Genomic DNA, 57,671 nt, shown 5'->3' on the forward strand with positions numbered 1-57,671 from the left:
TGAGACCAACTAACATTCCATTATCGACTGTATCGATGATTTCTGTTTTTTTCGTAGCATGGCGGTAAACCATAATGGTTTCGTGTTGTCCAGCTGTTGTAAACACTCCATTTTTGTAGGAAAACAGGGAGAGTGTTAGGTTTCGGATGTCATTCATCCTCATGTGGATGTTCGAAAACAAAATGGAGTTGATGGAACGGAGTGATTCCCGTAAGGAAATGACTTTGGATCGTAATGTTGTGATAAATGCTGACTGTGTCATGAGCATCACAACACCAGAAGCAAGACCGTGGTCTGTTACGTCTCCGATACCAATGTAAACTGTTCCGTCTTCATGGTGGACCACATCATAATAGTCTCCCCCCACTTCGTTTGCAGAGTCCATCCGAGCTGAAATTTCTAACTCACCAATTTGTTTTAATTCCTCATTGCGGGGAAGTACCATGGCTTGGATTTGCCTTGCTACGTCTAATTCCATACCGAGGCGCATGTTCTCTTCGAGGATGGCTTGTTTTTCTGTATTAAAAATTAAGTCAGCTTGTTCTTGAGTGGTGCGTGAGGTATTGAGGATGGCATATAAAATCAAACCACCTGTTACGATCATATAAAGTAAGATGAGAAAAATTCCCATCGGCACAGCACTGACAAGAAAGAAGGAACTATTTTCTTCTAAGAAGTTTGGTTTGAGATACTGTGACAACTCAATGAGTTTTGCATTGAGGTCTGTCATCTCAGGATAAAAATAAATGGTGAGTGATGCATACTCAACGATGAGTACAACCACTGCAAAAATGATAGTCTTAGTATTATTACGTATGGATGCAAGAGCGATGAGGATGAAGAAGACATAAATCATCGGTGCTGCATACACAAGACTTGGGTTTTTTTGGGAGTAAGCCGTATACCCTGTAACAAATGTAAGGAGGGTGATCTCTAAAAAAGAAGAAGAGAATTTAAATATATTGAGATATTTACCCGACTTCTTTAATGAATATAAAACTACGAAGTTGTAACAGAGTAAAACTAAGATGGCAGAGATTTGGTAATAAAACTCTACAGGAGGACGACCCGATAGGAGTCCGAGAGTGGCAAAGATAACCAAAAACCCCAGGAAAAAAAATCGGAATTTTGTGGCGAAGGTTTCGGCCCTAAATTCCCCCTGGAAGGCAATCTCTTTAAGTTGTTTCTTGTAGTAGTCCGAGAGGACGAAGCGATTTTCGTTGGAAGAGGATTGCGGCATAGAGTAAAGGTTTCTTTCTTTATATTTCGTTCTAGAGAATGCGGAAAATTAACTGATAACGTCATACATTTTGCATAAATTGCAAATGATTTTTCAAATTTTTAAGGAGGACGGCGCGTATGAGTCATATCAAAGTCCATTTGGCAACAACGGAAGAAGATCGTAATAAAATTTACCACCTCCGCTACGATATATATGTTCAAGAAATGAACAGGGTCCAGGAATACGCCGACCATACCACGAAAATGATCAAAGAACCGTTTGATGAAACGGGCCACCTTTTCCTCGCAGAAACGGAAGAGGGAGAGATCATTGGAACCGTTCGTATCAACTTCCGCAGGGATGGAAGTTTGGAATGTGAAGACTTATACGAAATGGATCTTTTCCGCCCCTTTTACCCAGACCAAGTTTCTATGTCGACCAAACTCATGGTGAAACGCGAATATCGTCACACGGCAGCCGCGAGTATGTTATGTATGAAGATTTATGAACATGCTAGGGAAAATGGGATTGTCATCGATTTTATAGATACCAATCCACATTTGGTGCGATTGTACAACCAAGTTGGATATAGGATGTACAAAAAAAACATCCACCACCCTGAATATGGAATTGTGATTCCCATGGTATTCTTGTTAGACGACAATGAATATCTAAAACAAATCCATTCACCTTTTCTCCGTTTGGCGAAGAGATTTCCTGCTGGAACAGAACTTGCTCATTTGTTTGAGACTAAGTTCCCCGAATACAAAGACATTCGACCTCTCTTTTCTATGGAAGGAGATGAGGTTTGGCAAAATATCGTACATGATATGATGCTTCCACCGAGCCAGTTTCTTTCGTTTTTACGAGGGTTTACGGAGGAAGAATCGAAAAAACTACTCTCTATGCTCGATCTCATAGACTATGAAGATGGTGATGTTGTGTTCCACCAAAACCAAGAAAGCCAAGGTTTGTTTTGTGTATTGGATGGAAGTGTAGAAGTTGTGGTAAACCGAGAAGATGGAGTCAGGTCAACTATCTCGATCTTAAACCAAGGAGAGATCTTTGGGGAACTTGGTTTTGTCGCGAAGTCCAATCGGAATGCTGATATCATCGTCAGAGATCATGCAAAATTACTCATCCTCACTCCCAATGAATTTCAGAAATTGGAAATCCAAAGTCCTACGTTAGCAGTAAAATTACTCACGAATCTGTTTGTGATCTTAGCGCAGAGGTTCAATGAAATGTCCCGCCGCATGCTCGAATTTAGAAGGTTGTACGAGATGGGCGGAAGTTCGAGGTAAAAGGTGAAACGTTTGTGGTTTAGGAAATTTCCAAAACCACTTGGTCCCAAAGTTTTTTGAAGTTAGAAAGAGATTTTGACTGCCAAGAAACGTTGAGTGATCCTTGGATTTTGATTTGGTAAGTAGCACTTTTTCTAGAATCAATAATGAACATGGAAAGGGTTGTGATCCCCGAACTGTTCACAAATTGGAGTTCACGAAAGTCCATCGTGAGTAGTGCCCCTTGGCATTGTTTGGCAACATCTCTTAAAAATAATTTGATTGGTTCATAAGCGGGTAAGTTCTGCAAGCGGATGGATCCAGTGAATTTGACAGTCTTAGTGGCTTCGTCGTATTGAATATTGTAATCTAAGTCTTTGATTTCCATGAAGCTTCGCCTATTATATCTCTTCTACGTTGATAATTGCTCTTACCGTGATTTCATGAGTATCGGCATCGATCTCAGTGAAACTATAACCAAAACGAACAGGATAGTCTTTTAACATCATGAGAAGACCAAGTCCAGACTTGGTATCTCCATCTTCTTTGGTTTCGAGTGTAGAAAAATACATCTCCTCCACGTTTTCTGATATGAGTTTGTTCACAAAAAGCTCAAAACTATCTCTTAAGGTTTTTGACGCCACATTTAAAACATCAATTCTTAAAAGATTTCCATATTGTTTTAATTCTACATTGATTCTACCTTCTCTTGCTTTCGAGAATTTAGAAGCATTTTCTAAAAGTTCATTGATGATCGTGGAAAGTGAATTGGCTTTGGTTTCACTTTCTTCGTAACAATACGAATAAAATCCCGCAACGAAATTGGCTGTGAGACCACATCGGCGCCAATAGGTGGTCATATCGATCGGTTGGAATACCAATCTCAGTTGGCCATCCGCAGGCAAATTCTCTGGAATGATGTGGTATTCACCGATGATGATGGGTGCCTTTTGGTTCAATTTTGCCTCCGTTTATTTTTGGTACAAATGCGTTTCTAATTTGATTGTGAATTTCACACGATTGGACATATACTCTGATTGTAATTTCGAATATAAATCCTGCATCCCATCTGGATGACCCATAAAGGACATCATAGACCAACCAGTCATCATTCCCAAATGAATTTTTGGGTAATCCACTGTTGGTTTATCATCATTTCCATCATTGGAGGCAATGAAGTCGGTCCTGTGTTTCAATTGGAATCCCAAAGATTCCATCATTCCAGGTATTTTTTCCATCACAAACCTGTCAGCTGGATGGATGGTGGCATGTTTGGCTACCATATCCAAAAGAACTTGTGGGCCAGTAAAAGTTTTGTCATTCGGACAATGGATGAGAACCTTTCCGCCAGGTTTTAACACTCTGTAGAATTCTTTTAGAGCTTTTTCAGGCTCTTTGATGTGAATGAGCACCATCGAATTAAAAATAAAATCAAAATGATTGTCTGGGTAATCTAGCGAGCGAACATCAGAGACCTTCCAGTCTACTTTTGGATATACCAACTTACAGTATTGGACCATATCCTCGGAGATGTCACAAGCAGACCATTTGAGGTTTGGATTTTTCTTCATGAGAAAACTGGTTAATACCCCTGGACCCGCTCCCGCATCCAGAGCCGTACCAACTTCTTTTTCGTATTCGATGGAATCTAAATATGGCTCAAGCAGGAGCTTCAGGAGGTTGGCCTGTGCTGATAACCGGGGCATCTCATCCTGAATGGATATTTTTTGTGTATAAAGGTTTTCGCTCAAAGTGAATACGCCAGAGGAGTGGTTCTAAAAAAAGAACTCTTTTTCAAAATTGGTCAACTGAAATACGAACTATTTTGAAACGTTTTTTACAAATGGTTCAAAACGGTGAACCCATCTGACATAATGGATTGGAATTTATTGTAATTCGCGAGCGACAACCCCATCAATATCACTTCCATTGTAACTGCCTGGTGGCCAAGGGAAATTGGTACTGGTTGCTGGGTTGATGACATTACTTGCAGATGTGATTTTTACGAATTTAAATCCATTCGTTTTGATATCATTGGCAGCTGTTGTGTCACAATTCACATCATTCGGATCGTTTGGATCTAAATCATCCAAATCAAATCCATCCCCACCACCGAGAAGGAAAGGTATGCCTGTACTAATGAATAAATCCTCGTTTGACAAGGGATTGGTGGTCATATTGTAAAAAACGGGTCTTAGGCCACCAAACTTAGTCCAGCTGGTCAGTAAATTGATATTCCCAGCCGTATAACTCGGATTAAAACCACAATAGATGGATCCATCACGGGAGACTTGGATCACAGAGGGATCCATGGCATAAGTATTGGTATCCCCTGAGATGCGAAAACTATTATCATAGATAATTAAATCAATGGAGTCTGGGACATTTTTGACAGTTCTACCACCCCAACTGAGGACCATCGTAGCACCTGCCCCCGTAGTCTCCAAAGCATACACATCGAGAGATCCCGCAAGTTCACCAGCGCCACAAACACCATTGATGGCTTTTTTGGGATCAGAAAATCCAGAGACATTGGCAGAGGCACTGACAACAGTATTCGCAAGGAAAATATCAGAAGGGAGGGTAGAAGATTTGGGACAAACAGAAGCATTGGCACTTGCACCCAGTAAAGGAATGAGGGCAGCAAGGCTTTCCTCCGAGGAAGAAGGAGAGGGTTTGCAATCGAAAGTCCACAAACAGGATACAATGAGGAAGAAATGAAGTAATTTTGTTTTCATCTTGTTTGTGGTGTCCTTTCCAGTGTTAAAAAAAATCTATTTAAAGTCCAGTCCAAGTTGAGTTTTGGGTTCTAGAAAGTGATCGGCTGAATGTAAAACCACCACATCCATTGGATGCAAAATTCGTTGCATTACTTGTTACTGTACTTGCTTGCACTTCTGCAAGTGTCGTTTTACCAGAAACGGCCTCACAAAAATAAAAACATTTGGAGGCACCAAGTTCGCAACCAGTCGTTGTCACAGGAGTATAATCGATTCTACCAAATGTTGAATTGGCAAAGTTATTTCCTCCAGGTGTGTTTTGGTAATACATCCTGCGTGTAGATTTATCAAAGGATAAAATACGATAGGTTGTATCTCCACCGCCAAAGTAATCAGAGTTTTTTTCAAATCCTGAAATGATACTACCTGAACCATCAGGATTTGTCGCGATGATGAGCCTTCCAGTTAAGGAAGCTTGTGTTACTTGTTTGTTTGCATCATACGTATAACCTGCGTTCCATTGTCCATTGTATTCTAATAAAAACGAAGTTGATAAAGCACTTCCTGCAAGCAGTCCAACTAGGAGATTAGTTTGTGAGTCAGATTCTGGAACTTGTTTTTCCATTTGGCAAAAGGAAAAAGAGAAGAGTAGTCCAATTAAGACTGTTGTTTGTAATTGTGTTCGTTTCATTTACGTTTCCTAAATTTTAAAAAGTTTAGGGAACTCCAAGACAATGAAAGACAATGAATGATTCCTATGGAGTGATCCTCCAAAAGGAAAAAGTATCCTTGTAAATCTTGTTTCGGGTGCCCCGATGCCTTCGGGGCCCCTTTCCTCCAAATGGTGGACATTTGGATTTTAGTGTGTAAAGTTCCATTTCCGCGAGGAATTCTTTACGGGGAAGATCTGGCTCACCAAACAGTTGTTTGGCTTACAGTTGCGGGTCAGCACAGGATTTACACCTGTTTCCTCCCTGAAGGTATTTTCCAGGTTTTAGCGAAGGCAGGGATTGTCAAATTTTTAAATCCAGGATTCCTACGTAGATACTTCGTACAAGTTGAAACAGAATTGTATTCAAATTGTAGCCAAAGATTTTGGGAATCTTTTGCAACCAAATAGGAATTTTAGACACATACCAATTAAGAGGAAAAGATATGTTTTATTATGTCGGAAGGTCTATTGGTTTTGTATTGATGTGGATTGTGGTAAAACCCATGAGATTCAAATACGGAAACAAAAAAGTAGAAATTCAGAACGACTTCATTTTGCGCCAGTTAAACGGCAAATCTATGATTCTGATTTCAAATCATATCAAACCACGAAATAAATTTTTAAAAATCATCACCATGCCTTATGATGCATTTGTCATTCGTGGAGTTCTAAAACGATACGGAATATATACAACTGCGTTAACAAGTTATGATTCAGGAATGGGCAATAAAGGCAGAAAGTCAAAATGGCTCAAACGGAAAGAACAAGTTGTCAAAGGAATTGTAAAATCAATCGACTTAATTCCCTTAAACCGAAATGAATCAGATCCAGTGACAATCAAAGATTTCCAAAGAAGGATTAAAAAAGGAAATTTAGGCATTGGAATTTTTCCGGAAGGATCTTGGTACCGAGGATTTCGTAAATCTCGAAAATTATTTCCTGGAATGGTGGTACTGAGTAAACGTTATAATTTACCAATTGTTCCTTTGTATTTAGATGCATACAACTTAAACAAACCAATACGCTTAACTGTTGGAAATCCTGTCTGGCAAGTGAATGATAATAATGAAACAATGGCATTTATCAAAACCGAACTCATCAGACTTAACCAAGTTGGAAAAAATCAAATCGCTCAAACTGAAGGTGTAGAAAACAGTTTGGACTCGGATGAGGAAGGAATGGAAGTTTCGCCTAGCATTGGCTAGGTTGGTTTTTTACTAAGTAACTTTTGAAAGTAGGAAATTCCTTCTTCAATAGGATTTCCTGCTCCTTTTCTTTTTCGGAGCATACCTGTCATATCCAAAACAATCACTCCATACATCCAACTCCACATCAACCTTGCAATCGCTGGATACTCGTTTTTAGGGTATGGAATTTCGCCAGAATCAAAACCAATTCTAACTGTTTCTAAAAAAAACCGATAACTTTTCGGAAGTTGAGGGAATGCCTTTCTATGAACCCCACCGTAGTCGGTAACAAACATCACTTTGTGAAGTTCGCGGTTGTTGCTTGCGAATTGGAAATAGGCACGTGCAATCGCGGCCAATTGGTCAAAGGCAGATCCCGTTTTGACATCAGCACTTGCTTTTTTTAACATGGAGAGGAGCTCATCCTCACCCGTTCGGATCAAATCTTGGACAAGGTCAATTTGGCTCTCGTAATAAGAATAGGGGCTCGCCACACTACAACCAAGCCGGTTGGCAATTTTACGCATGGAAAGCCCATCGAGTCCTTCTTCTTTTAGAATGAGGAGGGATACATCTCTAATTTCCTCGCGAGAGAGGCTATTGCGAATCCTTCTTTGTTTGTGGTGGGCTTCCAACATGGACGAATCTCAGTTTTGCTTCCATGCTATGATAATCCAGCGAAAAATCGAACGTTTTTCCTAAAATGCAGCGTTGATTTGGGCATAGGCCATATAGGCTTCTTTTGCCAATTGGTTTCTCCCTTGTAAATAGTTTTGGTTCCATTCAAAGGATTGAGTGGTGCGATTGTATTGGATTTTGCTATTTCTGTAATTTTTAACTGCATCACCAGCTTCCAGATAACCAACACCTAACCAGAGTGAGACAAAATCATTGATTTGTCCGTGCCAAGTCAAATCCACTTCCGTATAAATTCTTTTGCCTAAAGCATAGGGAGAAGTATACGATTGATTGGAGAAATTTTCTGTACTTCCTTTTTCAAACGACACTGGGGTTGGATTTTTTTCACCGATCGTGGAAGAAGAGTTTGGCGCACCACTAATTGCATACCATGCATCTTGTTTTTCTGCTTTATCATTTTGGAAATAGGTAATTTGGAATTCTCCATAACCTTCAGTTGAGTAAGTGACACTCACAGATTTAGAATATAAATTTTGGGCGTTGATATTTTCCGAAATTCCCGCCACATTATTAAAATAGGGAATCACTCCAAATCTTGGATTTGCCAGAGTTTGGAAAGTGGAGACGGAGGCATCCGATCTATTTTTATCACCTGAAGCAAATAAAACTTGTCCACCTAACCTAAGTTTCTTGAAGAATGTGTAACCAGTTTGAAAAACATGCATTTGTCCTGTATATTTTTCTCTTTCGGTTCTGATATTGTCCCATTCATTTGGCAGGTATTCTTTTAGGTAAGGATCTTGGATCCTACGTCCAGAAGTTCCTGATTGGAATGCCGATTCCCATGTGAAGTCCCAAGACTTACCTTCTGGTAAAAAATTACCTTTCGTACGATTCGTAATTCGAAATCCAGTTGTGATCAAATTTTGGTTTTGGCGGCTACGATTTGATGCCAAAGGGTCGTCGGGGGAAGATTCAGGTAATCCTGTAACCACATTCGTATTATTTTTTTTCCATTTTCGAACAATACCTAGACTATAAAAATCGAATGTCACCCAGTCAGGAATCGTATAACTGTTATAAGTTCCTAATAGTGTTGTGTCGGTTCCATTTGCCGCTGAATTGAGTTTTGGATCATTGGCAGAAACAACCCCATTGGTTCCACTTTGAGTCCAATAAGGCCTAGCCATTAAAAAATGGATTTTGGCATTTTCAAATTGGAACATGAGTCTGGCACCATCAAAGGATAATCCATTCACGGTCCAGTTACCACCACCAATCAATCTTTGGTCTCCATAGGCCCAAATTTGCCTTCCCACTTGGAATTTGGATTGGAAAGGTAATTTGTTCAGTAATAGAAATGCCTCTCTAACGCTAGTTTGGTTTACAGAAACTGCATTAGTTTGGTTTCGGGAATATAGGTCTGCGGTATTATTAAAAAAATTGGCTCGAATGTCACCCGTTGATGCAGGTGACTCTCCTCCCCAAACCCTTGCATCTTGTAAAGTCACCTTGGCTTGGACATAAGGGCTTGGATCAAATAAAAAGTACAAAGATGAGGTTTGTAGGGTACGGTCAATATAACCCTTGTCAGATGCATTGAAGTCTAAATTATAACGGCTCTCTTGGCGTGGGCGAAGGTACAATCCAAATCGTAATACATCATTCAACCAAAACTGGGAAGAATTGGCAGAATGTTTGGATAATTTTGGTTCCACAAACATATGTCGATTGAATTCAGGATCCAATCCTTTCTCTTTCATGGGAGAAACATATGGCTTTGGTTCTGATTGGTTTTCGGGAGGTTTTTCTTCTATAGGTTCTGAATTTAGAAAACCACTAGAAAAGACCAAAATGAAACAAAATAGGATAACTCTTTCTTTGGATAGTTGCATTTTGATCTCTCCTAACGAATTGTAAGGTGAATTTATATCTTTCTTATAATCCTTTCAATACATAAAAATAAAGTGGAATGCCGATGATGATATTGATTGGAAAAACAATCGATAAAGCAACAGTTAAGTAAATACTAGGGCTTGCTTCTGGAATTGAATCTTTCATCGCTGCTGGAACTGCAATATAAGAAGCAGATGCACATAATACAACAAACATTAATGCATCACCAATTGGCATCTGGATGATTTTTGTCAAAAAGATCGCAATCACAACATTGATAAACATGATGATGACTGTTGATCCAACCAAGAAAAAACCAACTTTTTTTAACTCGCGCATTTGTTTAGCGGCATCAATCCCTTTGTCCAAAAGGAAAAATGTAAGAAGTCCCTTAAAGATATCTTCTGTAAATGGTTTAGTTGTATTCCATCCAGACTCACCTGAGAGATATCCAACGATAAGAGCTCCAATTAAGATATAAACAGATGAACTAAAAAAGGCTTCATGTAACAATTGTTTCCATTGGATTTTTTCAGTAGGATTTCCGTTTTGTTTCTTTTTACCGAGGCGATCGATAATAACAGCGATGACAATGGCAGGTGATTCCATAAGTGCCATTCCAGCAACGATGAAACCTTGGTATTCAAATCCGTAACTATGTAAGAAGGCTCCTGCTGTTACAAACGTTACTGCGCTGATCGAACCAAAACTTCCAGCAAGTGCTGCAGAATTGGCATGGTCTAACTTCAATCGAAAGATGAAGTAAGAATACACAGGAACAAAACATGCCATAAACATACATGCAATGAGTGTAAGTAAGTGTTCTTCCGCGAAAGGTGATTTAAATAATTCATGCCCACCTTTAAAACCAATGGAGAACAATAAGTATAAAGAAAGAAATTTTGAAACTCCCTCTGTTATGCGGAGATCCGATTTAAAGAATACAACACCCATGCCTAAAAAGAAAAATAGTACGGGTGGGTTTAAAATATTATTCAGAGCATTGTGCAAATCCATTTTTGTCCCTCTTTTTCTCCATGATTTTAGACACCCAATTTGTCCAATATCATAAAACTGGACAAAAAATACTTTCAATTCGAAATTCATCAACCTTGAATTCGCTTTCTTGCTTATGATTTATTTGCACATTGGTGAAATCCATGCGCATTCTCTTTCGGGTTTACTTCTCCTTAGTCATTCTACTAGGAATGGAAGGATGTTTATGGAAACCGGAAGCATTTTACGGAACAAATATCAGTCATGCGGTCGAATTTTTAGCTCCAGTGAAAGGGGAAGTCCCCACCCTCTGTACAAAAAACTCAATCCAAACTTTGAAACAAATGTTTTGGATCCAAAATGAATCTGAAGATTCTCTAAGAAGCAAACGGGTGCTAAATGGACAATGGCTCCATTTCCAATTAAAAAACGAATTGGATAAGGTTTCCGATTTTAGCATTCTCATCCAATGGATCAATATTCCAACGGCTGAAATCTGTTCGGAAAACCAAAAAGGGGAATTTTCAAACACTTACAATGGTTATGTATGGGAAAACTGGCATGGACTCTTGTCACCTTTCCCACATTTTAATGTTTCCTTAAATCCAGGTGAAACTCGGGATTTTTATCTTTTCCTAGTCTCAAATGAGAATCTAAATTTCCCCATCCGAACAGTATCTAATTCGAGTTATCGATTTATTGTACTCTTTCGATTTCTTACCTTTTTGTTTTTTTTGATGGTCGGCATTGTTTCTACTGGTTGGGCAATTTCCGAATTCATCAAATCAAAAGAAAAAATATACCTATTGATTCTGTTTCATTTTTTATTATTTTTCTTTTTAGTTTATTCTGTCCATGGAAAGGAGTTATCTTCTCTCCTAGGGAATGGAAATAATCTTTTCACGCACTCATACTACTTATTGTTATCGATTAATCACTTTGTATTCTTTTTGTATCTTTACAGTTTTGTTAAATTTACAAACGAAAGTTTAAAACATCCAATTTTCTTTTGGTTGTTTGCGATCTCAGGAATTTTATACCTTCTTGTTCCCATTTTCCCAAGAATGTATGATTATAGAATTTTTATCCTACTGACTATCTTTGGGTCCGCTGCTTATTTTTTACGTAGTACCCATCTGATGCTCTTCGCAAACCAAATTGATGAAGAAAAAAGTTATTTTTTAGGTTGGGCTTTCTTTTTGTTTTTAGTGTTTTTAAAAACATTATTCCATTTTGATTTTTATCCTTACCAAGCTTTTTTCATTTATGCTGCAGTGTTTTACTTACCTTTTTTGACAGCTGGTAGTTTCTTATTTTTAAGAAATTATGAAAAACGTGATAAGACAAAAACAAGATTTCGAACTTTCACAAATAAAATTGATACAAAAGAATTTAAAACAAAATTAGAATCATTATTAGAATCAGACAAAATTTTTCTGGATATTGACTGCAGTGAAGAAATGATTGCAGGCCGTCTAGGGTTAACCTATCACCAATTAAGCGAGTTGATTAATATTGAGTATCAATTTAATTTTCCAACACTCTTAAACTTATACAAAATCAAAGAAGCAAAAAGAATTCTAATCGAAAAACCAGAATTAAACGTCGCTACAGTTGGAAAACTGTCGGGTTTTGGTTCGAGATCTGCATTTTATTTAGAATTTAAAAAACAATGTGGGGTGAATCCCAATCAATTCAGAAAGTCTTCGTCTCATCATACAAAAGATAAATCTTAATTAGGAACTCTCGAATGAACAAAGATAAACCAAAAGATTGGTTACCTGGACTAAAAGAAAACTGGCGATCGGACATTGTGTCCGGTTTTGTTGTCTTTCTCATTGCGCTCCCACTTTGTTTAGGAATTTCTCTTGCCTCTGGTGCACCACCTATGGCAGGAATTTTTTCCGGAATTGTAGGTGGTATCTTTGTTTCTTTTATGAGTGGATCTCATCTTACGATCAATGGACCTGCTGCAGGTCTCATTGCTGTTGTATTAAATTCGATTTTTGTCATGGGTGGTGGTGATGCCAAATTGGGATTTGAGATCACTTTGGCAGCAATTGTTCTTGCTGGATTGATTCAGGTACTTTTAGGAATCTTAAAGGCGGGGAATCTCACAATTTATTTCCCGATTTCCGTTGTACATGGAATGATGGCTGCCATCGGAATCATCATCATATCAAAACAGTTTTATGTTGCTCTTGGAATTTCACCTAATGCCAAAACTATTTTAGGACTTCTATTGGAGATTCCATCAAGTTTTGTACATTTGAATCCTGAAGTGGCTATCATTGGTATTTCTGCGATTGTGATCATTGCCATGCTCACAAAAATACAAAATCCTTATTTTAAAAAGTTACCTGCACCACTAGTCGCAGTGTTAGTTGGAATTATTTTGGGTTTTATTTTTGAATTAGCTGATGAACATTCTTATACATTATTAAATCAAACATACCAAATTGGCCCTGAAAAATTAGTGAATTTGCCAAATCACATCTATGAGAGTTTGAGTTTTCCAAATTTTTCCCGTTGGAAAGAAGGAAACTTTTGGGTGATGGTGGTGACTATCGCTTTGATTGCAAGTATTGAATCTTTACTCACAGCAACCGCCGTTGATAATACGGACCCTTACCGAAGAAAATCAAACATGGACCAAGAACTTGTCGCAAAAGGGATAGGAAACTTTTTTTTAGGATGGATTGGTGGTTTACCCATTATCGCTGAAGTGGTAAGATCTTCTGCAAATATTGAAAATGGTGCCAAAACAAGATGGTCCAATTTTTTTCATGGTTTGTTTTTATTATTATTCATACTACTCCTTCCTGGTCTCATTCATAGAATCCCATTAGCATCACTTGCTGGTATATTAATTATGGTCGGGTTAAAACTGGCATCACCTCACGTGTTTAAAGAAACATATAAAAAAGGTTGGGACCAAATAGTCATCTTTTTGGTGACAGTAGTGGTTACAATCGTAGAAGACCTATTAGTTGGTGTTTTATGTGGTATCATTACAGCAATTTTAATCCAAATGTACTTCGGAGTCAAATTACGTTATATTTTCATTGCAGATATAAAAATAGAATCAAACAATAAGATACACACTTTATATGTTAGACATGCTCTTCTGTTTTCCAACATGATTTCCTTAAAACTGTTACTTCGGAAAATATCTTTTGGCGAAAGAATCGATGTAAAATTTGATGAAAATGTAAAGATGATAGGTTTTTCAGCAATCGAATTTTTGCAGAGTTTTAAACGTGATTATGAAGAACGTGGTGGGCAAGTGAATTTGATTGGATTTGAAGAGTTAAAACCAATCTCGGCTTATTATGGTGCCACTCGAATTCATAAGTAGTAAAAAAATTCTTGTAACTTTTTTTTCTTAAACCAATATCCTTTTATGCAAAGGTTATTGGTTTTTTTCCTTTTGGTTCTGCCTATCTTCCTTTTTTCCAAGGATGTCCCACGGTTAAAATCTAGAGTTATGGATGAAACTTGGACACTCCATACTGACTATATTTCTGCTCTTGAAAAACAATTAAGAGACCATGAAAAAAAAACATCCAATCAAATCGTTGTGTTTGTGACTCCATCCTTAGAAGGAGAAAATTTAGAGCAATACTCGCTAAAAGTTGCCGAAACATGGAAACTCGGTCAAAAGGGAAAGGATAATGGGGTGTTACTCTTTGTTGCCATTGAAGACAGAAAACTTAGGATCGAGGTTGGATATGGATTAGAAGGGGTTTTAACAGATGTTTTGTGCCATCATATCATAGAGAATGAAATCAAACCTTACTTCAAAAAAGGAGAATATGATATTGGGATACAAAATGGTGTAAGTGCAATCATGAAATCAATTGAAGGAGAATACACAATACCTGAGAAAGAAGATTTTTCTCATCTTGGACCTCTATCTTTTTTGGGTGAAATAGCACCAGAAGGAGCTGAGATACCAATTGGATTCAAAATTTTCGTTTCGATTTTTGTAGTAACTGTTCTTAGCGTTTTTACTTACTTTGCAGCTAACGCTCCTTATGTAGGTTGGTTCATTTATTTCTTTTTGTTTCCTTTTTGGAGCATATTCCCTACTGCAATTCATGGAGCAAACATCGGAGCCATTGTATTCCTTACTTACGCAATAGGAATTGGACTTTATAAACTTTATCACCTTCTGACACCACATGGAAGAAAACGGATGCGAAATAGTAGTTTTGCAAGTGATTCACAAGGTGGTAGGAGTAGTGGATGGTCAAGTGGAGGAAGTTCTGGTGGGTTTAGTGGAGGAGGAGGGAGTTTTGGTGGTGGTGGAAGTTCCGGCAGTTGGTAATTCAAATTGTAAAAAAATCCATTCCGTTAAAGATTTTTTCATGCTGATGGGAACTTTTTTGATCATAAATGGGTTTAGTATCTAGTGAAGTTTGTTTGGTATATTTTATCTTTTGGCTTGGCATTCAGTTTTGTTATTTCAGCAGAGGTTACAAAACCTATCCAATTAAAAGAACTTTGGCAAAAGGCAGTGCAGTTTAATCCCGATTATCTATCGGTCAAAGCAGATTATGAAAAAGCCTTTTATGAAAATGAAAAGAGTTATGCAGGTTATCTTCCCACTGTAAATGTTTTGGCTTCTGCAAGGCAATCATCAGCTAACTTTAGTGGATCTGGAACAGTGAATGATCCTTTGATCAGTGGTGGAGTGAATAGTAGTAACACACAAACCCAACAAACAAATACAGGTGAATCTAGACCTACTGCAGTAAATCGATATTCTGTAGGACTTAGTACAAACCAAAATCTTTTTTCGGGGTTTCGGGATAAAAGTGGAATTGAAAAAACGGAAGCATTGTTGCAAGCAGCAAAACAAACATTAAATGACTCTAGATTAAAAATATGTTTTGAACTAAAGTCCGCTTACTCACAAACGTTGTATGCAAAAGAACTTTACCAATTATCCTTAAAAATCAAAGAAAGACGCATTAAAAATAGAGACTTGGTTAAACTTCGATACGAAGTTGGTAGGGAACACAAAGGAAGTTTTTTATTGAGTGAGTCATTTGTAAAACAATCTGAATATGAAGTTTCTTTTGCAGAAAGATTATTCCAGACCAATTGGAAAGAAATCGAAAGAATCATTGCGACACCCGTTGAAGTATCCTTGGACGTTCCTCTTATTTCGGAACCGATTGCCGAAATTAAAATTTCAGAGAAAGAGAAGTCTAGTTTACTTGATGCTCATCCATCAATTATGGCGGAACAATCAAAAGTTCGAGCAGCCCAAGCAAATATTGGTATCGCGGAAGCAGGTTTTTATCCAGACCTCAATCTAAGTGCAACAGTGACAAGACAAGATGATGTTTGGTTACCAAAACCTAGGAATTATAGTTTTGGAATCAATTTGACCTATCCCTTGTTTAATGGAGGTAGAGATTATTATAATGTAAAAATTGCAAAATCTGAATATGAAAAATCAATTCACACAAGAGATTCAAAAAAGAATTTACTCACCTTTTCATTAGAACAATCCTATCTAAATTTTATAAATGCTTCAGAGCAACTTTTGGTATTAACCGAATTTTATAAAGCTTCTGATACAAGAGCAACAATCGCACGAGCTCAGTATTCCAATGGACTGATCAGTTTTGAAAATTGGGATATCATTGAGAATGATCTAATCAATCGGGAAAAAAATTTGTTAGTCGGCAAAAGAGATCTTGGTCTTGCGGAAGCAACATATTTACGTAATTTAGGAAAGTGTTTTGATGAAGATTAAACTTTATGTTTCATTTTTTGTTATAATTGTATTTGGGGTATTATATTTCACATTTGGATCAGGTAAATCCAAACAAGAATTCAAAATTGAATCCACAAGTGTGACTCGTGGTGATTTGATTGTTACAGTTAGGGCAACAGGAACTGCAATTCCTAAAAATCGATTAGAAGTCAAACCACCCATTGCAGGAAGGATTGAATCAATACTTGCAGAAGAAGGAGAACATGTAGGAAAAGGAAAAATTCTCGTTTGGATGAGTTCAACTGAAAGGGCTGCACTATTGGACGCAGCAAGAGCAAAGGGCAATGATGAGTTGAAAAAATGGGAAGATTTTTATAAACCAACTCCAGTTATTTCACCTTTACGTGGTTTGGTGATCGCATCTAATATAAGTACTGGGCAAACTGTCACTCAACAAGATATTTTATTTGTACTTTCAGACAACTTGATGGTACAAGCAAAAGTAGACGAAACCGATTTATCAAAAATAAAGATCGGGCAAATTGCCAATATTGTTGTGGATTCTTTTTCCAATGAGCCTATTCGTGCTAAGGTAAAACACATTGGTTACGAAGCAGTGATAGAAAATAATGTAACAATGTACAATGTTGATTTGGAATTATTTTCGATACCAGAATTTCTGCGAAGTGGTATGTCGATTACTGTCGATTTTATCATATCCGAAGAAAAGGATGTTTTATTGATACCAAATGATTTTGTTAAAAGAAATAATAAGAAAGGGATTATTTTACTCAAAACAGATGGTTCACTACAAGAATCGAATGTAGCCATTGGACATTCTGACGATCAAAACACTTCCATATTGTCGGGACTAGTGGAAGGAGACTTGGTTTATCGAAAGAAAAAAATAAAAGAGACTAAAAAATCGAATGCAAATGGTGGTCCTTTCTCATCTCCCAAAGTCCCAAAGAGATAATATTTGTTAGCAATAGAAATTAAAAATTTATCTAAATCATACAAAATCGGGAATTCCCAATTTTCAGTATTGAATCGTATCAATTTAGAGATCAAACAAGGTGAGTTTGTAGCGATTATGGGTCCGTCAGGATCTGGAAAATCGACATTATTGCAAGTAATGGGATTACTTGATCATGCGGACAGTGGTTCGTACCGTTTGTTTGGGAAAAATGTTGAAAAAGAATCTTCCAATGTTCTTTCCGATATCCGTGGAAGTTTGATTGGTTTTGTTTTCCAACAATTTCACCTCTTATCAAAATCAAATGCACTTCAAAATGTTTGTTTGCCTTCTCTATATACAGAAATTCCAAATCCAGTGTTAGTCGGAGAAAAACAGCTAACAAAAGTTGGATTACAAAATAGAGTTTTTCATACACCTAACGAGTTGTCTGGTGGGCAACAACAAAGGGTTGCCATTGCCAGAGCATTGATCAATGATCCACCAATTATTTTTGCAGATGAACCAACAGGTAATTTGGATTCTAAAAGCAAAATTGAGATTATGATGGAACTCGTACGGCTTCATGAAGAGGGAAAAACAATCGTAATGGTCACACATGAACCTGAGATGGCAGATTATTGTGATCGTATTATTCATGTGAGTGATGGGGAAATTATAAACGAAGAGATAAAAAGAAAAGCAAAAATGATTCCGGAATCAAACCAGAATTTTATGAGAAGGAAAACTGGTTGGAGTTTGATTAGCGGTTTATTGAAACAGTCTTTATTTTCACTTACATCAAATCGGCTTCGGACATTTTTATCAGCATTAGGAATTTTATTTGGAGTTGTTTGCGTCATTTCGGTTATGGCTCTGGGTGAAGGAGCTAAAAAGTCTGTTGAAGAACAATTTTCTTCGTTAGGTGCAAATTTAGTGATTGTAAGAACAGGTGGGATGAGAAGTGGAGGAGTTTCTCTCGAAGCAGGGACTGTGAATCGTTTGGATGTAAACGACGTTACAGCTGTATCTAGAAAATTTCCTGAAGTGAAACAAATTTCTGCCGTGGTAAATGGAAGAGCCCAACTTGTTTTTGGAAATCGAAATTGGAATAGTTTTGTAACTGGTGCCAGTGCAAACTATGAGTCACTTAGAAACCTGGAACCAACAGAAGGAAGATTTTTCACAGAGGAAGAAGATAACAAACGGGCACTCGTATGTTTGGTAGGGAACACAGTTGTCAGGGAATTATACGAAGGAAAAAATCCGGTTGGAACTTACATAAAAATCAATCGAGTATCATTTCGAGTCATTGGTCAATTACCTGAAAAAGGTTCAACTGGGTTTCGTGACCAAGATGACGTTGTTTTGGTTCCACTTAACACAGCCATGCGACGGTTGTTAAACAAGGATGCAGTTGACAATCTGGAAATGGAATTGGATCAAAATGAATCTTCGGAAAATTTTATATCTCAGATTAAAAGTTTTTTACATGAAAGACATGGTACGAACGAATCTATGGGAAATATTTACCAGGTAATGAGTATGGCTGATATCCAATCAGCGGTTTCCGAAACCAATCAAACGATGTCTGCTTTACTGATTGCTCTTGCTACAGTCTCATTACTAGTCGGAGGAATCGGTATCATGAATATTATGTTAGTTTCTGTAAAAGAAAGGACAAAGGAAATTGGTTTAAGAAAAGCATTAGGCGCGAGAGAATCTGATATTCGCATTCAATTTTTAATTGAATCAACTTTGACAAGTCTTACGGGAGGATTTGTCGGTTTAGTTTTTGGGATATTCACAGTGTATTTTTTACAGGAATCTTTTGGTTGGACAATTGTTTTATCCTTTCCTTCTATTGGTTTTGCCTTTTTATTCTCAATAACGATAGGAATTATATTCGGGTGGTGGCCATCGGAATATGCTGCTAAGCTGAGTCCTATTGTTGCATTAAGATCTGAATGAATACAGTCATCAATCCTCGAAAAATTCCTCAACAAAAACGTTCCAAAGAACGATATCAGAAAATTGTTGATACAGCTATACATCTATTAGGTGAAGTTGGTTATGATGATTTAACTACGGATTTGATTGCAGAAAAAAGTGGTATATCCGTTGGATCGATTTATCAGTTTTTTCCAAACAAAGAATCAATTATATATTCACATGCTGAGAATTCGTATTTAATTATGCATGATTTATTCTTTGAAAAGGTTACCAAAGAATTAAAGAAGACTAAAAAGTTCACTCCTGAATTTGTCGATTTTACATTATTTGCATTTGAACAAACATTAAATGAAGTGAAAGGTTATCGATTGATCCATTCGATTTTATATACGAATGAAGCCTTATTGCATTTAGATATTGAAAGTAACGAGAGATTTGCAAAAACGTTAGCTGAAAAAGTGATTTTGGTAATGTTTCCAAAAGTGAACAAAAAACGTGCATTTTATATATCACTCATGATTGTTGAGTCTGTTGATTCTGTTATCAAAATTGTGCATCGAACCAAAAAACCATCTGAGAAAAAACAAGTTTTGGCAGAACTAAAGACCTTACTTTTGGTATATTTTTCTACTTTTCAATGATTTAACATTGACAAAGTTTTAACACAATTCTAAAATTCTCCAAATGTGAGGACTTCCTCATGTTTCGGGAATAACTATGGAAAAAACCAAAAAGATATTGATAGGGATCTTAATGGCAATGTTCTTAACCTTCGGGTTGAATTTTTGCAATTCGGAAGATCCGGCAAACTCGGCTTTTGTTCATGTGACGATGATGGACAATGCCTTTCATCCTCCAGTGATTCGCACCTTCAAAGGTGGGAAAATTCGTTTTGTGAACGAAGGAAATAATCCTCACAACGCTATCTCCATTAATAAAGATTGGTCTACAGAAACCAGTTTTGGCAACTTAGCAATGTTTCGTGGGGCACATACAGATGTGTTTTTTCCAGAGGAGGGTGTGTTCCCATATTTTTGTTCCTTCCATGCATCTCCTGATGGCAAAATTGGAATGACGGGTGTAGCTGTTATTGGTAACGCAACTTACAATCCACAGGCGAATACCTCAAAATCAAAGATATCAAAAACTTGGACGGGTGTGACAAGAAAGGTACCTTCTCAATACAAAACAATTCAAAACGCTGTTGATGCTGCATCTCCTGGAGATTTAGTTTTAGTCGCTAATGGAATTTATAAAGAAGAAGTCACTGTAACGACACCATCCATCACAATTCGAGGAGAAGATAGAAACTTAACCATTATCGATGGTGAATTCCTTCGAGGTAATGGTATTATGGTTGTCGGTGCCGATGGTGTTGCAGTTGAAAATATCACAACAAGAAACGCTACACTCAATGGAGTGTATTGGACTGGTGTAAAAGGATATAGAGGATCTTATATTACTGCATACAATAATGGTGATTATGGTGTATATGCATTTGATTCTGTTGATGGGCTCATTGAACATTCTTTTGCATCTGGTTCTCCTGACTCGGGTTTTTATATTGGACAGTGTAATCCATGTAATGCGATCATAAACGATGTAATTTCTGAAAATAATGCCTTAGGATATTCAGGAACAAATTCAAGTGGAAATATCTATCTTTTATCTTCCATTTGGCGAAAAAACCAATTAGGAATCGGGCCGAATACATTAGATCGTGAATTATTACCTCCACAAAAACAAATGGTTGTGAAGAAAAATATTGTTTATGATAACAATAATAAAAATGCACCATCTAAAAAATTGGAGTATCCTTCCATAGGGAATGGTATCGCCCTTCTTGGTGCATTAGAGAATGTGGTCGAAGGAAATTTAGTGTTTAATCATAACAATTATGGAATCCTTGTTACGATGAACATTGATGAAAACATTTGGATTTCTAATAATAATATCGTTAGAAATAATCAAGTTTACCATTCGGGTCGCGGAGACATTGCTCTTAGTGGTCCTGTAAATGTTGGGAATTGTTTTGAAGGAAATTCTTATGGAGTATCAAGTCCTCCATTATTGGAATCCTTACAATCATGTACAGGAATTCGGTACCCACATATAGGTGATATGTCTTCTAGTATTGGGCTTCTTGCTTTATTTGTACAAGCAAACTTAAAAGAGTTTGTATTGGGTTCCTATAAAAACCAACCGATTCCACCTGTACAATCCAATATGCCAAAAGATTTATTGGCAAAGGTTGTGCCAGCTCATGATGTTTTTGAAACGAATAAGGGACTCATTGAAACAGCAGAGTTACCAAAGATTGATCAAAAAGATTTTGAAGCACAGACTAACAAAATGTATACCTCTGGTTGGAGAGTCCATTTTCCTGGAACTCTTAAAACATGGTATTTTCACATCATGGGATACCTATTACCGTTTGCCATTTTTGCAGCGTGGACTGGTCTTGCTATGTTAGACAGATTTTCGATTGTTGGTGCTAAAGTAGATAAATACTTTTGGTTGATACTACTTTTACCTTTTATAGGATCACTGGTCTATTTATTCTCCAAAGATTCAAAAATTTCTCCGGTAGTCAGAAATACTGTCGTATTCGGTGGAATTCTATTGTTTTTAACTATACTGGCTTACGCTGGTTATGCGATGACTGCGGTGACAGAACCGTCTATAACTTAATAGGAGTTTTTTTATGGAAACAAATTTTGCAAATCCAAGTTTTTGGACTTATTTTATCGGATCGTATGCTTATTATTTGCCTTTTGTGTTAACAATGGTTTGGGCTCCACTTGCTTTGTTTGGTTTATCGAAGCAGAAGGATATGACTACAGCCAAACAAGTGATTTGGTCTCTTGTGATTTTGGTTGTTCCAGTGATTGGCCCTGCTATATATTTACTCTTCATAGATACTGAGTATGAGAAAAAATTCAAACAAATTGCTGTAGGTGGTGGTTTAGCAGTATTTCTTCTTGTTTGGGTATTAAGTTTAATCTCTCACATTTAAAGTTGGATTGAAAACTATGGATCGGAAAAGTTTTTTAACTACAATTGGATTTGGTGTAATGGGTTTTGTGGGATCAATTTTTGGTTCCATAGGCTTTAACTCTAAAAAATCCAATGAGTTATGTGCGCCTTCTGATCCATCTTCTTCTACAAATTTTGGGATCGTAACTACCCCAAGTGTCAGTGATAATTATCAGAATTCTATTGGTGCTGCAGGTAGTTTACGTGGTACAAATACTTATGGGAGTATGGCACACCCTCCTTTTTTTATCAAAGAAGATTATACTGAGCGTTTTTACTTCCCACCTAACTTTAGTAATAGTAAAAATAGAACGAAGGATTTTAACCTAAATCTTTTTCCATTGAGTGTTAATATTGCTCATAATGTTAATTACCAAGCATGGACATTCGATGGAATTGTACCAGGTCCGATTTTACGTGCTAATTTAGGGGATAAACTACGTATCCATGTAAAAAATTCAAGTCCTGACCCACACTCACTTCACTTTCATGGAACTCATGATCCAATGGAAGATGGTTGGGAACCAATTCCTGCTTTTGGAGAAAGAACTTATACCATTGAGGCAGGTCCAGTAGGATTACATCCATACCATTGCCATGTGCCACCTCTCATGGTACATACCGCCAAAGGATTGTATGGTGCTTTATTGGTAGATCCACCTATCAAACGAAAACCAGCTCATGAATTTGTACTAACGTTTTCTGGATGGGATACCAAGGGCCAAGGAAAGAATGATTTTTATACTTGGAATGGAATTGCTGGGATTTATGATCGATATCCTATGAAAGTTCCTGTTGGGGAGCGAGTTCGGTTTTATATACAGAATATGATGGAAAGAGAACCTGTCATGACTTTCCATCTGCATGCACAAACATTTGATATCATCAGAAGTTTAGGTTCCATAGTTCCTGATGGTCATTCTGATGTAGTAACAATAGGACAAACAGAACGAGTTGTGATCGAATTTGTGCTTAAAAAGAAAGGTCGTTATATGTTTCATCCTCATCAAACTCATATGGCTGAAAATGGAGGAATGGGTTGGATCGTAGCCGTTTAGTTATGATTAGACTAATCTTTTTTATTTTTATTTTTTTCGTTAGTTTTGCCTGCCAAGCTAAAAATGAACTAAATCAGGAAGTATGGAATCGATTAGGATTTGTTCTTCCAAATGGCCTCAGTTTAAACCCAAAATTTTGGTCAGAAAAGAAATCGGTATTATATTTCGGATTTTCACATTGTCCAGATATGTGCCCACTAACTTTAACAAATTTTGGTAGGACCTCACTGATATTAGGTGAACGTGCTAAAGACTTTCAATTTGTATTTATTACTTTGGATCCTGAAAGAGACTCTCCGGCAACTTTAGAAAAGTATGTTAAAAACTTTCCCAGTAAAAATTTAACTGCACTCTCTCCAAACGTTGAAAGTTTAGAGACCTTGACCAAAATATTTGGAATTGTGAAAGAAAAGGTAGGAGATGGAAATTCTTATAGAATCGATCATTCCAATTTTATTTATGTATTGGATCAGAATCAGAAAACCATCAAAACATTTCCAGGTGGGGTTTCTGCAAATGCACTTGCAACAGAACTTAGGAAGATATCTGAACTTTAGATGTTAATATGATTTCGATTTCCGTTCTTGTTCCTTCTGGATAATTTTTAGTGATTTCAAAACTAAAGTCAGTGTAAAGATTTTTGAGTCTTTCTTTGATATTTCCCAAAGAACGACTCATTAATTTTTGTTTGTCCGATAATAATTCATCTGAAATTCCGTTTCCATTATCATAAACGACAAAACAAAATACTGAATCTTTGATCATCTTTGCATGAATGAATAATTGAAATTGTACATCTGAGGAACTTCTGAATCCATGTTTAAATGAATTTTCGATGATAGGTTGTAACAGTAAAGGAGGTAAAATAACTGAAGAAAAATCGCCAGACTTTTTAAAGTCTATTTGAATTGTATCATAAAATCTAAGCTTTTGTAAATGTAAGTAGTCTTCTAAAAAATTCCATTCCTCTTCGAATGGAATCCAATCTCTGTCTGTTCTATCAGATATAAAACGGTAATTATTGGCAAGACTCATAATTGCATCACCAATAAGTTCCGGTTTAATTTTGTGTAGTGCATGAATTGTATTCAGAGAATTAAACAAATAATGAGGATTCATTTTTGTTTGTAATGTTTTTAACTGACTTTCTTTTAGGGTTTTTTCAGCCTTTAATAAATCTTCTTTATAGAGTAAGGCTTTTTGCCTGTCATTAAACAAAGTTCTTTCCAAAGCAAATCCTTGTGAAATCACTCCAAACAACACACCCCAAAAAACGATTCCTGATGGTGAAGTGTCATTATATTTAATTGCTAAAAATATTTCTAAAATCACTAAGAATAAAGTGATACTAAAACCAATGAAGTGACCTAATGCTTCCTTACTTCCTTTTTTCCAAGCTTCATAAGTGATAAAAATTGGACCCATGATATTGATCAAATTGAATAGGATAAAAAAACTTCGAGTGCTGATCAGAAATGAATGAGATATATCGGAAAACGGAAGAGAAAATACTAGTATAGTTGTTATTGAACATATAAAAACATCGATGTAGATTAAATAATCTAATACTTTAAAAGATCCACTTCCGAACAATCTTCTGACTCCAGATAACATTGGAATAAATACAAAGTTGGAAGAAATAATAGATAAAACGTATAATGTTTGGGTATTGGTAAATAGATAACGTATAAATTCGTTTGAAGTTAGTCCTAAAATTCCAAAACATAAGGAAAAGGAAGAGAAATCTAGGAGTATGTTGTATTGTTTTTTGTATTCAATAAAATAGACTAACGCACATATAATGCCTATCATCATAAAAAACGAATGAAAAAAAATGGTAGTTAAATTTTTTAAAGCAATCTCACGGTAAAGAGCAGTTTGTTTTCCGATTAAATTGTCAATAATTGTAATGGAAAATAAAATTCCCTTTTTATGGTATAGTCGTAAATAATAATACTCAGATTTATCCTTTGGGATTTTTACCCAAGAAAACTTTGATTGGAAAATATTTGGTAAGTATTTTGTATCCTCAAATTCTCCATATTTAAAAATAGAATCACCAAATTCGTTAAATATTTCAATATTTAATCCTGCATGTTCCAGTAGGAAGTGAAGTTCTTCATTTTCAATCGTTGAAAATGCTTTGGATCTTAGCCAAATGTACTCTGAATCTGTAATTCGTTTGAATTCCTCATCATTGATCCAACCAGATGTGGACAACCAATACACTTTATGCATTTTTTGAAAGTCGATTTGGCCAGAATCATCTGCAGGAATATCACCTACAAAATAATCAGCATTTTCAGATAAGTAGTATTCGGAGATTGAATTGTCTTTTGGTTTTAAAAGAGAATAAACATAGGAAGTAATCGAAACAGAAGTAATTAAAAACAATAAGCAAATTGATAGATATGGTTTTTCTAAAAATTTGCCTATTGTACTTCCCATTTAGGTTAGTCTTCGAGAGAGAAAGTGATTGGCAAACGATGGGCCATTTTTTTGGGTTGGCCTTGCACATAACCGGGGCTAAACCGAACTCGCTTAATCAGTTTTAAAGCAGCTTCATCAAAACCGTACCCAGCTCTTCCAGAAACAATTTTTGCAGATTGTAAACTTCCGTCTTCATTGACTTGGACAAGTAATACGACTTGTTTTTCCATTATGTTCGCTGCTTTCGCTTGCGGTGGAAAATATTCCTTTAAATCAAAGTCGATGATAGCTGTCGGCATTTTATCTCCGTTAAACGAAAACAAATAACCATCCTTGTCGGTTCCGTTACCAGATAATTGATTTGGATTGATATCCGAATTATCGGGTTCGTCAGCTTTATCTTTGTTACTACCTTCAACCCATTCTTGTTTTTCAATAGGAGCTGGTGAAGATGTACCTCCGATTAACTCTGGGGGAATTTCTTCAAAATTTACATCCACATCCTCAAAAGCAGAATCTTCTACAACTTCATCCCCTCTGAGTTGGCTGATTCGGTAACCTGCATACGTTGCTGTATGTATGAATAAACTTCCTGCCAAACAGATATGAAATACACGTTCTTTATTTTGTTTGATAGAAGATTTGAACTTTACTAAGAGTTCAACAAACCGATTCATTTTTTTACACTGAGGGCGATTTTTGTCACTCCGGCTTTTCGGATGATTCCCATCAGCTCCGTAATTTTTCCATAAGGCAAACTTTCATCAGCAGATAATGTCAAACGCATGTTAGGTCTGATTTTGGCTTCTCTTTCCAAGTTTCGAACAAGACCTGTTATATCAGTGTCCTTTCCTTCTAAAAGAATGGCACCTGTTTTGGTTATTGCTACTTGAACTGATTCCGCTACGTTTGGATCAGCAGCTTGTACTTTTGGTAAATTTATATTTAAACTTTCTTTTTTTAAGAAGTTTGCTGTTACCATAAAAATTACGAGAAGTACTAAAATCACGTCCACCATGGGAGTGATGTTGATACTTCCGATTTCTTCGTCTTGTGGTCCTGATGCTCCAGCCATAATTATACCTTTGTCTTATTCATTTGATAAGAGAGTAGTTCTTTTTTCAAAATTTCAAGGTTTTGCAAAATCACCTTTGCTTTTCTGGAAAAGTAATTGTTTGCCATTACCACAGGAATTGCCACTGCAAGACCAGCAGCGGTTGCAAGGAGTGCTGTAGAAATCGAACGCATCACAACTTCTGCACCAGAACTACCTAGTGTTCCCAAACCATAAAACGCTTTGATGACACCAAGCACTGTTCCTAAAAGTCCGATAAAAGGCGCGTTATTTCCTAATGTGTTTAGAATTGGTAAACGTTTTTCTAACTCCAATTTCTCGGATAAAATTTGACCTTCTAAACTTTCATCCAGACCTTTGCGTCCGAGTTTCAATTGTTTTAATGCGAATTGGATGAATCGGTTGTAAATTGATTCTTCACCTGCATCCGTTTTCCAATGAATTTCAGGTTCTTCTTGGAGTGAGTTTCTAACTTCTGATAAGTAAGCTTCATTTTTTTTGCCCAAAGTTTTTTTATAGTAAATAAGTCTTTCGGCAAACACAGCAAGTGCGATAACACTTGCTACTCCCATAGCAACAAAAACTAATTCTTCACCTAATTCTACATATTCCTGCATTTTAATCTCCGTCTTGAATGTTATTAAATAAAAAATACAAAGGTATTTGATCGTTTGATATTTGATTGTTTGTCGTTGCAAAACAAGAACGCAAACAAGCAGTAGCAGTTGGACTTGTAATACTTGCTTCGATCAGTGCAGTAAAACTCAATTGTCCACAAGTTCCCGCATCTGTTTTAGTTTTCCAATCTGTTGATTGGCAATTAAAGGAACAGGTTTGCGCAATGCTCGACAAATTTTTATACAACGGACTCGTGATTAAACCTTGGCAAGTTTGGGTTTTCACAGTCGCACTGGTTGCAGTAAAACTTCCTCCTATGGAAGTGTAATAAGCTTGGAAACAAAGATCTTTGTTTGTGATCATCGATTCGCATGTTTCTTGTGGAGCATTTGGGGTAGTCAAGTATTGGAGTAATACTGTTTCTTTATATGAATCTTCAAATTTTTTATCTTCTGCACAATTGATAAAAATAAATATCGCAACTAAAATGGATAAACCTTTCATTAGAAATGTACCTCCATACCTACGTTGAAAAATGGAATAACGGTTCCACCTGGCAATTGGAGTGTTCCGAATGTATCATTTTCTCTTGGGTTAGTTGCAGAGAATGGTTTGGAATTATCAAAATCGTATCCATTTTTGTTTTTACGCATGTATACGTTTACAATTTCTAAATACCAGTTTAAATAGCCCCATGAATAATTTTCAAAAATATCAAATCTAACATCTAACCTGTGATAATCGGTTCCCCTTTTGACATATCCATATTCAGATGTATATGGATTATTAGAATACTGTGGGTTCCAATAAGTTAAGCCATTTAACGGGTTAGAAAATCTTCCACCATCATCACCTACGATAGGTCTGGAAGGTAATGAAGTTAAGTAACTCCATCGACCACCAATTTGAAAGCCTTCATTCACCCTCCAGCCATAAATTACGTTTGCAACATGTGTACGGTCCCAAGGTGCTAATTGTTCTACTGAGTTCGGAAAATAAGCAGCTAAGATTTTTCTTTCGATCCCGCCAATTTGAGTTGTATCTCCGTCATAAATCTGATACAAGTTTGAGTTTTGAAACGATTGTGACCATGTATAGGAAATCCAACCAAACCAATCACGAGTTCCAGGTCTTGCATTTTTACGGATGAGTAATTCATATCCATGTGACCAACCAGAAGCTCTGTTGGAATAGTTAAGTGGACGGTTGGCAACAATAGGTTGTGTTAACCATTGTGATTTATCGGGGTTTAATCCAACTGGAGTGGATACATAAGGATCATCAATAATTGTATCAGTGAATTCGTTTTTAAAAAACTCGACTTTTACTTGCCATACTTGGTCAATTTTTTGATCAATCCCTGCACTTAATTTCCTAGCACGTTCGAATCTTAAATCGGGGTTACCTGTTTCTGAGTTAAAATTTGTAGTTAGTGGAAAACGGGAAACATCCCCACCACTTCCATAAATGGTCATACCCTTTCCTACTTCGGGGAAAGTATAGGAAGCAGTAGCCCTTGGGGTTAAGGCACCATTCCCAGTTACTTGCACATAGTCATACCTAGCACCAGGTTCGAATAAGAAGTTACCAAATTTAAAATGTAATGTAGTATAAGCGTTGTAATACGGGGAAATTCCTTTGATACTGATTGGTCTTCCCACAAAATCAGGATTCGCTGAATTATATGGGTTAGGTGATGGATTTGTTGGGTCCCTAAGTGCTACTTCGGTTCCATAATCTCTGAAGGAAAATCTACGCACTTCAGTTCCAAAATCAACTTTTAGGAATTTTGTTGCAGTCCAATATGCGTCTTGCCTAACACCAACATAACTTCCTCTTTGGTACTGTTTCCCTTGGATGGAACCAACTCCAACATTGTATTCACCGATTGGATCGAAGTTAATGAGTGTAATTCTATTTTGGAATTTATCGCCAGGAATCCACGTATAACGGAGAGCTGTCGTTCTAAAACTTTGCCCAAAACTCGCTTTGGCTCCACCAAGTAGTGCAAGTTGTGATGAGGTAGGGTCGTTCGCAGGTTTGTTTGGAACATTGATAGCAAAGTTATCCTGTGCTGTTAAATTATAAAATGAAATTTGGTGTTCTGGTGTAAAGTTATGAACATATTTGATTTGTGAATCATTGTATCTAGGTAATCTGATTCCTTCAGGTAATAGTCCACTGGCACCTAAAGTTTTATCTAAATAACCTAATTTTCCTGCGATTGCCAAATATCCCTTTCCACCTGATGTTGGTGTAGCGGCATATGCAGTTGTGTTCCAAAGAGATACTTGGAATGCACCTTTTGTTTTTTGCACTGAGTCAACGGTTTCTATTTCGATGATACCACCAGTCGCATTATTAAAGTTTGCTGGGTATGCACCAGAATATAAGTCAATTGATTTGATTAAATCATTGTGAATGACAGATGTTAGTCCATCTAAGTGAAAAGGGTATAAGATTGGTAAATCATCATAAAGATACGTATTGGCAGCAGGATTCGCACCCCGTACAATGATTCCATTTGCACCACCTCCAAATCCAATATTGGGAATGACACCTGGCAAAGTCTCTAAGGCTCTTAACGCTTCACCAAAAGTACCTGGCATACGTTTGATTTCATCGTATCTGACTTTTGTCCTGGAAGCTACGGTTTTTTCTCTTTCACCTTCTACAACAATCCCTGCCTTGGGTGCTGTAGATTTTTTTTCTGTATAAATGGTCCTTGATTCATCTTCATTGCCAACTGAAATTCGAATTTCTTGAATCCCAGTATCACGTAGCAGACGCAAGGTGTATTCTCCAGAAGATGGGAATTCTAAAGTGACATTTCCTTCTGCATCTGTTTGCGCAAATTTTTTAGTTTCAAAAATTAATACAGAAAGGTTTTTTTCAGCTATTTCCTTTTTAGGATTAATCAGTTTTGCCTTTATACTGACAGCATATGCAGGGAATCCCAACAAAAGAAAAAGAATCCCAATCAGAATCGATTTATTTAATTTGAATTTTGCTGATTTCATTGAAGTTTAAATACCATGGGATATCACCCGTTTCTTCTTCGAGATAAATAAGGGTACAAACAAGAGGGTATCCTAAAAAAGGACATTCTGTTCGTGTAATGGCGATCGTACAAAGATCTAAATTTCTTTGGATAGGTTTATTAACGATTACAAGTGGAGGATTGGGAAGTGGGTTACCACATTTCTCGGATGCAAACTTAGCAGCTGCATATACTTGGCTTTGAGCATCGTTTGTTTCCACACGATCAACTCCTGATCCACAATTGAAAATCATGAAGAAGGTAAATGAGAGAATTCCAATCTGAATTTTCATTTACTTTCCTTTTGAGTTGTTGGATTCACTTCTTCAAGTTGACCAACTACATCTGCCGTTACGATAACAACAGTCACCAGGCCTAAAGGGAAATAAGCTTTGTCTTCCCTTTGGATTTTGATATTGATGAGAGTTTTGCCTGTGGGATATTTTTCCAAAATCTGGCTCATCGCCAGTTCTACATTAGGTGCTTTTGTGACCGGAAACATTCCTAATAAAAAAAATGCTGAATCTTGGCCAGTTCCCTTTCCCAAAATTTTATAATCGGTTGACCTAACTACGGTTGCAGAATCATATAAATGGATTTCCTTAGGAACATGCGAGCCAATGCAACCTAATAAATGAAATCCCATCAGGAGGAAACTAACTGGTATTATTTTTTTGAAAATCATATCCAATGACTCAACTTATTTTTTTGACTTCGTAGGTGTTTGTGAGTTGGTAAATTTTACTAAATCACCTTTGATATTAAATCGATAACGGGTGATTGGTCCAAAAATCGATTTATCATTCCAATACCGAATGTTTACAAGAGCATCACCTGCTTCTTCTTCCATGACCTTTTCGTATAAGTCAGCAACAGGAGGTTGGGTAATGGGGACACCAAAAAATATGATGTCAAATGTATACCAATTAAAGGTTTTATCTACAGTTTTGATTGTTTCGTAGGGAGTATTTGGAATCGGTTTGTTACTTGTGGCGATTCCCACTGATGACGAGGCACAATTTAAAACAATAGACAAAAATACAAAAGAGAGAATCAATAAAATAATTTTTTTCACAAGATAACTCCGTCCATGTTCATTTCGCATTTAGGCTGTTAGAGTCAATGGAATATTTCGTAGTTTCTTTATTCCCTACTTGATTGGGAATGAACGCTACTCATTCGGGAGTGAATTGAAAAATTAGAGTTTTAGTGCTTCTTTGAGTGACTGTGCATACGAACGTCCAACTGGCAAAGTTGTCTCATCCTCATTTTTGAGTTGGATTGTATAGGAACCACCTTTGTCATAACGTAAACTTGCCACATAACTTAAGTTTACTAAAAAACCTTTATGGATTCTGATAAATTGAGAATTTGGCAATTTTTCTTCGATTTCTTTCAGCAATTTTGGGGTTTCGTAGTCTTTTTGTGTTGTGTGGATCACGCAACTTTTGTTATTCGCTGAAATAAATTGAATGTCCGGAAATGGTAACAAAAATACTGCTGAATCTGACTGGATTTTTAAATGGATTTGGTTTTTATTTTCATCTGGAATCATTTGTTTTGATTCCTGCAAAAAACGAAGTGCTTTTTCTACCGACTTTCTAAATCTTTCGAATGAAAACGGCTTTAATAAATAATCTGTGGCGTCTAAATCAAATGCTTCGACCGCATGTTCACTATAAGCAGTAGTGATTACAAAAAAAGTACCTTGGGGGCGATAGGATCTAAGGATATCCATACCGTTGATCACCGGAAGATTGATATCCATAAATACAATATCAAATTTTTTCTCAGATAAAAGTGAGTTTGCTTTGTCTCCACTTTCGGCAATTCCAGCTAACTTTAATTCGGGACAATTCATCACATAGTCCATCATTAACATCCTAGCTGGATATTCATCTTCAATGATTAATACTGAATAAGGCGCCGATTCCATATAACTCGTTAGATTATATCAACAAAGAAAAAGGTGACATCATCTTTTAATTCTGCATCAGAATATTTGGTGATTTGCACAACTATTTCTTGTGATAAAGATTTGATGTCTTTGTTTTTACCTTTCTCTAATAAATCAAGAATTTTGCCTTCACCAAATAATTTATTTTCAGCCCTAGCTTCTGTTACTCCGTCTGTAAAAAAGAAATACCGATCACCTTTTTGAATTTGGTGTTTCCATTCAGTGAATGTGAAACTTTCTTTCCATCCGATGATGGGGCCCTTAATATTCATAAATTCAAAAGATTTTCGGATTTTGTTATATAAAATTGGATTAGGATGCCCTGCGGTAGAAAAAATAATTGTGTTTTCCTTAGTATCCACTAATGCACAACAGGCGGTTATGAAATAACGACTAACAAGAGAAGTAAGTGCTTGGTTCATATGTTCCAAAATGAGTTTTGGAGAATGAATGGATTTGGTGGATTCACGAAATTGCACTTTTACCATTGATGATACGAAAGCTGCTGGAACACCATGCCCAGCAACATCTGCAATCAGTAAAATTAATCTATTTTCATCCAACTCAACCCAATCATATAAGTCGCCGCCCACTTGCCTCATTGGCAGATAAGTTGTATGGATTCGAATCCCTTCGGTTTTTGGGTGATTTTTGGGTAACAAATAACTTTGGAGTTGTGATGCAAAAAATAAGTCTTGTTCGAGATCTTGGTTTTTTTCTCGGAGTTCTATTGTTCTTTCGCGAACTCTTTGTTCTAAGTCTTTTGTGAGAATCGAAAGTTCCGATTCATTTTTGGCATTTCGATAGGAAATGGCGACACCAGATAGGATCATCAGGATTAAAAATCCATATTGAGTTAAATAAATATTTTTGCCAGATGTAACATCGATGATGATATCAAATGTTGCTCCAATACAAATACAAACAAAACCTACTGATAAAAAGTAAGCTTCTGTTTTTTTAGCTCGTGCTGCCCGAATGACAGCTCTTAATACAAAAAAGACTACTAGTAAAAGTGTAAATTCCCAAATTCTAAGTAACAAAATTCTAGTAGGCAATTCAATATCCCAAGTTTGGATAAAAGCAATTGAGATAAGAAAAATGACTAACAATCTTTCTTTTAAATAAAGTTTGTTTTGAAAAAGCGAATAACTGAATAAGAATATTGATACAGGCAATAATGATTGAGAGGTAAAAAATAATTTTAACCAAAAGAAAAAACTTAAATCTGTATATGTATAACTAATATTGAGTAATGGAAGTCTCCACATAACAAAGAATAATGTTGATAATAATAAGTAAAAATTTGTTTTTGCCTGGCGTTTTAATAAAATTGAAAAAATTTGATAGGCACCAATTCCAAAGAACAACATGATAAAACAAAAATCTCTTCCATCTTCCAAGAGAATCAGTTCTTGTAATTTGTCATAATTTCCCATAACAGGGATTCTTCTGAAAATTCCACCTTGGAATGTTTGGTTTCGAAAATGAATTTCGATTTTTAATTGGTTTTGAGAATTTTCTTTGAGAACTACATTGGGTATGTAATAAAGTCGTTTGTAATACCAATTGGGAAAATACGATCCATCTGGTAAAATTTTACCAGTTTGACCCAGTGTGATTCCATTCACAACGAGTGTGTCTATCTCTTGAACACGGTCTAAGTAAATACCTAGAGGTTTTTTGTTTGGTTTAAATGTAAAAGTGGTTTCATAATAACCATGGACGGGAGGAAGAAATCCTTGTGAGGATAGACCTTTTCCTACTGTAATGGGACGTGTGATTTCATTCGTGGTAAATGTCCAATTTTCAGAGAGAGATACAATTGTATCAGCACTGATAGAGACTGGTTCTGCCACGAGGGAAAAGATCGTAGAGAAAAAAATTGGAAAAAAAAATGAGAGAATTCTCATCGCTATCCGCTAAAGATAGTGTAGTTTGAAGGGAAAGCAAGTTCAATTTTAGCTTAAGCCATGAAAGGATCGATTTTTTAAGGAAATTTTATGACAATTACTCAACTTCGATACATAGTTGCTTTAGATCAGTTTAAAAGTTTTGCAAAAGCCGCCGAACATTGTTTAGTTGCTCAGCCTACTTTAAGTTTACAGATTCAAAAAGTAGAACAAGAACTTGGTTTTGATTTATTTGATCGAAAAAAAAATCCTATCATCACAACAAAATTAGGGAAAGAGGTGGTCGAACAAGCAAAATCAACTTTGAAGGAAGCTGATAAATTATATGAAATTGCCGGGCAATGGAAAGACGAACCTGCTGGGAATATATCACTCGGAATCATACCAACAGTAAGTAATTATTTAATCCCTTCAATCTATAAAAAGTTACAGTCAGAATTTCCCAAAGTTAATTTTAGAATTTCTGAATTACCAACACTTACCATCATTGAAAAATTGGAATCAGATGAGATTGATTTAGGAATCCTCGCAACTCCACTAAAAATTTCCAATATCGTTGAACACCAACTCTATTATGAGCCCTTTGTTGTTTATTATCCAAAAGATGCGAAAGAGAAATCAACTTCAGTTTCAATGAAACATATTGAAAAATATCCATTATTAGTTTTAGGAGAGGAACATTGTTTTCGCCATCAGTCTTTGAAGATATGTAATCGGAATGCATTGGCAAAAATTGAAAGTGGAAGTGTTGAAACCTTAAAGCGGATGGTGGACATGGGGATTGGAGTTACCTTATTACCAAAATTGGCAGTTGATAAAGTTTCGGAACGTATTGTTCCTTTCCAGTCACCAGAACCAGCAAGAGAAATCAGTTTGGTATACAAAAAAGGATTTTATAAAACAAAAATTTTAAATAAACTTACGAATTTAATACTGAATGTGATCCCAAAAGAGTATCATAAAAAAGAAAAATTTAAAGTCATTGGGGTGTCCATAGGGCAAGATTAGATCCTGTTTAACTCTATCATAGTTTTTATAAATTATATCATTTATAACATTTATTTTACAAATGAGTCAAAATGGACTATATTCTTCTTAACAAGAAAAGGAGGATATTCAATGTCCAATATCAACACACAAATTCCAGACTTCACAACAGAGGCTTTCCATAACGGTGCCTTCAAAAAAATCAGCAAAAAAGACGTACTCGGAAAATGGTCTGTTTTTGTTTTTTATCCTGCTGACTTTACCTTTGTCTGCCCAACTGAACTTGGTGATGTAGCAGATCATTACGAAGAACTTCAAAAGATGGGTGTAGAAGTGTATTCTGTTTCTACGGATACTCACTTTGTTCACAAAGCATGGCATGAAGCAAGTGACACAATCAAAAAAATCAAATTCCCAATGTTAGGTGATGCATCAGGAAAAATCACAAGGGGATTCGGGGTTATGATTGAAGATGATGGTCAAGCACTTAGAGGAACATTTGTAGTGAACCCAGAGGGAGTCATCAAAACTGCTGAAATCCATGATCTTGGAATCGGAAGATCAGCTGAAGAGTTGGTTCGTAAAGTACAAGCTGCTCAGTATGTTGCAAACAATGACGGAGAAGTTTGTCCTGCAAAATGGAAACCAGGTAATACAACATTGAAGCCAGGTCTTGACTTGGTAGGAAAAATCTAAACAAAATTAGGCGGGTTTTGCCCGCCTAAACTAGGAGGAAGTTATGTTAGATGAATCAACAAAACAACAAGTAAAACAATATTTTGAAAGAATTAAAAATCCGATAACAATTCAATTGTATTCTGGTGAACATGAAAAAAGAGAAGAACTTGTTAGTTTTCTAAATGATATTTTGTCGTTGAGTCCACTCATAAAACTTGAAAACTCAAATGATTTGTCTGATGGACTCCGGTTTTCTATTTTGTCGAACGGAAACCCAACTGGAATTCATTTTTCTGGAATCCCAATGGGTCACGAATTCACATCTTTTATATTGGCAATCCTACAATCTGGAGGGAATCCAATCAAATTAGAAGAAGGAATTTTATCCGCAGTATCAAAGTTAAATGGTGAATTTCGATTTGAAACTTTCATTTCACTTGATTGCCATAATTGTCCAGAGGTTGTGCAAACCCTAAATAGTTTTGCATTGGTGAACTCAAATATTTCTCACAATATGATTGATGGTGCGATGTATCCAGATTTGGTAAAAGAAAGGAATATCCAGGGAGTTCCTGCTGTTTACTTAAATGGCGAACGATTCCTAAGTGGAAAAGCAGAAGCATCTGTCATCTTTGATAAACTTTTGGAACTTTATTCCATTCCTTCTGCAAGTGATTCGAAAGAAGAAATGGAAAATCCAAAACAAGTTTATGATGTGACTGTGATTGGAGGTGGACCATCGGGAGTAACTGCTGCAGTTTACGCTGCAAGAAAAGGATTGAATACCCTTGTGATTGCAGATCGATTGGGTGGTCAAGTAAAGGATACCTTGGGAATCGAAAATATTATATCTGTTCCTTACACAACAGGTCCAGAACTAACTCATGTGTTGGCAAATCAACTTGATAAAAATCAAATTAGAAAAAAAGAGAATGTCCGCGTTCAAAAAATTGAACCAGGGCAAATCAAAATCATTCATTTAAATACTGGTGAAAAAATCCATACCAAAACGGTTATCCTCTCAACAGGTGCTAAGTGGAGAGAACTAAATGTGCCTGGAGAAAAGGAATTTGTTGGTAAAGGAGTTGCATATTGTCCACATTGTGACGGTCCGTTTTTTAAAGATAAGGATGTGGCTGTTGTGGGTGGTGGTAACTCTGGAGTAGAAGCAGCCCTAGATTTAAGTGGAATAGTGAAATCTGTAACCTTGGTTGAGTTTGGTGATAAATTAAACGCAGACAAAGTATTATTAGATAAAGTAGCTAGTTCACCTAATATAAAAACTTTAATAAAAGCACAGACAACAGAAATCCAAACTGGTGAAGATAAAGTAACAGGATTAACCTACAAAGATCGATCGACAGAAGAGATATCTACAATTCCTTTGGATGGTGTTTTTGTCCAAATTGGACTCGTACCAAACAGTAGTTTTGTGAAAGATTTGGTCGCAACCAATCGATTTGGGGAAATTTTGGTCGATGAAAAATGTAAAACCAATGTGGATGGAATATTTGCTTGTGGGGATGTTACCAATACTCCTTACAAACAAATTATCATTGCGATGGGAGAGGGCGCAAAGGCAGCAATTAGTGCTTTTGAGTATCTTTTACACGTGGCCTGAAGTTAACCATTTTTCAACAGTTTCATAAAGGTAGGCGGCGGAAATTGGTTTAGTCAAAAAATCATCCATTCCAGATTCCATCGCCGAATCTTTTACAGAATAAAATGCCCCAGCTGTTAATGCAACAATTGGGGTTTTTTTACTTAGATCCTTTTCTAATTTTCTAATTTCGATCGTAGCAGTATACCCATCCATAATTGGCATTTGTAAGTCCATTATGATTAGATCAGGTTTACGGAATTGAAACTTTTCTAATGCATCAACACCATCAACCGCATAACGCAAACTCATGTTAGGGTATTTTTTTTGTAATAATTTAGACAAAAGTTTTCGATTCAATTCATTGTCTTCAACAATTAGGATATCATTCTGAAATTCTGGTTTTTGGGATTTGGTTATTTCGTCGTTTGTTGTAGGTTTTTCTTGGAATATAGTTTTAGCAGTCTCTCCGATGGATTTTGACTCTAATTTTAATATGAAACTAAACTTACTACCTACATTCAATTCACTTTTAATATTTAGTTTAGAATTCATTTTTAACAATAGTTCATTTGTAATTGATAATCCAAGTCCAGTTCCGCCATACTTGCGTGTAATGGATGTATCTGCTTGCGAAAATGTATCAAAGAGTCTTGATCTAGAATTCATGTCGATTCCAATTCCAGTATCAGAAACTTCGAACTCAATGGTTACAATATCCCCAAATTTCTCTTTTTGAATGATTGATACATTCACTGAACCTTCATGGGTAAACTTGATAGCATTTCCAATTAGATTTGATAGGATTTGACGTATGCGTAAAGGGTCTAAGGAAATAAATGTTGGTAAATGTTCGTCGATATTCAACTGTAATGCAATTCTTTTGCTAGCCGCCGACACTTGAAATAAATCTACCGTTGATTGTGCTAAGTCTTTTAGGTTTGTACTGATTGATTCAAATTCAATTTTGCCTGCATCAATTTTGGAAAAATCTAAAATTTGATTTACTAACTCTAATAAACTTTTTCCTGATAAAAATATATTTTTTAGATATTCTTTTTGTTCTTCTTGTAATGGAGAATTGAGTAAAAGCTCAGTAAAACCAATGATTCCATTTAATGGAGTTCTAATTTCATGGCTCATGTTTGCCAAAAAATTACCTTTCGCTAAATTTGCTGCCTCAGCTAATTCTTTTGCATGACGCAATGTATACTCTATTTTTTTTGTTTCTGTAAGGTCGGTGTTGGAACCTAACATTCGAATCTTGTTTCCAGATGCATCTCTTTGGATATAACATCGAGATAAAACATGAACGTAATTCCCTTTGCGTTTTTTCATTTGGAAGGTAAATTCAAATGTTTCTCTTTGTGAGGCTAATATATTCTCTAAAAATTCACTAACCCATCCTACATCGTCAGGATGGATTAAACTTTGCCAATAACCAATTGGAACATTATCGGGTTTATCATTATTGCCAAATTCTAACCACCATCTTCTAGAATAAATAACTGTATTATTGACCAGATCCCAATCAAACCATCCATCGGAGCTAGCCTCCAAGATTAGTGAATATCTTTCATTGTACTCTTTTAGTGCGTTTTCAGCTAATTTTTGTTCGGTGATATCTTTACTTGCGCCTACTATATATTTAAATTTGCCATCAACTTCAACTGGTGTGAGCTCAGTGATCCAAATTTTAGTTCCCGCAGGCATCGCAAAACTTTCTTCATAAGAGATTGTTTTTTTTGCTTGGATTGCTCTTTTAAAATTATTGATGACTACGTTTCCAAGATCTTCTCCTAAAAGTTCACTAGGAGTTTTTCCTTGGATCATAGTCTGAGTGATCCCGGTTGACTTTTCATATGCTAAATTGATTCGGCGAATGATAAATTGATCAGAATCCATCACTTCAATTAAAAACATGGAATCTTGAGAACCATTAAAAATAATATTATTTTCGAATAATAGGTGTTTGGCGTCAACAGACTCATCTTCAAATAATTTTTGTAAGGGAAGTAAGTCAGAAATATCAGAGACAATTCCATCAATACGATAGGTATCATTTATTGGATTGTGGATTAATCTACCTCGGCATTCAATATACTTAATTCGATTGTCCATAGTTAAAATTCTAATTCGAAGGCGAAATTTCTTATCTTTACGAATCGATTTTAGTGCGTGTTTGATTAAATTTCGATCCTCCTTATAAATAAAATTTTGCCACGATTGTTTGTTTTTTAAAAAAAACTCACTATCATAACCCGTGAGTGTCTTTACAGAAGGACTTGTATAAAGAATTTCTAATTTTGGATATCCTATCGAAAACACAATATCCTCAAAATCTGACAGAATTTGGATTTCGAGGGATGGGTGAGTTGCCATACTTTCCATAGGACGAAAAAAAATTCGGGAAAGATAGTGTTTTTACGATCTCTACTCTTGTTTTTGGATGAGAAAAGGTAAAGCAAGTGACGGGGCAAATTTTGGATAACTCATACCTAACAAATTCCCATCACTGAGTACTCGAAATTCATCCACAATGTAAGGCCAGGGGAATGGAGCCTCATTCGTATAACGCAAAAATAAAGAAGTTTGGCCATCAATTGGTGATTTTTCCAAAGATACTACCATTGTATATTTTTCTTGGAATGTTTTGTCGCCAGATTTTAAAAACAAGTTTGTTGCTGTTTCATTCCCTCGAAACGACTTTCCCCACCAATTTCGAAAATGCAAATATTGTAGTCCAGTTTTGGAAGTCCATTGAAACCATTTTGGACCTAACCATTGGATTTGAAAGTTTCCAGTTGGTATTACAGTTGGAGCATTTAAAGTTAAATATTGTTTTTTATAAGCAAACAGTGACATCACCAGTAATCCAACGAAATAATTTCTAAAGCATAGCGAATTTCAGGATAGTAAAAAAAAAAATTGGAAAGATATTGTCTTTCATTCAGGAAAGACTTGGCAATTCTAACCAACAATCGTAGAACAGAGAACATTCGGTTTTTGGAGATTGTATGCGTAAATTATTGCTTTGGGTTTCGATGTTGTTTTTCCTCGTTTCTTGCCAATCTATTGGTGGAGTTTTTAAATCGATCAAACGCACAATTTTCCCAAGTAGTTGTCGTTTGGAAGTAAAATTAGATACAACGGATTTAAAGTATTTAGATAATTTATGGGATTATAAAATCTTTGTTTCGGAAGACACTGAATTTTCGGAGTTAGTAGAAGCGGTTACCATTTCTCCGAAGCCATCCATTGAACCAAGTTTTGGATCTTCTTACATTAGCCGTGAATTTTCCTTGGACCATTGGAATTTCGATGAAAATGTTGAATACCAAATCACAGTTTCTAAATTTTATGCAACTAACGATTGTTTTCTGGAAAATCCTGTTAGTTTTACTTTGCCGAAGATGATTCGGCGACCATCATTTTCCTTATTCAATGAAAATATATTTGAATCGAACTTAAACAAAGTGTTGCCAATTGCTATCGCAAATGTACCTGAATTTGAAGTTAGGTCGGCAAATATTACCGTTCCAATTTTAGTCAATGCGATTGCAAGTTTAGGAAATGGTTATTATAGTTATGATAAAGAATTAAATTGGAAAACTTCAACATGGAAATCAGGCGAAAAAGTTAATTCATTCAGAAACCAAGGGATGGACATTGATTCTTATTTTGGGTCCAAACCAAATAGTAAAGGTTGGCTTGCTTTAGAATTAGGTGCTACTGTCGTTGATGAAAGCAATGATGAACGTTACAAAACAGAAAGTATCTTTTTACAATCAACAAATTTGGGTATTACCACAAAGGAAGATCCCGATAAATTGCATGTTTGGATCCATACTTTGTCCAATGCAGTTCCTGTACCAAATACAAATATCAGTTTATATGTCAAAGGGAGTTTAAAAGGAAATTGTAAAACAGACCAAGATGGTTATTGTACGGTTCCTTCCATTGCAAACAATAAACTTATGGAATATTCTGTATTGATTGCAGAAGAACCAACAGGAGACAAAGCATTTCTACATTTTAACCAAACACATATTGATGGTTATTCCGAATACCATTCTGATGATCACATCAAAGGAAAAATTTATTTTGACCGAAAATTATACCGTCCCGGTGATCGAGTAGAAATCAAAGCTTATCTGACTGACCGGAAAAATGGAACATTAATACCTTATGCTTCCAAATCCGTGCTTGTAAAAATCAGAGATTCACGAGGTAAGGAAGTTTTAAATCAGAATACAACAACTACTTCACAAGGAGGTGTTGTTTCGAGTTATCTTGTTTCAGATGATGCAGGTTTAGGGCATTATTCGGTATCCATCTCTATCCACGGTGATAATCATTCCGTCACATATGATACCTTCCAAGTAGAAGAGTTTCGGCCAGTGAATTTTATGGTAAATGTTTCACTCGCGAAACTTGCCAAAAAAAATGAGAATATTAAAGGAACAGTGGAAGGTAAATACATGTTTGGTGCTCCTATGGCAGGTGCCAAAGTTAGTTATTCCGTGTTAAAACGAAATCGTTATGTTTCCTTTGAACAATTTCCAAGTTTCGATTTCTCTGAAACATGGTATGACTATGAAGATGAATATAATGATGGAAATTCAGATTATGTAACTGGATCAGAAGGAGTATTAGACAACCAAGGAAATTATAAACTTGATATTCCAATCAAATCTTTAACTCGTAAATTTGTTACCGATGGAGAAGAAATCGAAATTGCAGATCCTTTTCACTTGGTTGTAGAATCATCTGTTTTTGATGTAGATGGAAAAACAGTTACAAAATCAGCTAATATTCCATACCAACCTTCCGAAACATATGTTGGTTTAAAATGTAATGATCGTTACCAGTCGTTAGACAAACCTTTTCAGTTTACAACAATTGCAGTCGATGCCAAGGGAAAAGCCGTACCTGGGGAAGATTTAAAAGCTTACATCATTTATAATGATTGGACTTCTGTTTTGTCTCAAGGAATTGGGAAATATTTTTTCAGAAGTAACCAGCTAACAAAAAAAGTCGTAGAGGTGAAAAAATTCACTTCGAAATCAGAAGGAGTTAGCTTTGATTACCGAACAAAAGATCCTGGTAGTTATACAATTTTAGTGTTAAACAAAGACAAAGTTTTTTCAAGAGTCGACTTTTATGCATATCAAAAGGAATCTTATTACACTTGGGACTTTCGAGGGGATGATTCGATTGAATTACGTTCTGATAAAAATGAATATAAAATAGGAGACAAAGCAAAAATATTAATCAAATCTCCACTTCAAAATGCTCGTGTGATTATCACAGTCGAAAGAGATTCCATTTATTTTAAAAAATCATTTTTAATGAAGGGGAATAGTGCCCCAATCGAAATTCCAATTGAAGATATTTACCTACCCAATGTCGAAGTAAATGTCGTATTACTTTCTGGAAGGTTGAGTCCTCCAGAAGGGTTATCTGGTGAAGATATAAAAGAATTCAACGAACAAGACTTAGGTGCTCCTAAGGCAAAGACTGGTTCCATCACATTAAAAGTAGATTTGGGAACCAAAAATGCGCCTGTCACAGTTAATACGGATAAATCAGAATACCAACCAAGAGAACAAGTCAAGTTGGCAATCAAAACAATTCCTGGTGCAGAATTAACAATTTCAGTCGCTGATAGAGGCGTATTAGATTTGGTTGGATATAGTTTCCAATCACCAATTCAAATATTTTATCAATATTGGTACAATGTAATCAAAACATTTGAGCTTCGTTCGATGATCATCAAACACTATTTATATGCAAATAAGGGAGACAGTCCTGGTGGGGATTATGGAGAAGATTCAGGAGGTGGTTTTTCTGCTGATTCTGAGTCTGGAGCAAGAAAAGATTTTCGGCTTACCGCATATTGGAATCCAGTTGTGATTGCAGATCAAAATGGGGAAGCAAATTTGAATTTTACACTTCCTGATAATTTAACAACCTTTAGGGTGATGGTAGCATCTGCTTCTAATGGAAAGTATGGTGTGACCAATTCAGAATTTTTAGTTAAAAAGAATTTAGTGTTACAAAAATCAGTAGCAAGGTTTATACGTGTTGGCGATAGTTTAGAGTTAGGTGGAAGTATTACTAACAATACCAAGGTTAATGGTAAGTTTAAATATAAAATAGAATCAAAGTTTCTAAATGAGGAAAAAAAGTGGATTCCAATCGAACTGAATGCCGGACAAACTAAAGAAGTTCTAAAAACATTTCAAATTTCAGAATCGCAATTCATCAAACTCAAACAAAACAAACCAAATGAGGACATTCAATTGTCGTATCAAATTTCTGTAGAGCCAGAAAATGATGGGACTTTTCTTTCGTTCAAAAAATCAGACGTATCGGATTCCTTACTTGTCACTTTACCGATCAAAGAGTTTGATCCTGTTACTTCTGTTCAATTTACAGGTTATACAGATTCCGAGTTTAAAACTTCGATTCCATTTCCTAAAAAAGATTCAATTTTATTAAATAAAGGGTCTTTGGATATTCGTATTTCTGGTACTGCTCTCACCGCACTAAAATCTGCCTTTGATTTTTATGAATCAAATCCCTATTTTTGTATGGAACAAAGGACTTCTGCTTATTTGCTTTCGTTAAGTTCTGGAGAACTATTAAAGGAATTCCAATACAAAGCACCTTCAAAAGATTCGTACGATTTCAATCAAATTGAAAAATTGTTTTTGGATGAAATGTCAGAATTTCAAACCTATAATGGTGGTTTTAAATTATGGAAAAGTTACGGACGAAGTGGTTATCCTTACCTAACAGCCTATGTGATTTCTGTTATGCAATTGGGAAAGGAAAAAGGCAAACGAACCAATTTGAATGCTTACCAAGCAGGTATCAAGTTTTTAGAAAGTTATATTAAAAGTCCAACAGAGACATCAATCGATTCCTACCAAACTTTAAGTTTAATCTATTCTGTTTTTGTAAAAGAGAAAAAAGATGTAAGTTCCTTAGAAAAAACAATCATTGATCATTTTGAAGAATTAAATCCAAAATCACGTGGGATCTTTTTAACTGCGTATGCAGATTTTCATAAAATCGATTCGTATCTTTCGGATCCAACATTCAAAAAACTTTATGAAGATTTTGTCAGTTATATTGAATATGATAAAGAATTATTCATAGTAAAACCTATGAAGAAAAATCCTGACGAATATTTTTATTATTCATATTACAATACATCTTCTGTGCTTGGAAATTATTTACGATTATTATTACGTGTTGATTCTAAAAATCCAAGGATGGTTCAACTCGTAAATGCAATTATGATGGATCGAAATAGAAGTTTCTGGACTGACAGTCATAGTGTAGGAACGATTGCTTTAGCTTTGTCTGAATATCGGAATCGATTTGAAGCAACGAAGAGTGAAACGGAAGGAGAAGTTGTTTTCGGAGAAAAAACAATCATAGACGAATCATTTTCTCCGACATCTGACTCTATTTTCAAAGAAGAAATTTCATTTGATCGACTATTTGATGGAAATTCTGTTTCTACAAAACCAATTTCATTTAAACGAACAAGTTCAGAAGGTAGATTGTATTTTCAAACACGTTTGATGTATGTTCCAGTGAAAGAGACAACACAGGAAAAATTTAATGGATTAGAAATCAAAAAAACAATCTATCGTATAGATGGAAGGGATTCTGATGGAAATCCAATTTTAAAAGAAGTATCAAACTTACAAAGAGGTTCCACATATTTAATCAAACTCAAAGTATTGAGTAAAAAAGACCAGGCATTTGTAATCGTTATCGATCCTATACCGAGTCATACTGAGATTGTGAATACATCTTTTTTGACAGAGAAATCATCCGATGCAGAAGATGCGGATGTTACAGAATCTAGTTATGGTCAGTATACGGAGTATCGAGATGATCGCGTGATATTCTCTGATGATTTTTTACGCAAAGGAGAGACGGAATACAAATACATTCTAAGACCTGTTGCAAAAGGAAATTCTATACTTCCAGCATCAAAAACATTTTTGATGTACCATCCACAGTTTTATGGCAATACTAGTTCACTTCGGGTAAAAGTGGAGTGATTTGGAATTTTATACTTAGAATTAAAACCTTATTCTTCCTGATACCGCTTATCGGAGGAATTTGGTTTATTTTAAGACCGATACAAATTGATGATTTTAAAAAAGAAGTAACAACACGTATTCTCTCACAAGATGGAAGATTGATTGGTAGAACTCAAAATCATAATCTTTCCAAACAAGATTGGGTGCCATTAACAGAATATCCAAAATTTGTTTCTGAAATAGTCTGTATTGCAGAAGATAAACGATTTTTTTCGCATCATGGGATTGACCCCTTTGCCATAATCAATTCCTTATATTCGTTTTTATTTTCAAAACAAAATCGTGGTGGTGGTTCCATCATTACGATGCAACTGGTTCGAATGTATCATCCGAATATCAGGTCCTATCCCATTGTCATTCGAAAATCTTTTGAAGTTTTAGAAGCAATGCGGTTTGAATTGTGGTTAAACAAAGAACAAATCTTAGAAGCCTATTTAAATTCAGTATCAGTTCATTCCAATTCAGTTGGCTTTCCTTCTGCTTCCCTCACTCTTTTTCAAAAAAATGTACGATTTTTATCAATAGAAGAAACCGTTTATTTATCAATTTTAATTCGAAAGAATATTGCAAACGAAGATGAGATTAAATTCAGATACAACCAATTGCGAACCAAAATTCCATATTCACTTCCCATTTTAGATTCACCAAGTGAACTTGTGCAAACCAATCTCCAAAGGAAAATACAAAATTATGATGATACGCTGAATGGTGAAAACCAACATTTTCTCAATTGGATCAGAAGTTTACATTTGGATCCAAAAGAAGAATTGGTATCAACAATTTCATCTGAATTAAATTCTGAAATCCATTCGATTGTAAATTCAGAACTAAATGTATTAAAAAGATGGAATGTAAATAATGCTTCGGCAATCATTTTAGAGAAAGAATCAAATCAAACAACAGATTTATCTCTTGTGGCAATGATTGGATCTAAAAATTTTTTTGAAGATGGGAATGGAATGGTAAATGGAACAATCGCATTTCGCGATGCTGGTAGTACATTAAAACCATTATTATATGCATTAGCAATAGATCAAAATATATACTCTATCAATTCCATACTAGTGGATGAAAAATATTCGTACTCATTGGGTACAGGAGAAAACTACCTTCCTAGAAATGCGGACCTCCGTTATTGGGGAAATTTAACATTAGCGGAAGCATTGGCAAATTCTCGTAACATTCCTGCTGTGACAACAATCCAATTGGTTGGTGTTCCTAATTTTTATCGCTTTTTAAAGTTAGCAGGATTTGAAAACTTAAAACAATCCCCTAATTTTTATGGGCCAGGACTTGCTTTAGGAACGGGAGGAGCTAGTTTACTACAACTTTCGCGAGCTTACGGTACATTTATGTTAGGTGGTATTCTTCCAAAAATTAAAATTGGGAGTATCAATGGAAAATCATTTTTTTATGGTGAATCACAACGCTTGGTATCTGAAGAAACAGCCGAAGAAATCAAATTTATTTTGAATGATTCAAAACTGAGACAAAAGGCATTCGGGAAAAGAAGTTATCTAAACTACCCATTTCCCGTTTCAGTTAAAACAGGTACTTCCAAAGATTATAGAAATTCTTGGACTATTTCATTTAATGATCGCTATGTGGTTGGTGCTTGGGTTGGAAATTTTTCAGGTGAAAAAACAATGGACGTTTCAGGTTCTTTTGGAGCTGGAAGAATTGTCCAAAATATTTTTAGATTACTTATGAAGGACAATGATAAAAAATCATATACTCCTAAGCTAACAGAAGTTCGGTCAATTTGTAAAATTTCTGGTAAACTGGCAAATTCCAATTGTCCTTCGCTTGTTTTGAATGTTAGAAAAAAAATGACAAATCTACATTCATGTGAAGAGTTCCATGATCATAAGGTTTCTTCTGTAGTTGGTGTAGGATTTGTATACCCAGGACAAAACCAAGTTTTTTTATACCATCCTGGATTTGAACGAGATGAACAAAACATACCAATTCGAATCCGTGAATACCAGACCTTAAAAGATCCTAAACTCGTGTGGAACCAAACATTAGAAGTGAAGTTGTCAAAGTCGGGGGAAGGAAATGTGGAAATCCGAAGAGGGAAACATAGTTTAGAATTACTTGATGGATCAGAGAAAAAAGCAAAGGTTCAATTTGAAGTTAAATAATTTGAAACTGATTCTAAATTCACCCAAATATCAATGGATTCTTCTTTATTTGATACTCTATAGTTTCCATTTTCCAGGTGAATTTACTTGGTCTGGATGGATTTATTACCATGGAGTTTTCCAACAAATTTTGTTTATAATTGGTGTTTTACTCATTATATTGAATGTACTTCAACTCAATTCAAGAATAAATAAATTCTTCCTCATAATTTATATGGTGTCATTGTTACACGTGTTAAACTATCAATGGGTATACCAAACACAATTAAACTTTCATTTATTTGAATATGCAGTTCAAAATTTTGGGATACTATGGAAAGAATTTTTTCCTTTTTTGCATGAATGGTCAATGGTACATTATTTTCCATTTTTAATCCTCATCCTATTTTATGATCCTTTTTTGGTGTTCACGCGGTATCGAGTGAATCCGACTTTTTTGTTACTCATAGTTTACTTATTACTATTATTTCAATCCAAATTGAATGATCAAACTTTACCGAGCATTCATCAAAAACAAAATCGAAAACAAAATGTAAATCGATTTATAAATCATATTCCCAACGACAGTCATATCGTAATGATTGTACTTGAGGGTGTTTCCAGAAAACACTTGATAGGTGTAAGTTCTAAATATATCAATTTTTCTAGCTTAGAAAATTCTCATTTTTATATTCCTATGCCACATACTTCTAAAAGTTTCTTCACTTGGATGACTGGAGAGTCGCAGATTAATAGTTCGAGAATTCAGTCTACAAAACAAATTGAAGGAGAAAGTTTACCATTTCTTTTAAAACAAAAATATTTTTACGAAACAAAGATGATTTATACACAATCAATTTATTTCGAAGGTATGAATTTATTCTTTCCCAATGTATTCCAAGAAGTACAAGACAAAACTGTTTTAGAAAAAAAATTCGATACTCAAAAAAATTATTTCAGTTGGGGAATGGATGATCGAGTTGTAATTTCCGAATTTAAACATTTGAATTTTGATTCTCAACCATTATTGGTAGTTGTTGGCCTTAGCCAAACACACAGTCCTTATTTTACACATTCGCATCAGGATGTCGCATTACCAAAAGTATTGCGCCATACAAAAGCATTAGAGGAAAATATAGAATTAATAGATGAATTGATTTCATATATAAAAACCAATTCTAAAAAGGAAACATTTCTTTTCATAACTGCAGATCATGGTGAGAGTTTTGGAGAAGGAGGAGCTCATGCACATAACTATTCTTTGTATAACCAAGAGATAGATGTTCCATTTTTGATGTATAAAATCCAATCGAATGAATTGTTGATTCCAAAATTGGGTTCATCAATTCACTTTAAGCAAACTTTATTGGATCTTTTGCAAAAAGAGTCGCATCGAAAGGAAAATTCTCAGAATTTTTTTAGTTCTAATTACCAATTAGAATTAGTTTTAAAAACTTGGAATTCTGAAATCCAAAGAGGGTTGGTATTGGATCAGAAAAAATACATATTTCATACTGATAAAGATACTTTATACGAAATGGATTTAGATGATAAGAACCGAAAGATAATTTTGGATGCCAAATTAAAAGAACAATTGTTAAAAAAAATGTATGAGCATATGCAGAACTAAACTAAATTCCAGAATGTCCTTTTAATAAAGTCAGGATAGACATTTCTAAAAACTTTTTATAATCCAACATAAATATTTCCAATTCTGTGTCCTTTACTGCTTCCTTTACTTGGTTGGAGGGAAATCCATGTGACCAAGATCCAACTGCTAATGCATGGCATTGCATTAAAAATAAAAATCCTGATTGTTCGTTAAAAAAAGGAAAGTACTGTATGAGTAGTGGTAATACGGAACTGATTTGTGATTTTAAATTGGATTTAAATTCGCGAATGGTTTGTATACTCGCGTTTTTTTCTAAAATTGTGGGTACAATCGGAAGTAATTTTAAAAATCGTGTATGACGATCCATTGAATTCACAAACCAATTCGAAAAAATACTCACATCCATTTTGGGAGACTTACTTAAAAATTCATGTAAATCCATAAACCAAGATTCGTAATCTGCACTATGGATCCTAAGGCATAAATCTTCTTTCGTAGGAAAATATAAATACAAAGTACCTTTTGCAATTTTTGCGCGTTTTGCTACTTCATCCATGGAAAGTTCAGACCAATCCTTTTTTTGGAGTAGGGATGCAGCAGCTTGGATGATCGAAGTACGTTTCGAAAGTTTATCTTTCTCTAAAACAGCTCTCTTTTTAGGTGAACGTTCTATGACTTGCACTCGACTCATACTTCCAAACTACGAATCTTATAAAAATTATGCTATAAAAAAATGGAAATTGACTAAAGGTCAATTTCAGATGACTTCTAGTCACGAAATTGAAATCAGTATCAAAATTGTAAAATCTTAGTTTGCAAATTTTATGAATTAAGTTCAATTGAATCATTGTGTGCGGGCGTTTTGGATATACCATTATCAAATTAAAAGATGGAACCGAAAAATGGATTCGATTGATCCAGGGTACCCAAGTCTTCGACATTCAAAAGGTAGAAGACACATTCCGAAGGTCACCAAATTTTGAATACTATCCTAGTTCAATTGCACCTGTCATCCATTCTCTTTCAAATCTTGGTGAAAATACATTAGAGTTAATGCAATGGGGAGTACAACCGAATTGGTCATCAAAACCAATTTTTAATACCAGGGAAGAACGATTGTTTTCTACTTCCTTTTGGTCCGGCGCTGCAAAAAACAATCGATGTATCATCCCTGCTACTTTTTTTAATGAATGGAAATCCGAAAAAGGGACAAAGATCAAATACAAAATTTATCCAAAATCTGGAGAGAGTTTTTGTTTTGCAGGAATTTGGGGTGAGATTCCAAGTCCCTCCCCTCAGAAATTTTGGTTTAGCATTTTGACACAAGAAGGAAACTCTCTGATGAAAGAAGTTCATAACTCTGGTGGAAACCAAGGACGTCAACCAGTTCACCTAACCGAAGATTGTTGGGAAAATTGGTTGGATCCTCGTATCAAAGAAGAAAACCAAATCAGAAAATTAATCCAATCTTATCCTTCCGAATTTATCATTGCGGAACCAGAAATCAATGAACCGATGTTATTTTAATTGCCTGATTCAAAATCTGAATTCATTTTGATCTTTAAGTAATTTCATGAAAAAGTATCCTATTCTATTTTTTTCTTTTTTTGTTCTCTTATTCATTGTATTCGAACATGCGCTTGTTTCTGAATCTAAATCTTGTAACACCCATTCCGAATCTGAAAAAATCGAGATCTTATTAAAAAAAATTGGGAACTTCAATGGAAACTTCATTCGAAATGGTGATTCACATAGTGCAAAGGATGCAGAGAACCATTTACGTTATAAATTGAACGAAGCGAAAAATTCTTTTTTTGCACCTGATCCAAAGGATTGGACTGCAAAACTCTTTATAGATAAAATTGCATCAAAATCATTTTTATCTGGTTCTCCTTATAAAATCCGTTATCCTAATGGAAAGGAGATCACGAGTGCGACTTGGTTGTATGAAGAGCTAAAAAAAATCGAGAATTGTCTTTGACGTTTGCTATGTATTTCACTTGCACATTGAGGTTTAGAATCGTCTTTCCTCATTTGGATAGGAACCGATTCCTAATTTAGATTTTTCGCTGAATTTGGAAAAAAATTTACAAACTAGTGTTGTAAAAAGAACAAATTTGAGATAGTGTTGTCCTCCATGTCCAATCATTGGGAGAGAATGATGTTTCCATACTTTGTTACGAGTGTTATTTGTTTCTTTTTTGTTGGTAGTTTGTTTGCACAAACAATTGAATCAGAGTTTTTATTCAGTACCAATTTTGATGTTCGACCAACATTTGTAGAATCAAGTAGTCCATATTTTGTCAATGGTGGTAAATGGATTTATATTGGTAAAACTGCTGATTTTGATGAACCTGGAGTTTATTTTTACGATACAAATTCAAAACAAAAAATTTATAAATCCATTCCATTAGAAACATACTATCTGGCTCATACAACAGATTTTATTGGCCAAATTGAGAACAAAGGCAAACGTCTCCCGCTTACCATTTACGAATTTTTATATTACGAAGAAGGAAATCATCGTGCAGGATTTATCCTTGAAAACAAAGGAAAATCATCAAAAGTAAAAAAATACTTTTATGTAGGTTGGGATTTGAATTCCAATCAGATCGATGTAGTGGAACCAATTTTTGAAATCCCTGAAGAGGATTCAAAGTCATTTGCACAAAGTTCTTACATTGGTTATTCTGAAAAAGACCAAGCAGCTTATTTTACATTTGCAGTGGATGCCGATTTAAAAGATGATCTATCGGAAGATGTATCTGCCTTCATTTACAAAATTCAAAATCAAAACTTAACAAAACTTAAGGAATACAAATCTAAATTTTACCCGTATACACCTGAATTCCATCCAGAATCAAATCAGATTGTCATCGCAGCTTATGCAGAAGCGTTTCAAAATCGAAATCCACTTGGTTATTTATTACAATTAGATTCCAATACATTCCAATCTTTTTCAATCCCTTCCACTCCTTATGGAATTTGTTTTTCAAAGGACGGAAAAACTTTGTATATGGCGGCTTCGGATACTGGGGAAGTGAGAATTTATAATACAGACAATTTAAACGATGTCAAAAAAACGAAGTGGGGAACTCACGGCCATCGATTAGGATTTTGGAAAGAAGGGGAACTGGTTTGGGTTCGTAATTCGGGGCTTCATATTTATGATCCCAAAACATTAAAACAAAAGAAAGTAATCCCAACAAAAAAATTCTATAAAAACTATGTAAATGTAAGTGGCTCAGTTTTTTTACCCTTTCAAAAATTAGTATTGAGGAATATTTTGGAAGATCCAAAAGGGGGAGCCTCAAGCCGAATTTTAATCGCTGATTGAACTGGATTAATAATCCTCTTATCCACATTCTAAAAGTTTTTATCGTTTGTGGATAAGAAGGATTTGTTTTAGATTTGTCTTTTATTTCCACGCACCTGCATGGTCTTCTGCATATTTCTGAAATGAAATTGGATCTTTTCCAGTGATTTTTTTGACAGTATCAAGGATGGGAGCTGAGAATCCATCTTTTAATGCACCTGCAATCATCACTAAAAATGCTGCATAATCTTTTGATAGTCCAGCGGACACCAAGGAATTTTCAAAAACCTTTGGATCAACATCATTGTATTCAATGTTTTTTCCGCTAACAGAAGATAAATGTTTTGCGACTTGGTAATGATCAATGGATTCTTTTCCAGTAAGCGTGAGTGCCTGATTTTGAAAATCATTGGTTGTTAATAGTACGGACGCAACGGACGCAATGTCTCTCGCATCTATGAAGCTAACGTTTGCATTTCCTCCAGGAAAATAAATTTTTTGGTCCTGTTTGATGCCTGCAATCCAAAACGTATGAAAGTTTTGCATAAACCAATTAGGTCTTATGATGTTCCAAGAAAGGCCAGATCCTTCTAATAAAATTTCTGTTTTTCGGAAAGGTGCTTCTGGTGGTGCATGATCTACTCCCATTGCAGTCATCAGCACAATTTTTTTCAATCCAACTTGTTTTGCTTTTTCAATCCATGGAGAAAGAATTTCATATTGGTTTGTTTCACCAGGAGGGCTTAAAAAAAATGCAGCATCCACTGATTCTAAAATCTCTATCCCTTTTTTAGGATCCTTTGAATCTGCAACCACCCAATTGAGGTTCGTTTCTTTTGTTTGCGCTTCAGGTTTTCTAGAACCAGCGAAAACTACGTGTCCTTTTTTTTGTAATTCTTTAACGAGATACCCACCAACAAGACCTGATCCACCATATACAAATACTTTCATCGTTTGTTACCTTATACCCTCAGATTCAATTTTCCGTTTACTTCTTTTGAATCTTATACGTTTAGTTTATCACAAAAATATAGACTTTCTATGTCGAAAAATATTAAAAATATATCCAAAAGTATAAAATGATAGACAAAAGGTAGGGAATGGCTAGTTTTTACCTATGGATTTACTCTCAGACATTCTCTTTTCTGCAGGCTGGAAAAACGACCTTTTGTCCAAAGGCCAAATCTTCGATAGTTTCGGATTTCACTTTCCATGCGAAAAAAGTGGCGGTTTCCATGTTGTAACACAAGGCAGTTGTTATGCGAGAATTGGGAACAAGCTAATCCCACTCAAAAAAGGTGATTTATTATTCATCACAAGAGGAATACACCACGAGTTATTATCTGATCCAAAAGCAAAAGTTGTCACCATTGAACGATTTTTGAATGAAAAAAATATCCAAAAGAAAGACCTAAACCCAGTCACTACTTTTGTATCAGTTCGGTATGAAGTTCCTAATGGACCCGTCCACCCACTTCTCATGGAGTTACCAGATTTTATCTACATTCCATATGAAAGTATCCAAAAACACCACTCACTAGAGGATTTCATTCAAATCCTTTCAAAAGAATTAGAACTGAATCTTGGAACTGACTTAATAGTACAAAGATTAACAGACATTATGCTCTACTATATGATCCGAATTTGGTTACAACAAGAGGAAAACTCACCCTCAGGTTGGATCAAAGCTTTCCATGATAAGACAGTTTTGTATGCTTTAGAAAAACTTCACAATGCATATGCAAAGGATTGGACAATCGAATCACTCGCAAAAGAGACTGGGGTATCTCGTGCAAATTTAGCTAACAAATTTCGGGATGTGTTAGGAATTCCTCCTATGGAGTATTTGGCAAAACTCCGAATGGAAAAAGCCAAAGTTTTATTTCAAAAAGGGAATATGGGTTTAGAGGAAATTGCACAAAATGTAGGTTATGCGTCTGCTTTCTCATTTTCCAAAGCTTATAAAAGAATTTATGGAAATTCACCGAGTAGAGAATGGAAACGAGTTGTTTAATAAAGTTCGTATACTATCTAATTGGTTTTTTTTAGGTAAAAAATTTGTTTGGTTTCTGTAGATTTCAGCTGCCTTTCGGATTTTGGTAGTCTCTGGTAAAAGAGGTTTCATTTGTATCCATCTACCATCTAGTTTCATCTGTTCAGAGAGTTTTAAATAAGATCGAATCCTTCCAACTTTCGTTGCATAACGAATTCTATTTTTACACTGGCATGGATTAGTGCTCTTACTCAAACTACATTCTTTTCCCAAAAATTGTTCTAATTGGTTTCTTGCTCTTGATAATAATTGTCGATAGGATTCAGGTTTGATTCCCATTACGAGTCCACCTTCTTCACTCGAAATAGAAAATACATCACCTAATAAATACGCCATTCTATACTTACGAGTTAAACTTTGTAACATCGCATATGTACAAGCCACTTGGACATGTAAAACCAGATTCGAAACATTGGAATTTGTATCCACTTCTAAATTGGAATCAGTTTGTCCCAGTAAATGAGAAGGTAAGTTGTATTGGGATTTGTGTAATTCATCACGAATGTTTCTAAGATGAATGTGTTTTGTTTCTAGATTTGACTTTTTAACATTGATGAGGTGGTTACTCGCAATCTTATAGATCCAAGTAGATAATTTGCTCTCTCTTCTAAAACCCCCCAGATTTGTAATCACTTTGACTAAAATTTCTTGTGTGGCATCCTCTGCATCTTCAGGGTTCCATAAAAATTTTAGAGCCAGGGAAAAAACTTTTGGTTGGAAGAATTGTACCAACTCTTCCAACGCTTTTGTTTTTCCCTGTAAACAACTCTCTAAAAGAGAACTATGTGGATCTTCGATCATCGTTTATGATTGGCCAACCAATGTACAACTAATGCTAAAAATGCGGGCAATCCTTGCGAAAACAAAATGGAAAATTTTGCAGTTGCAGAGCCATAAATACCCGCGACTACAACACAAACGAGAAAAAACAGAATCGTTTGGAATTTTTGGTTTTGTTCTTTAATGAATAACAGAGCCCAAAATAATCCTGCTGCCAAAAACCCATTGTACAAACCTTGGTTCTTCGCAAGTTTTGCTGTGATTTCCGCCGTTTCAGGTGTGAGTTGGAATACTTTCATTCCAAATTCTGTTTTCCATAAGAACATTTCCAATACCAATATAAATACATGTTCTACCGCAACAAATCCAGTGAGTATGAGAGAAAGTAATTTCATTGAATCCTCCTAAGATTCCTTTCTATCTTGTGACAACTGGAATTGTGGGTTGTGACAAAGTTTGGAAAAAAAATTAAAAAAAATTTCAACTAGGGTTCTTCGTATGCTGGCCTTGTTGTGACTTCCATCGTCCCAATTTCAGTATTTAAATCGATAGTATTTTGCAAACGTACCAATCTCCCTCCACAAGACTCTTTGACCACTGCTACATTATTGACCAAATCTGTAGAAGTTGGTGGAAAATTAAAAAAGCCTGTTTCATAGTGAATGGATTGGTAATAACCATTTCCACCTGCAATATTGAGTGTTGTTTTTTGGTATGGATTGATACCTTTACCGGTTATTGGAATGGAAAATCCAGTAAATAAAGCACCACTTTCTGGCGAAAAAGTATACGCCTTTAAGAGATTATTGGATGATACATAACTTAATTTAGGTGCTATTTCAACTATATCAGAAATGGTTGATCCTAAAAATTGATTCCATATTAAATTTCCATTTCGATCAAATTTGGAAAAGATCGCATTTCGAAAGGATGTAGTTCCAGAATAAAGTTGGAATGAATGGAAGGAGGTACCAAAATCTCCAGCTGAAACTCCTGTTGTATAAACTCCATCAGATGCACTAATTGCTTCTGATATATAACCAAGTGTATGATTTGTACTATTGGTTCCAAGGTAGGTAGTATTTTCCATATCAAAATTACTAATGGAAAGTTTTGTTACCATTGGTCTTTGGAAGTTATAAGATGGTAATGGATGGCCAGTATAACCAACATAATTGTCGACTGAACCACCAAAGATAAGAATCGTTCCTGCACCAACGTAAGTTGCATCTTTTATGATGGTTTGGCCATAAGAAGGTAAGTATCTTTGTTTGATTGGAGTTCCTGCTTGAGAGATGACTCCCCAACCTATTTCCTGGTTTCCTGTATTAGTTGCGTCAGAGGGAACAACCATGGATGGAAATTCACCAAATCCTACAGTATCAGGTGTCATCGAAATCCCAATTCCATTAAAAAAGAAATGAATATTGTCTCCTTCGTCTGTTACGAGTACGAATCTGCTTTCTACAATGGAATTGTCAGACTTATCTAGATAAGTATTCCAAACACGATTTCCTCTTTGATCATATCGCACCATGTGTAACGAATTTGCATTCGATTTACTCGAGATGGGGTTTCCTTGTGATGCACTTTTCACATAAGCCGACGTCACAATATCTCCATTTGACAATTCAACAGCAGGAACTGTCGACCTATCATCCGATGCAACTGTTATGATTCCTAAATAATCCAACCATTCCACTTGGAATGATTTACCATTGATCAAAAAAATGATCGCATTGACATCTGTTCCTTGCGTACCCGAATAGGAAAAATTTTTTCCAACAGAATTTCCATTCCAAGTGACTGGTTCAAATACTCCCGCAGTGACAATGAGGTTCCCATTCTTAAGTTTTAACAATTGATAGGGATAAATTTTGTAAGTACCAGATCCAAATCGAATGGTTCCACGTAAATCTGCATTACACAACCCTCGTAAGTATTCTTCCCAGAGTGTTGTTTCGAAAAAACT

The 57,671-nt window shown here is 35.5% G+C and carries 50 protein-coding genes (2 of these 50 running past the window's edge); 23 read left to right on the top strand and 27 right to left on the bottom strand.

What is annotated here, in order from left to right:
• A protein-coding gene (locus CH354_RS07350) for a PP2C family protein-serine/threonine phosphatase (protein ID WP_238760028.1) crosses the window boundary here: on the bottom strand, window positions 1-1,102 show its 5' portion. 272 nt of this gene lie to the left of the window's left edge; only the first 1,102 of its 1,374 coding nucleotides appear in the window; its start codon is at window positions 1,100-1,102; the stop codon falls past the left edge of the window.
• Between the two features lie 257 nt (window positions 1,103-1,359).
• Between CH354_RS07350 and CH354_RS07355 the strand changes: the two genes are divergently transcribed.
• Window positions 1,360-2,526 carry a GNAT family N-acetyltransferase gene (locus CH354_RS07355; RefSeq protein ID WP_100725911.1) on the top strand — a complete coding sequence of 389 codons (1,167 nt, stop codon included), beginning with the start codon at window positions 1,360-1,362 and terminating at the stop codon, window positions 2,524-2,526.
• Window positions 2,527-2,545: 19 nt separating this feature from the next.
• Here the strand turns inward: CH354_RS07355 and CH354_RS07360 are convergent, their stop codons facing one another.
• The 5 genes from CH354_RS07360 to CH354_RS07380 form a co-directional block, all read right to left on the bottom strand.
• Window positions 2,546-2,893 carry a slr1659 superfamily regulator gene (locus CH354_RS07360; RefSeq protein ID WP_100725912.1) on the bottom strand — a complete coding sequence of 116 codons (348 nt, stop codon included), beginning with the start codon at window positions 2,891-2,893 and terminating at the stop codon, window positions 2,546-2,548.
• Between the two features lie 13 nt (window positions 2,894-2,906).
• Window positions 2,907-3,464 carry a slr1658 superfamily regulator gene (locus tag CH354_RS07365; RefSeq protein ID WP_100725913.1) on the bottom strand — a complete coding sequence of 186 codons (558 nt, stop codon included), beginning with the start codon at window positions 3,462-3,464 and terminating at the stop codon, window positions 2,907-2,909.
• A 12-nt stretch (window positions 3,465-3,476) separates the two neighbouring features.
• Window positions 3,477-4,256 (bottom strand): class I SAM-dependent methyltransferase, encoded by a 780-nt coding sequence (locus CH354_RS07370; RefSeq protein WP_243395993.1) that lies wholly within the window; start codon window positions 4,254-4,256, stop codon window positions 3,477-3,479.
• 135 nt (window positions 4,257-4,391) lie between these two features.
• Window positions 4,392-5,243: an LIC_13355 family lipoprotein gene (locus tag CH354_RS07375; protein WP_100766361.1), complete on the bottom strand. Its 852-nt coding sequence runs from the start codon at window positions 5,241-5,243 to the stop codon at window positions 4,392-4,394.
• A gap of 40 nt (window positions 5,244-5,283) precedes the next feature.
• The gene (locus CH354_RS07380) at window positions 5,284-5,916 is read right to left on the bottom strand and encodes a hypothetical protein (RefSeq protein ID WP_100725916.1); all 633 of its coding nucleotides are present in this window, start codon (window positions 5,914-5,916) and stop codon (window positions 5,284-5,286) included.
• A gap of 464 nt (window positions 5,917-6,380) precedes the next feature.
• On the opposite strand from CH354_RS07380, the gene CH354_RS07385 reads away from it, so the two are divergent.
• Window positions 6,381-7,142, top strand: a complete 762-nt coding sequence (locus tag CH354_RS07385; protein WP_100725917.1) for a lysophospholipid acyltransferase family protein — start codon at window positions 6,381-6,383, stop codon at window positions 7,140-7,142.
• Here the strand turns inward: CH354_RS07385 and CH354_RS07390 are convergent.
• Genes CH354_RS07390 through CH354_RS07400 form a run of 3 tightly spaced genes read right to left on the bottom strand, consistent with a single transcriptional unit; the run spans window position 7,139 to window position 10,676 of the window.
• Window positions 7,139-7,762 (bottom strand): TetR/AcrR family transcriptional regulator, encoded by a 624-nt coding sequence (locus tag CH354_RS07390; protein ID WP_100725918.1) that lies wholly within the window; start codon window positions 7,760-7,762, stop codon window positions 7,139-7,141. The genes CH354_RS07385 and CH354_RS07390 overlap by 4 nt on opposite strands.
• A 60-nt stretch (window positions 7,763-7,822) precedes the next feature.
• Complete coding sequence (locus CH354_RS07395; RefSeq protein ID WP_100725919.1) at window positions 7,823-9,658, bottom strand: alginate export family protein; 1,836 nt, start codon at window positions 9,656-9,658, stop codon at window positions 7,823-7,825.
• Window positions 9,659-9,701: 43 nt separating this feature from the next.
• A complete protein-coding gene (locus tag CH354_RS07400) occupies window positions 9,702-10,676 on the bottom strand; it encodes a sodium-dependent bicarbonate transport family permease (RefSeq protein ID WP_100725988.1) in 975 nt (324 codons plus the stop codon).
• Between the two features lie 143 nt (window positions 10,677-10,819).
• Here CH354_RS07400 and CH354_RS07405 point away from each other — a divergent pair, with 143 nt between their 5' ends.
• The 11 genes from CH354_RS07405 to CH354_RS07455 all read left to right on the top strand — a co-directional run bounded on the left by CH354_RS07405 (window position 10,820) and on the right by CH354_RS07455 (window position 23,945).
• Window positions 10,820-12,391 (top strand): helix-turn-helix domain-containing protein, encoded by a 1,572-nt coding sequence (locus tag CH354_RS07405; RefSeq protein ID WP_100728271.1) that lies wholly within the window; start codon window positions 10,820-10,822, stop codon window positions 12,389-12,391.
• Window positions 12,392-12,405: 14 nt separating this feature from the next.
• Window positions 12,406-14,013 carry a SulP family inorganic anion transporter gene (locus CH354_RS07410; RefSeq protein WP_100725920.1) on the top strand — a complete coding sequence of 536 codons (1,608 nt, stop codon included), beginning with the start codon at window positions 12,406-12,408 and terminating at the stop codon, window positions 14,011-14,013.
• A 129-nt stretch (window positions 14,014-14,142) separates the two neighbouring features.
• Window positions 14,143-14,985, top strand: coding sequence for a TPM domain-containing protein (locus CH354_RS07415; RefSeq protein WP_243395994.1), 843 nt, complete (start codon window positions 14,143-14,145; stop codon window positions 14,983-14,985).
• A gap of 84 nt (window positions 14,986-15,069) precedes the next feature.
• Complete coding sequence (locus CH354_RS07420; RefSeq protein ID WP_243395995.1) at window positions 15,070-16,425, top strand: TolC family protein; 1,356 nt, start codon at window positions 15,070-15,072, stop codon at window positions 16,423-16,425.
• On the top strand, window positions 16,415-17,362 hold the full coding sequence (locus CH354_RS07425; protein WP_100728272.1) for an efflux RND transporter periplasmic adaptor subunit: 948 nt from the start codon (window positions 16,415-16,417) through the stop codon (window positions 17,360-17,362). The genes CH354_RS07420 and CH354_RS07425 overlap by 11 nt, the downstream gene beginning before the upstream one ends.
• Window positions 17,363-17,365: 3 nt before the next feature.
• Window positions 17,366-19,312, top strand: coding sequence for an ABC transporter permease (locus tag CH354_RS07430; RefSeq protein ID WP_100725923.1), 1,947 nt, complete (start codon window positions 17,366-17,368; stop codon window positions 19,310-19,312).
• Window positions 19,309-19,935 carry a TetR/AcrR family transcriptional regulator gene (locus CH354_RS07435; RefSeq protein ID WP_100725924.1) on the top strand — a complete coding sequence of 209 codons (627 nt, stop codon included), beginning with the start codon at window positions 19,309-19,311 and terminating at the stop codon, window positions 19,933-19,935. The genes CH354_RS07430 and CH354_RS07435 overlap by 4 nt, the downstream gene beginning before the upstream one ends.
• Before the next feature lie 76 nt (window positions 19,936-20,011).
• Window positions 20,012-21,985 (top strand): right-handed parallel beta-helix repeat-containing protein, encoded by a 1,974-nt coding sequence (locus CH354_RS07440; protein WP_100725925.1) that lies wholly within the window; start codon window positions 20,012-20,014, stop codon window positions 21,983-21,985.
• 13 nt (window positions 21,986-21,998) lie between these two features.
• Window positions 21,999-22,310 carry a PLDc N-terminal domain-containing protein gene (locus CH354_RS07445; RefSeq protein ID WP_100725926.1) on the top strand — a complete coding sequence of 104 codons (312 nt, stop codon included), beginning with the start codon at window positions 21,999-22,001 and terminating at the stop codon, window positions 22,308-22,310.
• Window positions 22,311-22,326: 16 nt separating this feature from the next.
• Window positions 22,327-23,388 carry a multicopper oxidase domain-containing protein gene (locus tag CH354_RS07450; protein WP_100725927.1) on the top strand — a complete coding sequence of 354 codons (1,062 nt, stop codon included), beginning with the start codon at window positions 22,327-22,329 and terminating at the stop codon, window positions 23,386-23,388.
• The gene (locus CH354_RS07455; RefSeq protein ID WP_100725990.1) at window positions 23,370-23,945 is read left to right on the top strand and encodes an SCO family protein; all 576 of its coding nucleotides are present in this window, start codon (window positions 23,370-23,372) and stop codon (window positions 23,943-23,945) included. The genes CH354_RS07450 and CH354_RS07455 overlap by 19 nt, the downstream gene beginning before the upstream one ends.
• Here CH354_RS07455 and CH354_RS07460 read toward each other — a convergent pair.
• The 11 genes from CH354_RS07460 to CH354_RS07510 all read right to left on the bottom strand — a co-directional run bounded on the left by CH354_RS07460 (window position 23,923) and on the right by CH354_RS07510 (window position 34,421).
• Complete coding sequence (locus CH354_RS07460; RefSeq protein ID WP_100728273.1) at window positions 23,923-25,836, bottom strand: sensor histidine kinase; 1,914 nt, start codon at window positions 25,834-25,836, stop codon at window positions 23,923-23,925. The two genes, CH354_RS07455 and CH354_RS07460, sit on opposite strands and share 23 nt — an antisense overlap.
• A 5-nt stretch (window positions 25,837-25,841) precedes the next feature.
• Window positions 25,842-26,495, bottom strand: a complete 654-nt coding sequence (locus CH354_RS07465) for an energy transducer TonB (protein WP_100728041.1) — start codon at window positions 26,493-26,495, stop codon at window positions 25,842-25,844.
• Window positions 26,492-26,893: an ExbD/TolR family protein gene (locus CH354_RS07470; RefSeq protein ID WP_100728042.1), complete on the bottom strand. Its 402-nt coding sequence runs from the start codon at window positions 26,891-26,893 to the stop codon at window positions 26,492-26,494. Before CH354_RS07470 ends, CH354_RS07465 begins: the two co-directional genes overlap by 4 nt.
• A gap of 2 nt (window positions 26,894-26,895) precedes the next feature.
• On the bottom strand, window positions 26,896-27,510 hold the full coding sequence (locus CH354_RS07475; RefSeq protein WP_100728043.1) for a MotA/TolQ/ExbB proton channel family protein: 615 nt from the start codon (window positions 27,508-27,510) through the stop codon (window positions 26,896-26,898).
• 1 nt (window position 27,511) lies between these two features.
• On the bottom strand, window positions 27,512-28,015 hold the full coding sequence (locus CH354_RS07480; RefSeq protein WP_100728044.1) for a hypothetical protein: 504 nt from the start codon (window positions 28,013-28,015) through the stop codon (window positions 27,512-27,514).
• Window positions 28,015-30,531 carry a TonB-dependent receptor plug domain-containing protein gene (locus CH354_RS07485; protein WP_100728045.1) on the bottom strand — a complete coding sequence of 839 codons (2,517 nt, stop codon included), beginning with the start codon at window positions 30,529-30,531 and terminating at the stop codon, window positions 28,015-28,017. Before CH354_RS07485 ends, CH354_RS07480 begins: the two co-directional genes overlap by 1 nt.
• A complete protein-coding gene (locus CH354_RS07490) occupies window positions 30,503-30,805 on the bottom strand; it encodes a hypothetical protein (protein ID WP_243396007.1) in 303 nt (100 codons plus the stop codon). Before CH354_RS07490 ends, CH354_RS07485 begins: the two co-directional genes overlap by 29 nt.
• A 35-nt stretch (window positions 30,806-30,840) precedes the next feature.
• Complete coding sequence (locus CH354_RS07495; RefSeq protein WP_100728047.1) at window positions 30,841-31,236, bottom strand: hypothetical protein; 396 nt, start codon at window positions 31,234-31,236, stop codon at window positions 30,841-30,843.
• Between the two features lie 15 nt (window positions 31,237-31,251).
• Window positions 31,252-31,626, bottom strand: coding sequence for an LIC20211 family lipoprotein (locus CH354_RS07500; RefSeq protein WP_243395996.1), 375 nt, complete (start codon window positions 31,624-31,626; stop codon window positions 31,252-31,254).
• A gap of 123 nt (window positions 31,627-31,749) precedes the next feature.
• Window positions 31,750-32,487: a LytR/AlgR family response regulator transcription factor gene (locus CH354_RS07505; RefSeq protein WP_100728049.1), complete on the bottom strand. Its 738-nt coding sequence runs from the start codon at window positions 32,485-32,487 to the stop codon at window positions 31,750-31,752.
• A gap of 8 nt (window positions 32,488-32,495) precedes the next feature.
• A complete protein-coding gene (locus CH354_RS07510) occupies window positions 32,496-34,421 on the bottom strand; it encodes a PP2C family protein-serine/threonine phosphatase (RefSeq protein ID WP_100728050.1) in 1,926 nt (641 codons plus the stop codon).
• Window positions 34,422-34,511: 90 nt separating this feature from the next.
• On the opposite strand from CH354_RS07510, the gene CH354_RS07515 reads away from it, so the two are divergent.
• From CH354_RS07515 to ahpF, 3 genes are all read left to right on the top strand, one after another.
• A complete protein-coding gene (locus tag CH354_RS07515) occupies window positions 34,512-35,429 on the top strand; it encodes a hydrogen peroxide-inducible genes activator (protein WP_100728051.1) in 918 nt (305 codons plus the stop codon).
• Window positions 35,430-35,540: 111 nt separating this feature from the next.
• The gene (ahpC, locus tag CH354_RS07520; protein WP_012389934.1) at window positions 35,541-36,104 is read left to right on the top strand and encodes an alkyl hydroperoxide reductase subunit C; all 564 of its coding nucleotides are present in this window, start codon (window positions 35,541-35,543) and stop codon (window positions 36,102-36,104) included.
• Window positions 36,105-36,147: 43 nt separating this feature from the next.
• The gene (gene ahpF / locus CH354_RS07525; protein ID WP_100728052.1) at window positions 36,148-37,707 is read left to right on the top strand and encodes an alkyl hydroperoxide reductase subunit F; all 1,560 of its coding nucleotides are present in this window, start codon (window positions 36,148-36,150) and stop codon (window positions 37,705-37,707) included.
• Here the strand turns inward: ahpF and CH354_RS07530 are convergent.
• Window positions 37,693-40,068 carry a PAS domain-containing hybrid sensor histidine kinase/response regulator gene (locus tag CH354_RS07530; RefSeq protein WP_100728053.1) on the bottom strand — a complete coding sequence of 792 codons (2,376 nt, stop codon included), beginning with the start codon at window positions 40,066-40,068 and terminating at the stop codon, window positions 37,693-37,695. The two genes, ahpF and CH354_RS07530, sit on opposite strands and share 15 nt — an antisense overlap.
• 51 nt (window positions 40,069-40,119) lie before the next feature.
• On the bottom strand, window positions 40,120-40,551 hold the full coding sequence (locus CH354_RS07535; protein WP_100728054.1) for a hypothetical protein: 432 nt from the start codon (window positions 40,549-40,551) through the stop codon (window positions 40,120-40,122).
• 152 nt (window positions 40,552-40,703) lie between these two features.
• Here CH354_RS07535 and CH354_RS07540 point away from each other — a divergent pair, with 152 nt between their 5' ends.
• From CH354_RS07540 to CH354_RS07550, 3 genes are all read left to right on the top strand, one after another.
• The gene (locus tag CH354_RS07540) at window positions 40,704-45,773 is read left to right on the top strand and encodes an alpha-2-macroglobulin family protein (protein ID WP_100728055.1); all 5,070 of its coding nucleotides are present in this window, start codon (window positions 40,704-40,706) and stop codon (window positions 45,771-45,773) included.
• A complete protein-coding gene (locus CH354_RS07545) occupies window positions 45,770-47,959 on the top strand; it encodes a transglycosylase domain-containing protein (RefSeq protein WP_243395998.1) in 2,190 nt (729 codons plus the stop codon). Before CH354_RS07540 ends, CH354_RS07545 begins: the two co-directional genes overlap by 4 nt.
• A gap of 232 nt (window positions 47,960-48,191) precedes the next feature.
• Window positions 48,192-49,568, top strand: coding sequence for a sulfatase-like hydrolase/transferase (locus tag CH354_RS07550; RefSeq protein WP_243395999.1), 1,377 nt, complete (start codon window positions 48,192-48,194; stop codon window positions 49,566-49,568).
• A gap of 1 nt (window position 49,569) precedes the next feature.
• Here CH354_RS07550 and CH354_RS07555 read toward each other — a convergent pair whose 3' ends face one another.
• The gene (locus CH354_RS07555; protein ID WP_100728057.1) at window positions 49,570-50,241 is read right to left on the bottom strand and encodes a TetR/AcrR family transcriptional regulator; all 672 of its coding nucleotides are present in this window, start codon (window positions 50,239-50,241) and stop codon (window positions 49,570-49,572) included.
• A gap of 158 nt (window positions 50,242-50,399) precedes the next feature.
• Between CH354_RS07555 and CH354_RS07560 the strand changes: the two genes are divergently transcribed.
• The 3 genes from CH354_RS07560 to CH354_RS07570 all read left to right on the top strand — a co-directional run bounded on the left by CH354_RS07560 (window position 50,400) and on the right by CH354_RS07570 (window position 52,887).
• Window positions 50,400-51,077 (top strand): SOS response-associated peptidase, encoded by a 678-nt coding sequence (locus CH354_RS07560; protein WP_100728058.1) that lies wholly within the window; start codon window positions 50,400-50,402, stop codon window positions 51,075-51,077.
• 46 nt (window positions 51,078-51,123) lie between these two features.
• The gene (locus tag CH354_RS07565; protein WP_100728059.1) at window positions 51,124-51,531 is read left to right on the top strand and encodes a DUF5329 family protein; all 408 of its coding nucleotides are present in this window, start codon (window positions 51,124-51,126) and stop codon (window positions 51,529-51,531) included.
• A gap of 180 nt (window positions 51,532-51,711) precedes the next feature.
• Window positions 51,712-52,887 carry a YncE family protein gene (locus CH354_RS07570; protein ID WP_207762730.1) on the top strand — a complete coding sequence of 392 codons (1,176 nt, stop codon included), beginning with the start codon at window positions 51,712-51,714 and terminating at the stop codon, window positions 52,885-52,887.
• Between the two features lie 81 nt (window positions 52,888-52,968).
• Here the strand turns inward: CH354_RS07570 and CH354_RS07575 are convergent, their stop codons facing one another.
• On the bottom strand, window positions 52,969-53,817 hold the full coding sequence (locus CH354_RS07575) for an NAD(P)H-binding protein (protein WP_100728061.1): 849 nt from the start codon (window positions 53,815-53,817) through the stop codon (window positions 52,969-52,971).
• 166 nt (window positions 53,818-53,983) lie between these two features.
• On the opposite strand from CH354_RS07575, the gene CH354_RS07580 reads away from it, so the two are divergent.
• Window positions 53,984-54,880, top strand: a complete 897-nt coding sequence (locus tag CH354_RS07580; protein WP_100728062.1) for an AraC family transcriptional regulator — start codon at window positions 53,984-53,986, stop codon at window positions 54,878-54,880.
• On the opposite strand, the gene CH354_RS07585 is transcribed toward CH354_RS07580, so the two are convergent.
• The 3 genes from CH354_RS07585 to CH354_RS07595 form a co-directional block, all read right to left on the bottom strand.
• A complete protein-coding gene (locus CH354_RS07585) occupies window positions 54,848-55,720 on the bottom strand; it encodes an RNA polymerase sigma factor (RefSeq protein WP_100728063.1) in 873 nt (290 codons plus the stop codon). The genes CH354_RS07580 and CH354_RS07585 overlap by 33 nt on opposite strands.
• Complete coding sequence (locus tag CH354_RS07590) at window positions 55,717-56,094, bottom strand: DUF1304 domain-containing protein (RefSeq protein ID WP_100728064.1); 378 nt, start codon at window positions 56,092-56,094, stop codon at window positions 55,717-55,719. Before CH354_RS07590 ends, CH354_RS07585 begins: the two co-directional genes overlap by 4 nt.
• Window positions 56,095-56,183: 89 nt before the next feature.
• On the bottom strand, window positions 56,184-57,671 hold the 3' portion of the coding sequence (locus tag CH354_RS07595) for a hypothetical protein (protein WP_243396000.1). Its footprint extends 120 nt past the window's final position; only the last 1,488 of its 1,608 coding nucleotides appear in the window; its start codon lies off the right edge, out of view — the gene reads right to left on this strand; it ends in the stop codon at window positions 56,184-56,186.

This window comes from Leptospira levettii, assembly GCF_002812085.1.
Taxonomy (GTDB): domain Bacteria; phylum Spirochaetota; class Leptospiria; order Leptospirales; family Leptospiraceae; genus Leptospira_A; species Leptospira_A levettii.

Bases quoted from the DNA above. Each gene is read 5' to 3' on its own strand.
- CH354_RS07355 (WP_100725911.1), top strand. From the start codon at position 1,360: ATGAGTCATATCAAAGTCCATTTGGCAACAACGGAAGAAGATCGTAAT.
- CH354_RS07360 (WP_100725912.1), bottom strand. From the start codon at position 2,893: ATGGAAATCAAAGACTTAGATTACAATATTCAATACGACGAAGCCACT.
- CH354_RS07375 (WP_100766361.1), bottom strand. From the start codon at position 5,243: ATGAAAACAAAATTACTTCATTTCTTCCTCATTGTATCCTGTTTGTGG.
- CH354_RS07380 (WP_100725916.1), bottom strand. From the start codon at position 5,916: ATGAAACGAACACAATTACAAACAACAGTCTTAATTGGACTACTCTTC.
- CH354_RS07385 (WP_100725917.1), top strand. From the start codon at position 6,381: ATGTTTTATTATGTCGGAAGGTCTATTGGTTTTGTATTGATGTGGATT.
- CH354_RS07390 (WP_100725918.1), bottom strand. From the start codon at position 7,762: ATGTTGGAAGCCCACCACAAACAAAGAAGGATTCGCAATAGCCTCTCT.
- CH354_RS07395 (WP_100725919.1), bottom strand. From the start codon at position 9,658: ATGCAACTATCCAAAGAAAGAGTTATCCTATTTTGTTTCATTTTGGTC.
- CH354_RS07400 (WP_100725988.1), bottom strand. From the start codon at position 10,676: ATGGATTTGCACAATGCTCTGAATAATATTTTAAACCCACCCGTACTA.
- CH354_RS07405 (WP_100728271.1), top strand. From the start codon at position 10,820: ATGCGCATTCTCTTTCGGGTTTACTTCTCCTTAGTCATTCTACTAGGA.
- CH354_RS07410 (WP_100725920.1), top strand. From the start codon at position 12,406: ATGAACAAAGATAAACCAAAAGATTGGTTACCTGGACTAAAAGAAAAC.
- CH354_RS07415 (WP_243395994.1), top strand. From the start codon at position 14,143: ATGGATGAAACTTGGACACTCCATACTGACTATATTTCTGCTCTTGAA.
- CH354_RS07425 (WP_100728272.1), top strand. From the start codon at position 16,415: ATGAAGATTAAACTTTATGTTTCATTTTTTGTTATAATTGTATTTGGG.
- CH354_RS07435 (WP_100725924.1), top strand. From the start codon at position 19,309: ATGAATACAGTCATCAATCCTCGAAAAATTCCTCAACAAAAACGTTCC.
- CH354_RS07440 (WP_100725925.1), top strand. From the start codon at position 20,012: ATGGAAAAAACCAAAAAGATATTGATAGGGATCTTAATGGCAATGTTC.
- CH354_RS07445 (WP_100725926.1), top strand. From the start codon at position 21,999: ATGGAAACAAATTTTGCAAATCCAAGTTTTTGGACTTATTTTATCGGA.
- CH354_RS07450 (WP_100725927.1), top strand. From the start codon at position 22,327: ATGGATCGGAAAAGTTTTTTAACTACAATTGGATTTGGTGTAATGGGT.
- CH354_RS07460 (WP_100728273.1), bottom strand. From the start codon at position 25,836: ATGGGAAGTACAATAGGCAAATTTTTAGAAAAACCATATCTATCAATT.
- CH354_RS07465 (WP_100728041.1), bottom strand. From the start codon at position 26,495: ATGAATCGGTTTGTTGAACTCTTAGTAAAGTTCAAATCTTCTATCAAA.
- CH354_RS07470 (WP_100728042.1), bottom strand. From the start codon at position 26,893: ATGGCTGGAGCATCAGGACCACAAGACGAAGAAATCGGAAGTATCAAC.
- CH354_RS07475 (WP_100728043.1), bottom strand. From the start codon at position 27,510: ATGCAGGAATATGTAGAATTAGGTGAAGAATTAGTTTTTGTTGCTATG.
- CH354_RS07480 (WP_100728044.1), bottom strand. From the start codon at position 28,015: ATGAAAGGTTTATCCATTTTAGTTGCGATATTTATTTTTATCAATTGT.
- CH354_RS07485 (WP_100728045.1), bottom strand. From the start codon at position 30,531: ATGAAATCAGCAAAATTCAAATTAAATAAATCGATTCTGATTGGGATT.
- CH354_RS07490 (WP_243396007.1), bottom strand. From the start codon at position 30,805: ATGATTTTCAATTGTGGATCAGGAGTTGATCGTGTGGAAACAAACGAT.
- CH354_RS07495 (WP_100728047.1), bottom strand. From the start codon at position 31,236: ATGATTTTCAAAAAAATAATACCAGTTAGTTTCCTCCTGATGGGATTT.
- CH354_RS07505 (WP_100728049.1), bottom strand. From the start codon at position 32,487: ATGGAATCGGCGCCTTATTCAGTATTAATCATTGAAGATGAATATCCA.
- CH354_RS07510 (WP_100728050.1), bottom strand. From the start codon at position 34,421: ATGAGAATTCTCTCATTTTTTTTTCCAATTTTTTTCTCTACGATCTTT.
- CH354_RS07515 (WP_100728051.1), top strand. From the start codon at position 34,512: ATGACAATTACTCAACTTCGATACATAGTTGCTTTAGATCAGTTTAAA.
- ahpC (WP_012389934.1), top strand. From the start codon at position 35,541: ATGTCCAATATCAACACACAAATTCCAGACTTCACAACAGAGGCTTTC.
- ahpF (WP_100728052.1), top strand. From the start codon at position 36,148: ATGTTAGATGAATCAACAAAACAACAAGTAAAACAATATTTTGAAAGA.
- CH354_RS07530 (WP_100728053.1), bottom strand. From the start codon at position 40,068: ATGGCAACTCACCCATCCCTCGAAATCCAAATTCTGTCAGATTTTGAG.
- CH354_RS07535 (WP_100728054.1), bottom strand. From the start codon at position 40,551: ATGTCACTGTTTGCTTATAAAAAACAATATTTAACTTTAAATGCTCCA.
- CH354_RS07540 (WP_100728055.1), top strand. From the start codon at position 40,704: ATGCGTAAATTATTGCTTTGGGTTTCGATGTTGTTTTTCCTCGTTTCT.
- CH354_RS07555 (WP_100728057.1), bottom strand. From the start codon at position 50,241: ATGAGTCGAGTGCAAGTCATAGAACGTTCACCTAAAAAGAGAGCTGTT.
- CH354_RS07565 (WP_100728059.1), top strand. From the start codon at position 51,124: ATGAAAAAGTATCCTATTCTATTTTTTTCTTTTTTTGTTCTCTTATTC.
- CH354_RS07570 (WP_207762730.1), top strand. From the start codon at position 51,712: ATGTTTCCATACTTTGTTACGAGTGTTATTTGTTTCTTTTTTGTTGGT.
- CH354_RS07575 (WP_100728061.1), bottom strand. From the start codon at position 53,817: ATGAAAGTATTTGTATATGGTGGATCAGGTCTTGTTGGTGGGTATCTC.
- CH354_RS07580 (WP_100728062.1), top strand. From the start codon at position 53,984: ATGGATTTACTCTCAGACATTCTCTTTTCTGCAGGCTGGAAAAACGAC.
- CH354_RS07585 (WP_100728063.1), bottom strand. From the start codon at position 55,720: ATGATCGAAGATCCACATAGTTCTCTTTTAGAGAGTTGTTTACAGGGA.
- CH354_RS07590 (WP_100728064.1), bottom strand. From the start codon at position 56,094: ATGAAATTACTTTCTCTCATACTCACTGGATTTGTTGCGGTAGAACAT.